The 54,342-nt window shown below is 65.7% G+C and carries 50 protein-coding genes, 2 tRNA genes and 1 pseudogene; 13 read left to right on the top strand and 40 right to left on the bottom strand.

Features of this window, described 5'->3' with window-relative positions; translation table 11 throughout:
- Window positions 1-718 (bottom strand): Tex-like N-terminal domain-containing protein (locus CH256_RS13170; protein WP_306438716.1); only part of this gene is annotated, 718 nt, incomplete at its 3' end.
- Between the two features lie 68 nt (window positions 719-786).
- Between CH256_RS13170 and CH256_RS13165 the strand changes: the two genes are divergently transcribed.
- A complete protein-coding gene (locus tag CH256_RS13165) occupies window positions 787-1,740 on the top strand; it encodes a serine hydrolase (protein WP_094669806.1) in 954 nt (317 codons plus the stop codon).
- A 5-nt stretch (window positions 1,741-1,745) separates the two neighbouring features.
- On the opposite strand, the gene trmD is transcribed toward CH256_RS13165, so the two are convergent.
- From trmD to ftsY, 12 genes are all read right to left on the bottom strand, one after another.
- Complete coding sequence (gene trmD, locus CH256_RS13160) at window positions 1,746-2,426, bottom strand: tRNA (guanosine(37)-N1)-methyltransferase TrmD (RefSeq protein WP_068049592.1); 681 nt, start codon at window positions 2,424-2,426, stop codon at window positions 1,746-1,748.
- Window positions 2,427-2,429: 3 nt separating this feature from the next.
- Window positions 2,430-2,972 (bottom strand): ribosome maturation factor RimM, encoded by a 543-nt coding sequence (gene rimM / locus CH256_RS13155; RefSeq protein WP_094669805.1) that lies wholly within the window; start codon window positions 2,970-2,972, stop codon window positions 2,430-2,432.
- 14 nt (window positions 2,973-2,986) lie between these two features.
- A complete protein-coding gene (locus CH256_RS13150; RefSeq protein ID WP_027496687.1) occupies window positions 2,987-3,229 on the bottom strand; it encodes an RNA-binding protein in 243 nt (80 codons plus the stop codon).
- Window positions 3,226-3,702, bottom strand: a complete 477-nt coding sequence (rpsP, locus tag CH256_RS13145; protein ID WP_037189654.1) for a 30S ribosomal protein S16 — start codon at window positions 3,700-3,702, stop codon at window positions 3,226-3,228. The genes CH256_RS13150 and rpsP overlap by 4 nt, the downstream gene beginning before the upstream one ends.
- A 188-nt stretch (window positions 3,703-3,890) precedes the next feature.
- Window positions 3,891-4,721, bottom strand: a complete 831-nt coding sequence (locus tag CH256_RS13140) for a CPBP family intramembrane glutamic endopeptidase (protein WP_068049585.1) — start codon at window positions 4,719-4,721, stop codon at window positions 3,891-3,893.
- On the bottom strand, window positions 4,718-5,824 hold the full coding sequence (locus tag CH256_RS13135; RefSeq protein WP_179272095.1) for an amidohydrolase family protein: 1,107 nt from the start codon (window positions 5,822-5,824) through the stop codon (window positions 4,718-4,720). Before CH256_RS13135 ends, CH256_RS13140 begins: the two co-directional genes overlap by 4 nt.
- Window positions 5,825-5,841: 17 nt before the next feature.
- A complete protein-coding gene (gene ffh, locus CH256_RS13130) occupies window positions 5,842-7,401 on the bottom strand; it encodes a signal recognition particle protein (RefSeq protein ID WP_068049621.1) in 1,560 nt (519 codons plus the stop codon).
- Between the two features lie 127 nt (window positions 7,402-7,528).
- On the bottom strand, window positions 7,529-8,449 hold the full coding sequence (locus CH256_RS13125; protein WP_094669803.1) for a M23 family metallopeptidase: 921 nt from the start codon (window positions 8,447-8,449) through the stop codon (window positions 7,529-7,531).
- Between the two features lie 272 nt (window positions 8,450-8,721).
- A complete protein-coding gene (locus tag CH256_RS13120; protein WP_094642435.1) occupies window positions 8,722-11,253 on the bottom strand; it encodes a [protein-PII] uridylyltransferase in 2,532 nt (843 codons plus the stop codon).
- A complete protein-coding gene (locus CH256_RS13115) occupies window positions 11,243-11,581 on the bottom strand; it encodes a P-II family nitrogen regulator (RefSeq protein ID WP_019664269.1) in 339 nt (112 codons plus the stop codon). Before CH256_RS13115 ends, CH256_RS13120 begins: the two co-directional genes overlap by 11 nt.
- A gap of 72 nt (window positions 11,582-11,653) precedes the next feature.
- Window positions 11,654-12,943, bottom strand: a complete 1,290-nt coding sequence (locus CH256_RS13110) for an ammonium transporter (protein WP_176460509.1) — start codon at window positions 12,941-12,943, stop codon at window positions 11,654-11,656.
- 202 nt (window positions 12,944-13,145) lie between these two features.
- Complete coding sequence (ftsY, locus tag CH256_RS13105; RefSeq protein ID WP_068049579.1) at window positions 13,146-14,555, bottom strand: signal recognition particle-docking protein FtsY; 1,410 nt, start codon at window positions 14,553-14,555, stop codon at window positions 13,146-13,148.
- 104 nt (window positions 14,556-14,659) lie between these two features.
- Here ftsY and CH256_RS13100 point away from each other — a divergent pair, with 104 nt between their 5' ends.
- Window positions 14,660-15,292, top strand: a complete 633-nt coding sequence (locus tag CH256_RS13100; RefSeq protein ID WP_068049570.1) for a pyridoxamine 5'-phosphate oxidase family protein — start codon at window positions 14,660-14,662, stop codon at window positions 15,290-15,292.
- Window positions 15,293-15,308: 16 nt separating this feature from the next.
- Here the strand turns inward: CH256_RS13100 and smc are convergent, their stop codons facing one another.
- The 14 genes from smc to CH256_RS13030 form a co-directional block, all read right to left on the bottom strand.
- Window positions 15,309-18,971 carry a chromosome segregation protein SMC gene (smc, locus tag CH256_RS13095; protein WP_094642214.1) on the bottom strand — a complete coding sequence of 1,221 codons (3,663 nt, stop codon included), beginning with the start codon at window positions 18,969-18,971 and terminating at the stop codon, window positions 15,309-15,311.
- A gap of 60 nt (window positions 18,972-19,031) precedes the next feature.
- Window positions 19,032-19,307 (bottom strand): acylphosphatase, encoded by a 276-nt coding sequence (locus CH256_RS13090; RefSeq protein WP_068049568.1) that lies wholly within the window; start codon window positions 19,305-19,307, stop codon window positions 19,032-19,034.
- Complete coding sequence (locus tag CH256_RS13085; RefSeq protein WP_094642216.1) at window positions 19,304-19,570, bottom strand: hypothetical protein; 267 nt, start codon at window positions 19,568-19,570, stop codon at window positions 19,304-19,306. Before CH256_RS13085 ends, CH256_RS13090 begins: the two co-directional genes overlap by 4 nt.
- Window positions 19,570-19,998 carry an OsmC family protein gene (locus CH256_RS13080; RefSeq protein ID WP_094642218.1) on the bottom strand — a complete coding sequence of 143 codons (429 nt, stop codon included), beginning with the start codon at window positions 19,996-19,998 and terminating at the stop codon, window positions 19,570-19,572. The genes CH256_RS13085 and CH256_RS13080 overlap by 1 nt, the downstream gene beginning before the upstream one ends.
- Window positions 19,999-20,089: 91 nt before the next feature.
- A complete protein-coding gene (gene mutM / locus CH256_RS13075) occupies window positions 20,090-20,956 on the bottom strand; it encodes a bifunctional DNA-formamidopyrimidine glycosylase/DNA-(apurinic or apyrimidinic site) lyase (RefSeq protein WP_094642220.1) in 867 nt (288 codons plus the stop codon).
- Window positions 20,956-21,738 (bottom strand): ribonuclease III, encoded by a 783-nt coding sequence (gene rnc, locus CH256_RS13070; RefSeq protein WP_068049558.1) that lies wholly within the window; start codon window positions 21,736-21,738, stop codon window positions 20,956-20,958. The genes mutM and rnc overlap by 1 nt, the downstream gene beginning before the upstream one ends.
- A 26-nt stretch (window positions 21,739-21,764) precedes the next feature.
- Window positions 21,765-21,947 carry a 50S ribosomal protein L32 gene (gene rpmF / locus CH256_RS13065; protein ID WP_032397784.1) on the bottom strand — a complete coding sequence of 61 codons (183 nt, stop codon included), beginning with the start codon at window positions 21,945-21,947 and terminating at the stop codon, window positions 21,765-21,767.
- A complete protein-coding gene (locus CH256_RS13060) occupies window positions 21,948-22,556 on the bottom strand; it encodes a YceD family protein (RefSeq protein ID WP_176460482.1) in 609 nt (202 codons plus the stop codon).
- Between the two features lie 91 nt (window positions 22,557-22,647).
- Window positions 22,648-23,439 carry a DivIVA domain-containing protein gene (locus CH256_RS13055; protein WP_094642222.1) on the bottom strand — a complete coding sequence of 264 codons (792 nt, stop codon included), beginning with the start codon at window positions 23,437-23,439 and terminating at the stop codon, window positions 22,648-22,650.
- Between the two features lie 119 nt (window positions 23,440-23,558).
- Window positions 23,559-24,047, bottom strand: a complete 489-nt coding sequence (gene coaD, locus CH256_RS13050) for a pantetheine-phosphate adenylyltransferase (RefSeq protein WP_094642224.1) — start codon at window positions 24,045-24,047, stop codon at window positions 23,559-23,561.
- 36 nt (window positions 24,048-24,083) lie between these two features.
- Window positions 24,084-24,638 carry a 16S rRNA (guanine(966)-N(2))-methyltransferase RsmD gene (gene rsmD, locus CH256_RS13045; RefSeq protein WP_094642226.1) on the bottom strand — a complete coding sequence of 185 codons (555 nt, stop codon included), beginning with the start codon at window positions 24,636-24,638 and terminating at the stop codon, window positions 24,084-24,086.
- Entirely contained in the window at window positions 24,635-28,051 is a 3,417-nt protein-coding gene (locus CH256_RS13040) for a pyruvate carboxylase (protein WP_068049552.1), read from the bottom strand. Before CH256_RS13040 ends, rsmD begins: the two co-directional genes overlap by 4 nt.
- A gap of 189 nt (window positions 28,052-28,240) precedes the next feature.
- A complete protein-coding gene (gene recG, locus CH256_RS13035) occupies window positions 28,241-30,517 on the bottom strand; it encodes an ATP-dependent DNA helicase RecG (protein ID WP_094642228.1) in 2,277 nt (758 codons plus the stop codon).
- A gap of 13 nt (window positions 30,518-30,530) precedes the next feature.
- Window positions 30,531-32,210 (bottom strand): DAK2 domain-containing protein, encoded by a 1,680-nt coding sequence (locus CH256_RS13030; protein ID WP_094642230.1) that lies wholly within the window; start codon window positions 32,208-32,210, stop codon window positions 30,531-30,533.
- A 276-nt stretch (window positions 32,211-32,486) separates the two neighbouring features.
- On the opposite strand from CH256_RS13030, the gene rpmB reads away from it, so the two are divergent.
- Both rpmB and CH256_RS13020 read left to right on the top strand, forming a co-directional pair.
- Window positions 32,487-32,678, top strand: a complete 192-nt coding sequence (rpmB, locus tag CH256_RS13025) for a 50S ribosomal protein L28 (RefSeq protein ID WP_008717389.1) — start codon at window positions 32,487-32,489, stop codon at window positions 32,676-32,678.
- A gap of 272 nt (window positions 32,679-32,950) precedes the next feature.
- Complete coding sequence (locus CH256_RS13020; protein WP_094669802.1) at window positions 32,951-33,745, top strand: enoyl-CoA hydratase/isomerase family protein; 795 nt, start codon at window positions 32,951-32,953, stop codon at window positions 33,743-33,745.
- 5 nt (window positions 33,746-33,750) lie between these two features.
- On the opposite strand, the gene CH256_RS13015 is transcribed toward CH256_RS13020, so the two are convergent.
- The 3 genes from CH256_RS13015 to CH256_RS13005 are packed head-to-tail and all read right to left on the bottom strand — an operon-like array spanning window position 33,751 to window position 36,006.
- Entirely contained in the window at window positions 33,751-34,443 is a 693-nt protein-coding gene (locus CH256_RS13015) for a uracil-DNA glycosylase (protein ID WP_094642232.1), read from the bottom strand.
- A complete protein-coding gene (locus CH256_RS13010; RefSeq protein WP_094669801.1) occupies window positions 34,440-34,964 on the bottom strand; it encodes a gamma carbonic anhydrase family protein in 525 nt (174 codons plus the stop codon). Before CH256_RS13010 ends, CH256_RS13015 begins: the two co-directional genes overlap by 4 nt.
- A 37-nt stretch (window positions 34,965-35,001) precedes the next feature.
- Window positions 35,002-36,006 (bottom strand): thiamine-phosphate kinase, encoded by a 1,005-nt coding sequence (locus CH256_RS13005; RefSeq protein ID WP_306438718.1) that lies wholly within the window; start codon window positions 36,004-36,006, stop codon window positions 35,002-35,004.
- A 176-nt stretch (window positions 36,007-36,182) separates the two neighbouring features.
- On the opposite strand from CH256_RS13005, the gene CH256_RS13000 reads away from it, so the two are divergent.
- Window positions 36,183-36,431, top strand: a complete 249-nt coding sequence (locus CH256_RS13000) for an Lrp/AsnC ligand binding domain-containing protein (RefSeq protein ID WP_037189711.1) — start codon at window positions 36,183-36,185, stop codon at window positions 36,429-36,431.
- A 3-nt stretch (window positions 36,432-36,434) separates the two neighbouring features.
- Window positions 36,435-37,040 (top strand): DUF3515 domain-containing protein, encoded by a 606-nt coding sequence (locus CH256_RS12995; protein ID WP_094642238.1) that lies wholly within the window; start codon window positions 36,435-36,437, stop codon window positions 37,038-37,040.
- 18 nt (window positions 37,041-37,058) lie between these two features.
- Here CH256_RS12995 and CH256_RS12990 read toward each other — a convergent pair whose 3' ends face one another.
- Window positions 37,059-38,165, bottom strand: a complete 1,107-nt coding sequence (locus CH256_RS12990) for a D-alanine--D-alanine ligase family protein (protein ID WP_094642240.1) — start codon at window positions 38,163-38,165, stop codon at window positions 37,059-37,061.
- Window positions 38,166-38,238: 73 nt separating this feature from the next.
- On the bottom strand, window positions 38,239-39,237 hold the full coding sequence (locus CH256_RS12985) for an NAD(P)H-dependent glycerol-3-phosphate dehydrogenase (RefSeq protein WP_094642242.1): 999 nt from the start codon (window positions 39,235-39,237) through the stop codon (window positions 38,239-38,241).
- A 102-nt stretch (window positions 39,238-39,339) separates the two neighbouring features.
- Here CH256_RS12985 and CH256_RS12980 point away from each other — a divergent pair, with 102 nt between their 5' ends.
- The 3 genes from CH256_RS12980 (at window position 39,340) to CH256_RS12970 (ending at window position 43,365) form a co-directional block, all read left to right on the top strand.
- On the top strand, window positions 39,340-40,116 hold the full coding sequence (locus CH256_RS12980; RefSeq protein WP_373454818.1) for a 2-phospho-L-lactate guanylyltransferase: 777 nt from the start codon (window positions 39,340-39,342) through the stop codon (window positions 40,114-40,116).
- 193 nt (window positions 40,117-40,309) lie between these two features.
- Window positions 40,310-42,430 carry an RNA degradosome polyphosphate kinase gene (locus CH256_RS12975; RefSeq protein ID WP_255183299.1) on the top strand — a complete coding sequence of 707 codons (2,121 nt, stop codon included), beginning with the start codon at window positions 40,310-40,312 and terminating at the stop codon, window positions 42,428-42,430.
- A complete protein-coding gene (locus tag CH256_RS12970; protein ID WP_094642246.1) occupies window positions 42,430-43,365 on the top strand; it encodes an NUDIX hydrolase in 936 nt (311 codons plus the stop codon). Before CH256_RS12975 ends, CH256_RS12970 begins: the two co-directional genes overlap by 1 nt.
- 130 nt (window positions 43,366-43,495) lie before the next feature.
- Here the strand turns inward: CH256_RS12970 and CH256_RS12965 are convergent, their stop codons facing one another.
- From CH256_RS12965 to leuC, 3 genes are all read right to left on the bottom strand, one after another.
- A complete protein-coding gene (locus CH256_RS12965; RefSeq protein ID WP_094642247.1) occupies window positions 43,496-44,191 on the bottom strand; it encodes an HU family DNA-binding protein in 696 nt (231 codons plus the stop codon).
- Between the two features lie 149 nt (window positions 44,192-44,340).
- On the bottom strand, window positions 44,341-44,958 hold the full coding sequence (leuD, locus tag CH256_RS12960) for a 3-isopropylmalate dehydratase small subunit (RefSeq protein ID WP_094642248.1): 618 nt from the start codon (window positions 44,956-44,958) through the stop codon (window positions 44,341-44,343).
- A 45-nt stretch (window positions 44,959-45,003) separates the two neighbouring features.
- Window positions 45,004-46,428 carry a 3-isopropylmalate dehydratase large subunit gene (gene leuC, locus CH256_RS12955; protein WP_094642441.1) on the bottom strand — a complete coding sequence of 475 codons (1,425 nt, stop codon included), beginning with the start codon at window positions 46,426-46,428 and terminating at the stop codon, window positions 45,004-45,006.
- A gap of 150 nt (window positions 46,429-46,578) precedes the next feature.
- On the opposite strand from leuC, the gene CH256_RS12950 reads away from it, so the two are divergent.
- Together CH256_RS12950 and CH256_RS28090 are read left to right on the top strand one after the other, a co-directional pair.
- A complete protein-coding gene (locus tag CH256_RS12950) occupies window positions 46,579-47,307 on the top strand; it encodes an IclR family transcriptional regulator (RefSeq protein ID WP_094642249.1) in 729 nt (242 codons plus the stop codon).
- Window positions 47,308-47,422: 115 nt separating this feature from the next.
- The gene (locus tag CH256_RS28090) at window positions 47,423-47,590 is read left to right on the top strand and encodes a DUF5302 domain-containing protein (RefSeq protein WP_176460484.1); all 168 of its coding nucleotides are present in this window, start codon (window positions 47,423-47,425) and stop codon (window positions 47,588-47,590) included.
- Between the two features lie 62 nt (window positions 47,591-47,652).
- Here the strand turns inward: CH256_RS28090 and CH256_RS12945 are convergent.
- Window positions 47,653-47,725, bottom strand: a tRNA-Glu gene (locus CH256_RS12945).
- 91 nt (window positions 47,726-47,816) lie between these two features.
- Window positions 47,817-47,888, bottom strand: a tRNA-Gln gene (locus CH256_RS12940).
- Between the two features lie 245 nt (window positions 47,889-48,133).
- On the opposite strand from CH256_RS12940, the gene CH256_RS12935 reads away from it, so the two are divergent.
- Window positions 48,134-49,759 carry a bifunctional 3'-5' exonuclease/DNA polymerase gene (locus tag CH256_RS12935; protein WP_094669800.1) on the top strand — a complete coding sequence of 542 codons (1,626 nt, stop codon included), beginning with the start codon at window positions 48,134-48,136 and terminating at the stop codon, window positions 49,757-49,759.
- Here the strand turns inward: CH256_RS12935 and CH256_RS12930 are convergent.
- The 3 genes from CH256_RS12930 to CH256_RS12920 are packed head-to-tail and all read right to left on the bottom strand — an operon-like array spanning window position 49,717 to window position 53,024.
- Window positions 49,717-50,721, bottom strand: a complete 1,005-nt coding sequence (locus CH256_RS12930; RefSeq protein ID WP_179272088.1) for a YihY/virulence factor BrkB family protein — start codon at window positions 50,719-50,721, stop codon at window positions 49,717-49,719. The genes CH256_RS12935 and CH256_RS12930 overlap by 43 nt on opposite strands.
- 46 nt (window positions 50,722-50,767) lie before the next feature.
- Entirely contained in the window at window positions 50,768-52,243 is a 1,476-nt protein-coding gene (gltX, locus tag CH256_RS12925; protein ID WP_094669799.1) for a glutamate--tRNA ligase, read from the bottom strand.
- Window positions 52,244-52,250: 7 nt separating this feature from the next.
- Complete coding sequence (locus tag CH256_RS12920; protein ID WP_068049515.1) at window positions 52,251-53,024, bottom strand: fumarylacetoacetate hydrolase family protein; 774 nt, start codon at window positions 53,022-53,024, stop codon at window positions 52,251-52,253.
- Between the two features lie 130 nt (window positions 53,025-53,154).
- Between CH256_RS12920 and CH256_RS12915 the strand changes: the two are divergent.
- A pseudogene (locus CH256_RS12915) lies at window positions 53,155-54,342 on the top strand (MFS transporter); the annotation flags it as partial.

The following is a 54,342-nucleotide window of genomic DNA, read 5'->3' as shown; positions in this document are numbered from 1 at the left end:
GCACCCCGGGGGTCGGTTCGTCGCGCTCGGGCTCGAAACCGAGGGAAAGTATTTCTTCCTTCTCGCCTCTGAGCGTGGCGAGGATTCGGTGCGAGGGCAGGCTCGTGAACGGTTCCGAGAACTCGAAGTAATCGGAGAACTTGGCACCCTCCTCCTCCTTGCCCTTACGAACCGACGCGACGAGCTTGCCGGATGTCCACATCAGTTCGCGCAGCTCGCCCACCAGGTCCGCGTCCTCGGCGAAGCGCTCGACGAGAATCGCCCGTGCGCCGTCGAGTTGCTCCTGATCGAACTGGGCCGGGTCGGTGGTGGGGTCGGAGAACAGAGCGTCGGCGACGGGCTCGTGCCCGGCCTCACGCGCGATCTGAGCCTTGGTTCGACGCTTGGGCTTGAACGGCAGATAGATGTCCTCGACGCGCGCCTTGGTGTCGGCCAGCATCAACGACTGCTCCAGCGCGTCGTCGAGCTTGCCCTGCGAGCGGATGGACTCGATGACGGCGTCTCTGCGCTCGTCGAGCTCGCGCAGATACCGAAGTCGCTCATCGAGCTGACGCAGTTGCGTGTCATCGAGAGTGCCGGTGACTTCCTTGCGGTAGCGCGCGATGAACGGGACCGTCGACCCGCCGTCGAGCAGTTCCACGGCGGCACGAACCTGTTCTTCACGAACGTCGAGTTCTTCGGCTATGCGCTTGTTCACAGATTTCAGAGCAGTGGTCACGGCGATGGACCCTACCGCTACTGTGGGACAAGTCGGTCAGCGGTTCAACGTGTGGGAGAGATACGCGGATGGTCAGGGGGTCTCGGTTCCTGGCTGCAGCCTGCGCCTCCCTGATACTGGCCGGATGCTCGGCTCCTCCCGACGACCAGGTCGGCGACTCCGACTCGAAGGACACCGCCGAGACGTCGGCGTCGCCCTTTCCCGACATGAAAAAGGTCGACGGCGTAGCCCTCGAAGCTCGTATCCCGATGGCGATCGCGTCGGCCCAGGCCCGCGGTGCCGACGTCGATTTCGCACTGTTGGATCGTCAGACGGGCTCCTATTACAGCAGCAATGCCGATATCCAGGTCGAAACCGCATCGGTATCCAAGCTGTTCATCGCCGACGAGGTGTTGTTCCGAGCACAGTCGGAGAACCGTCCTGTCTCTGCCGACGACCTGACCACCATGACGAGCATGCTCGAGTTGTCCGACGACAACGCCGCGTACACGCTCTGGTATCGCTACGGCTCGTCGGAGATCGTGCGCACGGTCGCGGCTCGCTACGGCTTGACGAGCACCACGCCGCCCGGGGACGACGAGTGGTACAACACCGAGACCACGCCCAGCGACCTGGTCGGTTACTACGCGGGGTTGCTCAACGGCAGCGGCGGTCTGACCACGGCATCCACGGACATCGTGATCGGAATGCTGCGCCGTTCGGCACCGATTGCCGCGGACGGCTACAAGCAGCACTTCGGGATCGTCGACGGTTTGCCCGGCGAGAGTGTGCACGCTGTGAAACAGGGCTGGATGTGCTGCGTGTCCGATCGGTGGGTACACCTGTCGACGGGCACCATCGGTGTCGACAACCGCTACGTTCTGGCTCTGTCGTCACGCGAGGACATCTTCTACGCCGACGACTTGGAAAGCTATCCGGACACCGCGGTGGTCGACGTCAATGACGACGCCAGCGCGCTGCATGCCAGGGACACTCTCACCGGATTCGTCTCGATGCTCTTCCCCGACGGCACCGTCAGCTGAATTCGTCAGTCCTGCAACAGGTCCGGACGACGCTCGGCGGTCCTGTCCAGTGACTGCTGTCGGCGCCACGCAGCGATCTTGGCGTGATCACCCGAGAGCAGTACCTGCGGAACGTCGAGATCACGCCACTGTGCGGGACGCGTGTAACTCGGCCCCTCGAGCAGACCGTCGGAGAACGAATCCTCCTGGTGCGACTGCTGATTGCCGAGAACCCCTGGCATCAGCCGCACCACGGCCTCGGCCATGACGAGAACAGCCGCTTCGCCGCCGATGAGCACGTAGTCGCCGATGCTGACTTCCTCGACACGGACCCGACGTGCGGCATCGTCGAACACTCGTTGATCGATGCCTTCGTATCGGCCGCAGGCGAATACGAGATGCTTTTCGGAGGACCACCGCTCGGCTGTCCGCTGGGTGAACGGGACGCCGGCAGGCGTCGGAACGACGAGGAGAGAATCGTCGGTCAGCACGTCGTCGAGTGCGTCTCCCCAGACGGTCGGCTTCATGACCATTCCCGGTCCGCCGCCGTAGGGCGAATCGTCGACGGCCTTGTGCACGTCATGAGTCCACGACCGCAGATCGTGGACCTCGACCGAGACCAGGCCGCGGTCGATTGCTTTGCCCAGCAACGCGGTTCGGAGCGGCGTGAGGTACTCGGGAAAGATGGTGACGACGTCGAGGCGCACGATCTACTCCGGATCCAGCAGACCCTCGGGCGGATCGATCTCGATCGTCTTGTCTGCCAACGACACCGTCGTCACGATGGCCGCTACGAACGGCACGAGGATTTCGGCGCGTGCTGCTTCGCCGGAACTCGGATTCGGCGTGATGGAGAGCAGCTCCCCCGCTGCGGAGTGGAGAACTTCGCGGACCGTTCCCACGACGGTGCCGTCGGTCAGGATCACCGTGAGGCCTTCGAGTTCGTGGTCGTAGAACTCGTCCGGGTCGTCGGACGGCGGAAGATCGGTGGATTCGACGACGAACAGAATGCCCCTGAGTTGGTCGGCGGCCGTCTTGTCGTCGATACCGTTCAGACGCAGCAGAAGCCGCCCGGAGTGTTCCCGGACGGCGTCCACTGTGTACGAGGCTGGCTCGGCGTTCGATCGAGGCTTGCGGCCCGACAGAACGGTTCCTTCGGCGAAGCGGTCGTCGGGGCTGTCGGTGCGAACCTCGACGACGACTTCGCCTTTGATGCCGTGCGACTTCGCGACACGGCCGATGACCAGCTCCATGATGGGTACGTGACCTACTGGTCCGTGTCGACCACGTCGACGCGGATGCCGCGACCACCGATTCCCGAGACGAGAGTGCGCAGTGCCGTAGCGGTACGACCGCCACGGCCGATGACCTTGCCCAGATCGTCGGGGTGCACGTGGACCTCCACGGTGCGGCCCCGACGGCCGGTGATCATCTCGACGCGAACGTCATCGGGATTGGCGACGATGCCGCGAACGAGGTGTTCGACGGCATCGGCGACAACGGCACTCACTTCTCAGCAGCCTCGGCGGCCGGCGCGTCTGCCGTCTCGGTTGCTGCAGCGTCGGTGGTCTCCGCAGCGGCGTCGTCGGCCTTGGGAGCCTTCTTCTTCTTGGCGGTGGTGGCCTCGCCCTGGGGCTCGGAGTCGGCCTGCGCCAGTGCGGCGTTGAACAGGTCGAGCTTGGACGGCTTGGGCTCGGCGAGGCGGAGGGTTCCCTCGGCACCGGGGAGGCCCTTGAACTTCTGCCAGTCGCCGGTGATCTTGAGCAGAGCCTCGACCGGCTCGGTCGGCTGTGCGCCCACGCTCAGCCAGTACTGCGCCCGCTCGGAGTTAATCTCGATGATGCTGGGGTCCTGCTTGGGCTCGTACGTGCCGATGGTCTCGATCGCACGGCCGTTACGACGGGTGCGGGCATCGGAGATGACGACGCGGTAGTGCGGGGTGCGGATCTTGCCGATACGCATGAGCTTGATCTTGACAGCCATGTTCTGGTGGAGCCTTTCGAAAGTTGGTCACGGCGCAATTCAGCGGTCCGCACGGCATGCGAACCCGGTTTTGCGTTGAAGGGTGTTGTGACCGCCGCTCGGTACGTAACCGGATGACGGGCGAACAGCTGTTCATTGTGCCAGACGGGTCGCACTATCGGTGAATCGGGCCCGCAGAACCACTCCCGTCAGGCGAGCAGGACCACCAGGGCAGGAAGGGTGTTGTTCAACGAGTGTGCCGTGATCGACGCGACGATCGAACCGGAACGCATTCGAGCGATGCCGATTGCGAATCCTCCCCACAACAGCACCACCAGGCGCCACCACTCTCGGTGCCACACCGCGAACAACACCGCGGTGATCGCCAGGACCACCCATCGGTTGCCCAACCAGGCCATCGGCATCGGGCGGGTGCGTTTCTCGAGCGCTCCCCACAGCATGCCGCGGAACATCGTTTCCTCGCAGATCGGTGCACCGAGCCAAATCCACAGGGCCAGAACGATTTTCAAGCCGACGGCCGTATCCGTGACCGCGCCGAGGGGCGTCGGGTCGCCGACTTCGATACGGGACAACAGAATCAGAGCCAGCACTATGCCGCCGACCACGGCGACGCCACCCCACGCCAACCCGGATCGGAGGTGCCCGAGAAATTCGGGGATGGATCTGGGGAGGCCGAAGTCGACGACGGGGCCGTTGCCCCGCGACTTCGAGATGGCCACCGCCACTCCCGTCGCGAGCAGGCTCGGGATCATGATGCCCACCACGAAGACGGCCGAGGCGTCCGACGTCACGACGAGGCCGAGCACCAGGAATCCGGCCAGATTGAGCCCCAGCACCAGTGCCGCGGCCGGCAGTCCCCACCGTTGGCCGCGTCTGCGTTCGAGCGCGGCCTGCTCGGCGCGCCAGTAGGTTTCGGACAGTCCCGATCCTTGCTGATGAACGTGATTCATCGGAGCCAGACCGGCCCAGCTGGGGCGGTCGGGATCGGCTCGTCCTGCGCCGTCACCCGGGTCGGTCACCCCCGGACCGTCGATCCACTCGTCGTGCGACCACGCCGGTCGGTCACTCGTCCGCGAAGGATCACCAGATCCGGGTTGGACAGCACATCCGGTCCGCCTCGCGGATCCTCGGCGTAGACCACGAGATCGGCGGGCGCGCCGTGTTCGAGCCCCTGTCGACCCAGCCACGACCGGGCCTCCCAGCAGGCGGCACCGAGTGCATCGGTCGGTGAGAGTCCGACGGCCGCGAGTGCGGCGACCTCGTCGGCGATACGACCGTGCGCGATCGAACCGCCTGCGTCGGTGCCTGCGTAGATCGGAATGCCTGCGTCGTGAGCTCGTCCGACGGTATCGGCGACGCGTTCGTGCAGCGCCCGCATGTGCCGGGCGTAGACGGGATACCGGGTGGCGGAGTCGGCGATGCCGGGGAACGTCTCGATGTTGATCAGCGTCGGTACCAGTGCGGTGCCGTGATCGACCATCATCTCGACGGTCTCGTCGGTCAGGCCGGTGCCGTGTTCTATGCAATCGATTCCCGCCGCGATCAATCCGGGCAGGGCATCCTCACCGAAGACGTGTGCGGTCACCCGCGCGCCCTCGGCGTGGGCAGCGGCGATGGCGTCGACGAGGATCGAGTCGTTCCAAAGCGGTCGGAGATCTCCCACCGAACGATCGATCCAGTCGCCGACGAGCTTGACCCAGCCATCGCCGAATCGTGCCTGTTGGGCCACCGCCTCGGGCAGCTGCGATTCGTCCTCGATGTCGATTGCCAGACCCGGGATGTAGCGCTTCGCTGATGCGATGTGACGGCCCGCTCGGATGATGCGGGGAAGGTCCTCGTATTCGTCCAGCTCGCGCGTGTCCACCGGAGACCCGGCGTCGCGCAACAGCAGCGCGCCGACGCCTCGCTCGGTCTCGGCCTGGCGGATCGACCCGATCAGGTCCGTGTGTCCCCCGCCGTACTCGATTCCGACATGGCAGTGGGCGTCCACCAGACCGGGCAGAATCCAGCCGCCGTCGTGAACGAGATCGGCATCCGCGATCGGCTCCGTGGACAGGACGCCACCCTCGATCCACAGATCGATCTCGGACCCGTCCGGCAGTCCGCGGCCCCGCACCCGCATCGCCGACACGTGCGCGCTTACTTCTTGGGTAGTTTCAGCTGCGACAGATCGATGCCTTCGAGCCCCGGTGGCAACTGGTCGAGGCCCTTGGGCATGGACGACAGGTCGGGCATTCCGGCAGGCATTCCGCCCGGCATGCCCGGGAATCCACCGCGGATCTTCGGCTGCGTCGGGCCGCGTGCACCCTTCTTGCCCTTCTTGCCCTTCTTGTTGTTCCGCACCTGCTTGCGCGCGCCCGGCATTCCCATCCGACCGGCCATCGCAGACATCATCTTGCGCGCCTCGAAGAATCGGTCGACGAGCTGATTGACGTCGGAGACCTTGACGCCCGAGCCGTTCGCGATACGGAGTCGACGCGACGCGTTGATGATCTTCGGGTCGTTCCGCTCCTGTGGCGTCATGCCGCGGATAATCGCTTGCACGCGGTCGAGTTGTTTCTCGTCGACGTTGGCGAGCTCTTTCATCTGCCCGGCACCGGGCAGCATACCCAGCAGGTTTCCGATGGGTCCCATCTTGCGGACGGCCATCATCTGCTCGAGGAAGTCGTCGAGCGTGAGTTGCCCCGAGCCGATCTTGTTGGCCGTCGCCTCGGCCTGCTCGGCATCGAAGTGCTGCTCGGCCTGCTCGATGAGGCTCAGCACGTCGCCCATGCCGAGGATGCGGCTGGCCATGCGATCGGGGTGGAAGACGTCGAAGTCCTCGAGCTTCTCACCGGTCGACGCGAACATGATCGGCTGGCCGGTGACCTCGCGGACACTCAGCGCGGCACCGCCGCGAGCATCGCCGTCGAGCTTGGTGAGAACGACACCGGTGAAGCCGACGCCGTCACGGAACGCCTCGGCGGTACTGACGGCATCCTGGCCGACCATCGCGTCGAGAACGAACAGTGTCTCGTCCGGCTGGACCGCGTCACGAATTCCCGCGGCCTGACTCATCAGCTCGGTGTCGATGCCGAGGCGACCAGCGGTGTCGACGATGACCACGTCGTACTGCTTGCTTCGAGCCTCGGCGATGCCGGCCCGAGCGACCTCGACGGGATCCGCGGCCGAGACTCCGAGTGCATTGTCGCCGCCACCGATGGACGTGCCCGGATGCGGCGCGAAGACGGCGGCACCGGCGCGCTCGCCCACGATCTGCAGCTGGCTCACGGCACCGGGACGCTGGAGGTCGCACGCGACGAGCAGTGGGGTGTGGCCCTGGCCCTTGAGCCATTTCGCGAGCTTGCCCGCCAGCGTCGTCTTACCCGAACCCTGCAGACCGGCGAGCATGATCACCGTTGGCGGGTTCTTGGCGAACACGAGCCTGCGAGTCTCGCCGCCGAGGATGCCGACCAGTTCCTCGTTGACGACCTTGACTACCTGCTGGGCGGGGTTGAGCGCGCCCGAGACCTCGGCACCCTTGGCCCGGGCCTTGATTCGGCTGATGAACTCACGTACGACGGGCAGTGCCACGTCCGCTTCGAGCAGGGCAAGACGGATCTCACGGGCGGTGGCGTCGATATCCGCGTCGGACAGTCGACCTTTGCCACGCAGGTCCTTGAGAGTCCCGGTCAACCTGTCGGAAAGGGATTCGAACACCGATTGCACTCCTGAGCTAGCCGATCACCGAAAACGAGCCGAATCCGGCACGGTCACCACACTAGCGGCAGCACGCCGCGTCGTCTCTGGGGCGTTCGACTGTCGTGTCGAACGTGGCGATGTCGAGTCAGGCCAGGCGCGCGGAATCGTTCCACGTCACTGCAACTCCCCGCGTCGCGAGCCACTGCGCGGGGTCGACCTTGACGCCGGAGGGATCGTGTACCTCGAAGTGCAGATGTGGGCCGGTCGACTGGCCGCGGTTGCCCACGGTTGCGATCTGCTCACCGGCCGCCACGCGCTGACCGGGCTGAACCGAGAAGTCGTTGACGTGCCCGTAGACCGTCTCGGTGCCGTCGTCGTGCCGCACCTTGACCCAGAGACCGAAGCCGGATGCCGGTCCTGCGTCGGACACGGTGCCGTCAGCGGCGGCGTAGATGGGCGTTCCGATGGGTGCCGCGATGTCGAGGCCGCTGTGCTGGGTTCCCCATCGCGAGCCGAAGTTGGACGTCAAAACTCCTGCCACGGGCTGCACTGTGCCCTTCTTCAGCGAGCGCAGGCTGTCGAGAGGAGACTCCGCACCCAACTGCCCCAGGCCGACGTCGTCGAGCCATTGCTGGGCGGCAGCACCGGGATCGGCGACTCCGAACGAGGCCAGTGGGTCGGCGGTCGGTGCCGGTGCCGGTGCAGGCGCGGGTGCGGTAGGCGCGGCCTCGGGCGGTGCCGGCTGCGACGGTGCGGGCGGGGGCGCGAACTGTGGGGGAAGGAACTGCGGGAGCTCGAACTGGGGCAGCTCGAATCCCGCGGGCAGCAGACCCTCCGGTACGGCGAACGGCAGTCCTGCTGCGGGTGCCTCGGGGATCGGCGCGGCACCTGCGGTACCGGCACCCATCGTCGTCGCGCCGACGACGATCGCGCCGGTCGCGGCGACGATGGTTGCCGCCCGTCGGCCGAGGTCGGGTGTGTCCTGTACGGCGCGGTGTCTGCCGCTCGTCGGACGCGCCGCGATGTCGGTCGGTGTGTGGACGGTCGACCGTCGGTGGGATCCCACAGTTGGTGCCTCTCGAAAGATCAGGAGTGGAGCCTGCAGGAACGACGTGGTTCGAGCAGTGTGGAGCCTGCAGGAACGACGTGGTTCGAGCAGTGTGGAGCCTGCAGGAACGACGTGGTTCGAGCAGTGTGGTGGTCGCTCGAACGGTCGAGAGTGTCGTTTCTGCGTCTGGGACGAATGTAACAAATCGGCATCGGCGCAAGGCCCGATGGCCGGAAGTTCGTGAATAGTCACCACCGCGAGTCGGTCTGCTCTCGCATTCCGACCCGCGGTCAGGTGCCTTCGGGCTTTTCCGGGGGCTTGGGCGGTTCCGGGGCAGGTACCACCGCGAGGATCGCGCGCTCGAGATCCTCGCGAACCGCCCTGCTGTCGGCTCCCGCAAGGTCGATGCAGAAGGAGTCGACCACCGAGCTACCCAGGGTCGAGACGCGGGCCCACCGGATGTCCGATCCCTGCTGTTCGATCGCACTGGCCAGTCGGCAGAGCAGACCGAGCCGGTCCTCTGCTCGTAGCTCGAGCACCACCTGCCCGGGTTCGTTGTCGTCGAACCACAGCACCCGAGGCGGAGCTTGGGCGTAGAGAACCGGGACTGCAGAATCCTCGGCATCGTCCTCGACGGTTTCGGCTCTGGCGTCGCGTTCCTTGGCGTCGAGCACGGCGACGAGGTCGAGTTCGCCGGCCTGGGCTCGGATGATTTCCTGCCGCAGCAGACCGGCCTGTGGCGGGGATCCGAAGAGCGGCGCGACGTCGAACGAGTTGATCGCCGATCCCTCGTGACTTCCGAGGGAGGCCGAGAGAACGCGAAGCGAATGCAGCGCGAGGACTCCTGCGGCGTCGGAGAGCAGCCCGGGCGTGTCGGGGGCGATGACGGTGACGACGAAGGTGTGCAGCCCGTCGGTCGGCGCGATGTCGACATGGACGCCTCCCCGCGCTGCGAGTTCGACGTGCGCAGGGTCGAGTGGATCCGGAGAGGGCAGACTCTCCCCCGCCATCACCAATCGGCAACGGCGCACGAGCTCGCGGATGAGCGAGGCCTTCCAGTCACCCCATACCCCCGGTCCGGTGGCGAGCGAATCCGCCTCCGCCAGTGCGTGGAGCAGCTCGAGCAAGATGGTGTCGGCACCGAGGGCGTCGACGACGGTTTGCACGGTTGCAGGGTCGTCGAGGTCGCGTCTGGTGGCGGTCTCCGGCAGCAGCAGGTGGTATCTCACCATCGACGTCAGCAGTGCCACGTCGGACGGCCACAGTCCTAGCCTGTTGCCGATCTGGATGGCCAGATCTGCACCGACGACGCTGTGGTCGCCGCCGCGTCCCTTGCCGATGTCGTGGATCAGCGCGCCGAGCACCAACAGGTCCGGACGCGCAACTCGGGTGGTCAATGCGCTTGCGTAGGCTGCAGTTTCGACCAGGTGCCGATCGACTGTCCACGTGTGCACGGCATCTCGCGGTGGCAGATCGCGTACCGCGCCCCACTCCGGAATGAGCCTGCCCCACAGTCCGGTTCGATCGAGAGCTTCGATGGCCGCGATGGCTTTGCGACCCGATCCGAGCAACACGAGCAGATCGTTGAGGGCTTCCTTCGGCCAGGGTTCGCGGAGCTCGGGCGCGCTGTCGGACAGTCGGTTCAGGGTCGAGGCCGACATCGGCATTCCGGTCTGCGCCGACGCCGCAGCGACACGCATGATCAGACCCGGATCCTTGTTCGGCCGCGCGTCGCGGGCGAGAACGACCTCGCCGCCGTGTTCGACGACCCCCTCGTCCAGCGGCCGCCGGATCGGAACTCGACGAAGGCGTGAAAGACCCTTTCGGGGAAGCGAATTGCCGGCGGTGCGCAGTCCGACGTCGACCGAGTAGCTGATGGTGCGGGCCGAATCGCTCAGTACGCGAGCGAGATCGAAGCGGTCTCCGATCCGCAGCGCGGCACCGATCTCGTCGGCGTCCTGCGCCCGCAGTTGATCCCGTGCTCGACCGGCGACGCGGTGCAGTTCGGTGCGCACGTCCAACAGGCGTCCGTGTGCGAAGGCCAAACCGCCACCGGGCGATTCGGGCCCGAGCCCGGGCATGCCGTCGGTCAACTGCGCGATGGAGAGGGCGTCGAGCAACTGAACATCACGCAGCCCTCCGCGGCCGCTCTTGAGATCGGGTTCGGCGCGGTGTGCAATCTCACCGCTGCGCGACCACCGCCCGCGGGTCTGCTCGATCAGCTCGTCGAAGCGCCCTCGAATACCGTTGCGCCACTGGCGACGTACGCCGCCGATGAGGAGGTTGCTCAATTCGACGTCGCCGGCGATGTGCCGCGCCTCGAGCATGCCGAGAGATGCCGTCATGTCGGCCGCCGCCACCTGCAGAGCCTGTGGCACCGTTCGCACGCTGTGGTCGAGCTTGATGTGTGCGTCCCACAACGGGTACCAGAGCTTGTCGGCGACATCGGAGACGATGCGTGGTTCGAGATCGTCGTGCAGCAGTATCAGGTCCAGATCCGAGTACGGCAGCAGTTCGCGTCGAGCAAGACCGCCTACGGCGACGATCGCGAAACCGGAGTCCGGTTTGATCCCGAGCTCTGCACCTTTGGTGGTCAGCCAGAACTCGTGCAGATCGACCAGAGCCTGCCGGAGCGAGGGTGCATCGAGTCGACGATTGCGTGTTCCGCCGTCGAGCAATTGTTTTCTGGCCCGAGCGAGATCTGCTGCAGCATCGCTCGTGCCCTTCGATGCGGAGCCCATGGAGACCGAAGGCCCCGATCCTGACGCTTTCGCGCCAGAACCGGGGCCCACGGCCCGAGACCCTTTGGGGTCAGAGTGCATCAGCGCCACGTTCTCCGGTGCGGACTCGGATGACCGAGTCGACCGGGGAAACCCAGACCTTGCCGTCACCGATCTTGCCGGTGCGTGCAGCCTCGACGATGACCTCGACGACCTTCTCCACAGCGGCGTCGTCGACGACTACCTCGACACGGACCTTCGGGACGAAGTCGACGGAGTACTCCGCACCTCGGTACACCTCGGTGTGGCCCTTCTGGCGGCCGTATCCCTGAACTTCACTGACTGTCATTCCGAGTACGCCGGCCTGCTCCAGCCCCGTCTTGACGTCCTCCAGGGTGAACGGTTTGACGATTGCCGTGATCAGCTTCATTTTTGCTTCCCTTCACAAGACCTCGAGTGCCCGTTGTCGTACGGTGCAGCGTTCACGTCTATCTCTACCTTGTCAGGCGAAATCATATGCAGTCTCAGCGTGCTCGGCTTCGTCGATGCCGTTCGCCTCCTCCTCGTCGGAGACGCGCCAGCCGAGGGGCTTGAGCGCGAACGCGATGACCGCGGTGACGATGGCGGTGAAGACCAGCGCGAACAGTGCGATGACGATCTGCACGACGAGCTGCTTGTAGTCGCCGCCGTAGAACAGGCCGGTCTCGGATGCGAGGAAGCCGATTCCGATCGTTCCCCACAGTCCTGCGACGAGGTGAACGCCCACGACGTCGAGCGAGTCGTCGTAGCCGAACTTGAACTTCAGTCCGACCGCGAGTGCGGAGAGCACACCGGCGACGACGCCGAGGATCATGGCACCGACCGGCGTGAGCGTGCCTGCGGCCGGAGTGATGGCGACCAGACCTGCGACGATGCCCGAGGCGGCGCCGAGGCTGGTGGCGTGACCGTCACGAATGCGCTCGGTGATGAGCCAGCCCACGATCGCGGCTGCCGTGGCGGCGGTGGTGTTGACCCAGGCCACGCCGGCGATGCCGTCGGCGGCGAAGGCGGAGCCTGCGTTGAATCCGAACCAGCCGAACCACAGCAGCGCTGCGCCGAGCATGACGAACGGAAGGTTGTGCGGGCGGTAGGCGACCTTGCCGAAGCCTGCGCGCTTGCCGATGATGATCGCCAGAATCAGGCCGGCGATACCGGCGTTGATGTGCACCACCGTGCCACCGGCGAAGTCGATCGGAGCGACGCTGGCGACGAGTCCGCCCTCTCCGTCGTCGGTGGTTCCGAAGATCATTGCCGCCAGCCCGTTCTCGGATCCGGAGAGCAGTCCGCCGCCCCAGACCATGTGAGCCAGCGGGAAGTAGGCGAGGGTGACCCAGATACCGGCGAAGGCGAGCCAGGTGCCGTACTTGACACGGCCGGCGATCGAGCCGCTGATCAGTGCCACCGTGATGATGGCGAAGGTGACCTGGAATGCCACGTCGATGATGTTGGCGTAGCCCCATGCGCCGGCGATGTAGTTACCGTCGGCATCGGTGATCGAATCCTTGAGTCCGAAGAACTCGAACGGGTTGGCGAAGACACCGCCGATGTCCTGGGTTCCGTAGGACATCGACCATCCCCACAGGAAGTAGATGATCGAGACGACGGCCATTGCTCCGAACGACATCATCATCATGTTCAACACGGACTTCGACTGCGACATACCGCCGTAGAAGAACGCCAAGCCCGGCGTCATCAGCAGTACCAGCGATGCTGCCATCAGCATCCACGCGGCGTTGCCGGAGTTGGCCAACATATCCTCGGGACTCACGTACACCCTCCATTCTCCTGCACACCGGTTGGCGCGCCGTTACGCAAGAAGAGTGGTTTCACGAAGTTTCATCCGTGACACTCGGGTGTTTCGGGCATGTGAACGCATGACCGAATTCTGTTGCAAAAAGGTTTCGTGCTGGCGTTTGTGCTTTTGCCCCGGTTCGGGAACTGCCCCCGAGTCGAGATCAGCCCAGCAACGCGTCGACGAAGGCACCCGGCTCGAACGGTGCCAGATCGTCGGCACCCTCGCCGAGACCGACGAGCTTGACGGGCACTCCGAGTTCACGTTGCACCTGAAAAACGATGCCACCCTTCGCGGTTCCGTCGAGCTTGGTCAGCACGACTCCCGTGATGTTCACGATTTCGGCGAAGACACGGGCCTGCGTCAGTCCGTTCTGGCCCACGGTTGCGTCGAGAACGAGCAGAACGTCGTCCACGCGGGCACGCTTCTCGACGACTCGCTTGACCTTGCTCAGTTCGTCCATCAGACCCGATTTGGTGTGCAATCGTCCCGCGGTGTCGATCAGAACCACATCGACGCCGTTCTCGATCCCCTTGCTCACCGCGTCGAAGGCGACAGCAGCCGGATCCGCGGCCTCCTTGCCGCGAACCACCTCGGCACCCACTCGCTCGGCCCAGGTCTGCAGCTGATCGGCCGCAGCGGCGCGGAACGTGTCGGCGGCACCGAGCAACACCCGCCGCCCGTCCGCGACCAGCACGCGAGCCAGTTTGCCCGTGGTCGTGGTCTTGCCGGTTCCGTTGACCCCCACCACCAGCAACACCGCGGGCGCGCCGTCGTGCGGCAACGCGCGAATCGAACGATCGAACTCGGGGTGCAGCTGCGCCACGAGGATCTCGCGCAGCAGAGCCCTGGCGTCGGCTTCGGTGCGAATACTGCGCGCCGCCATCTGCTCACGCAGCGTCCGCATGATCTCCGCGGTGGTGGCCGAACCGATATCGGCGATCAGGAGGGTGTCCTCGACCTCTTCCCACGAGTCCTCGTCCAGGTCGCCGCCGCCGAGGAGGCCGAGCAGGCTCTTGCCCACCGCGGACTGAGATCGTGCCAGCCGGCCACGGAGACGGTCGAGTCGTCCCTCGGTCGGTTCGATGGTGTCCAAGCGGCGAGGCGCGGGAGCAACGGTGTCGGCCACCGACGGCTCGGGAGCAACGGGATCTTCGACGGTGGCATCGGTTGCCGGGGCCTCCGGCTCGGACACCTCCGGTTCGATCCAGACGGTCTCCGATTCGACCGGTTCAGGCGTGGGTACCACCGGCGGCCGCTCGACCGGCGTGGACTCGACGGGAATGTTCTCGACCGGCTTCGCCTCGGCAGGCTTCGGCACGACCGGCTTCGGCTCGGGCCTGGGGGCCTTCGGGGCAACAGGCTCGGCTGTCGCCGTTCCCTGACTGAACGAGAAGCCGCTACCCGCGGTGTAGCCACCGGATTTGTCCTTGGTGGCCGCGCCCTCGATTCGCGCTGCCTCGTCCGACTTGAGGGACACTCTCCGGCGACGGGAGAGAACCAGCCCGACGACGAGGACGACGAGCAGGACGGCAGCGATCGCCGCGACGATGATCCACGCTTGGTTACTCACGTGGAACATCCTCTCAGGCGATCGCGTCCGTTCGTCACCGGTGGTGCACCGACCGTGAAAATGCGCTTCCCGCCCGCAAGTCCGTGTCGATAACATTCACGGTCATGGAGTGGACCACGGTGCGCGACGCCGCCGAACTGACCGAGATGTTCGGAGAGCCGAGCTTCCGAGCCGCCAACAAGGACCGGCGCACGCTGCACCCTCTGGACGTGCAGTGGCTCGCTGCCTCACCGTTCTGCCTCATCGGGACCTCGGACGCGAGCGGGCGATGCGACGTTTCGCCCAAGGGCGATCCGCCCGGGAGCCTGGTGCACGTCCTCGACGACGCCACGATCGCTCTCGCCGAACGGCCGGGCAACCGCCGGATGGACGGCTATCGCAACATTCTCGAGAACCCGTTCGTCGGGCTGAACTTCTTCGTCCCCGGTCGCGGTGACACCCTCCGCGTCAACGGTCGCGCTTCCTTGGTCACCGACGCCCCGTTCTTCGACGAACTGCAGGTCAAGGGCCACCGCCCGATCATGTGTCTGGTCGTCGACATCGAGCAGGTATTCCATCACTGCGCGAAGGCGTTCATGCGGTCAAAGCTGTGGCAGCCCGAGACCTGGGATGCCGACGCCATCCCCGACGTCGCGACGCTGACGAAAGCGTTGATTCCTCAGGCTCCCGAGACGGTGGAGGAACTGCGGGAATACTACGGTCCGTCCTACGCCGAACAGCTCTACCCGAAGCAGTAGCCACGGAGGACGCTGCTCAGGAGACGGTGTCGGATTCAGCGACCGCATCCGGCTCGGTCGGGTCCGGCTGTACTGCGTCCACTGCGACGCGTTCTCGGTTCAACCGCTGCGAGATGACCGTGGTGATTCCGTCGCCGCGCATGCTGACGCCGTACAGCGCATCGGCCACTTCCATCGTCGGTTTCTGGTGCGTGATGACGATCAACTGCGACTTCTCGCGGAGCTGCTCGAACAGTCCGATCAGTCGACGCAGGTTGGTGTCGTCCAGTGCTGCCTCGACCTCGTCCATGACGTAGAACGGTGACGGTCGGGCGCGGAAGATGGCCACCAGCATGGCCACCGCGGTCAGCGATTTCTCGCCACCGGAGAGCAGCGAGAGCCGCTTGACCTTCTTGCCGGGTGGGCGGGCCTCGACCTCGATTCCGGTGGTGAGCATGTCCGACGGGTCGGTCAGGATCAGTCGTCCTTCGCCGCCGGGAAAAAGCTTGGCGAACACCCCGGTGAATTCTCGTTCGACGTCGAGCCACGCCTCCGTGAAGACCTGCAGAATCCGTTCGTCGACGTCGGCGACCACGCCGAGCAGGTCCTTGCGCGCGGACTTGACGTCTTCGAGCTGGGTGGACAGGAAGTTGTAGCGCTCTTCGAGGGCGGCGAACTCTTCGAGAGCGAGCGGGTTCACCTTGCCGAGTGTCGCGAGGTCACGCTCGGCGCGTTTGGCGCGCTGCTCCTGAGTGGCGCGGTCGAACGGCATCGGGGCCGGTGCCACCACCTGCTCGCCCCGCTGCTTGGCTGCCTCGTACTCGGCCATCTCGAGTTCGGTGGGTGGCAGGGCCACGTCGGGCCCGTACTCGGCCACCAGATCGTCGAGGCCGATGCCGTGTTGCTCGAGAATCGTCGTCTCGAGTTGTTCGATCCGCAGCGCGGCCTGGGCGCGGGCCACCTCGTCCCGGTGCACGGCGTCGGTGATCGACGCCAGCTGCCCCTGCAGGGCTCGAACCTGCTCCTTGACCTTGTCGAGTTCGATTGTGCGCGTTGCACGTTCGGCAGAAAGCTCGTCTCGTCTACGGGCAGCGGCTGCCACGACCGTGGCCAACCGCGCAGCGACTTCCTCGCCCGATTCTCCGACCGCCGCCGCCACTGCGGCCGCATGCCGACGCGCCGCGCTCTCACGCTCGGCTCGCGCCCTGGCCTCACGCTCGGCTCGCGCCGCCCGTCGAAGCGAATCCGCCTTACCGCGCACGGACTGTGCGCGCTCTTCGGCGGTCCGTACGTTCAACCGAGCCTCGACCTCCACGGCACGCACTTCGGTCAGTGCCGCTGCCGCCATCTCCCGTTCCATCGTGGTCGCTGCGTCACTGCTCTCGCCGTCTCCCGCGAAACCCGACTGTTCGTCCTCGGCCGTCCGCAGACTTTCCTCGAGCTCGGCCAGCCGCGCAATCGCTTCCTCCCGGCTGGCCTCGGCAGAGCTACGCTGCGTCGTCAATCGCGCCGACTCGGCATGCGCCGAACGCGCCAGTTGACCCAATCGGCCCAACTGCTCGTACACCGCTGCCATGGCAGCATCGGATTCGTTGAGCGCCGCGAGCGCCTGCTCGGCCGATTCGCGCCGGTCCCGTTGTTCGTCCAACGCTCCCGACAGCGCTGCGTCGAGTTCCTCCGCGCGGCGGACTGCCGCTGCCAACTCCACGGTGGACGTGTCGATCGCCGACTGCACCTCAAGGGTGCTCGGACGACGATCCGAGCCGCCGGTGACCCAGCCTGGCTCGACGACGTCGCCGTCCTTGGTGACCGCACGCAGATCACCGGATTCGGAGACGAGACGGTGTGCAGCGTCGAGCGATTCGACGGCGACCATACCGTCGAGCAGGGCCGCCATGGCTCCGGCCAACCGGTCCGGATACTCGATCAGGTCCAGCACCCATCGAGCGCCGTCCGGCAGTTCCGGACGTGAAAACGACTGCGCTGCAGCGACACTGCCGTGCACGATGGACGCGCGCCCGCCGTCGGCCGCACGCAGCGCCAGCACGGCATCCCGCGCGGCGTCGAACGACTCGGCGTGTGCGGCATCGGCGGCCGGACCCATGGCCACTGCCACCGCGACCTCGTATCCAGGCTCGACCGTGAGATGGCCGGCCAGCAGACCCGACAGACCGTCCTGCTGGTTCTCCACCAGCCACCCGGCACCGTCCTTGCGTTCGAGGCCCATCGTGAGCGCTTCGATCCTGGCCTCGAACGACGCCACCTTCTTGCCCGCGATGCGTTCTTCGGCCTGCAGTTCGGTCACTCGAGCGTCGGCATGTCGAAGCGCGGCGACGGCTCGTTCGTAATTGGTGTCGAGGCTCAGTTCACTCGCATCGAGGGTACCGATCTGATCCTGCACACTCTCGAACTCACGCTGAGCCGATTCGCCCCGCTCTCGGGCCTCGTCGATGGCCACCGACAAGCGCTCCACCTCCGAGTCGATCGACTCGACCTTGGTTCGGAAGGTGTCGACTCGGCCGGACAGGCGAGCGAACCCCTCACGGCGGTCGGCCACCGCGCGTACAGCGGCGAGGTGGGCGCGCTCGGCGGCCGCAGCGGCCGCTTCGCGCTCGGCCAGCTGCTCGCGTGCCGCCTCGAGGGTTTCACGTGCCATCTCGACTGCTTCGACGAGTTCCATCTCTTCTTCGGCGACCCGCTCGGCCTGCGCTTCGAGCTCGTCCGGGTCCTGCCCTCGACCCGTGGATCGAACGGCGTCGAGATGCCGAGCCCGTTCGTGTGCGATGCGCACCGTCGCGTTGACGCGCTCGGCCAGGGCCGACAGGCGGAACCACGTCTGCCCGGCCGCTTCGGCACTGGGGGTCAGCCGGGCGACCGCCTGCTCGTGTTCGCCGAGTGCCACCGAGCCGGCTTCGAGGGCGTCCTGCACCATCGCGTACTGCTCGCGTGCCGCTTCCTCGTCCTGGGTCTGGTTCGCGAATTCCTCGCGCCTGGCCACCAGATCGTCGGCCACCAGTCGCAATCGGGCATCACGTAGGTCGGCCTGGACGGTCTGCGCGCGGCGCGCAACCTCGGCCTGCCTGCCGAGAGGCTTGAGTTGGCGGCGCAATTCGGTCGTCAGGTCGGTCAACCGCGCCAGGTTGGCCTGCATCGCGTCGAGCTTGCGGACGGCCTTTTCCTTGCGCTTGCGGTGCTTGAGTACCCCGGCTGCTTCCTCGATGAAGGCTCGCCGGTCCTCGGGCCGCGATTCCAGGATCGCGGCGAGCCGGCCCTGCCCTACGATCACATGCATCTCGCGGCCGATACCGGAGTCGCTGAGCAGTTCCTGGACGTCCATCAAACGGCACGAACTGCCGTTGATCTCGTACTCACCCGCGCCGTCGCGGAACATTCGCCGAGTGATCGAGACCTCGGAGTAATCGATCGGAAGTGCGCCGTCGGAATTGTCGATCGTCAGAGTGACCTCTGCGCGGCCCAGCGGGGCGCGCCCCGAGGTGCCCGCGAAGATGACGTCTTCCATCTTCCCGCCGCGCAACGCCTTGGCACCCTGTTCACCCATCACCCAGGTCAGGGCGTCCACGACATTGGATTTACCCGAGCCGTTGGGGCCGACTACACAGGTGATTCCCGGCTCGAAACGCAGAGTCGTCGCCGAAGCAAAGGACTTGAAGCCCTTCAGCGTCAGACTCTTGAGATACATAGCGTCCGTACTCTACCGGCACGCTGCGCGAAAGCGCGCCGAGCCTCACGCAACGGACGATCAGCGTTCGACGAACCCCTCCAGATCTCCGCGGGCGGTGTCCCAACTCTCCACCACGAGCGTGACCGTGCCCGGCGTCTTATCGCCTCGGAGCAAGGCCAGCAGTGCCTCAAGACGCTCACGTGGGCCCTCCGCTATCACCAGGACCCGTCCGTCCGCGTGGTTGGTCGCGTGACCGACCAGTCCGAGTTCGAGTGCGCGCGAGCGCGTCCACCACCGGAACCCGACGCCCTGAACGAGCCCGTGCACCCACGCCGTCAGCCGTTCTTCGCTCATTCGCGAGCCAACTTTCGGACGTTTCCATCGAAACCGGTGCCGGTTCGCGTATCGAAAAGCTTTGCGGCAGCGCTGTTTCCGGTCGTGAAACACAGCGTGTCACCGTCGGTGACCAGTCTGCCCGGCGAATCGACGTCGGCAACGAGTGTGCCCCGGTCACCGCTCGGAGCGACGGTACGCAGAGCGCCCGATCCGGCGGGAGCCGGAGCAGTCGCCGCGCCGAGGAGCAGACCCGTGACGTCCACGGCTGCTCTGGCTTTCATCAGGCGTCCACGTCGATGTCCAGGGTGACGGTGGTGCCGGCCTTCAGGGTCCGGCCTACCGTGCACACCTTGTCGATGGCGCGCTGGACGACGGTGAGCAGCCGCTCCTGTGCCTCGGGGTCCATTTCGCTGAGGTCGACCCGGAGAATCTCGTTCAGTTCCGGGTACAGCTCGTTCTCCCGATCCGCGGCACCCGACACCTCGACGGTGGCGGAGTAGTCGTCTCCCAGTCGACGCGAGAGCGGTAGGTCCGAGCTCATCCCGGTGCACGCTGCGAGGGCGATTTTGAGCAGCTCGCCGGGGGTGAAGACGCCCTCGACCGACTCGGACCCGATGAGCACTTCGGCTCCTCGCGAGCTACGACCGGTGTATCGACGTGTGCCTGTGCGCTCGACCCAGAGGTTGGTCGGCGTGCTCTGTTCTGCCATGACCGAAATACTAGGCGGGCGGTTCAGGAGTGGAGCCTGCGGAACGACCCGTGCGCACAGGAGTGGAGCCTGCGGAACAATTTGTTCCCTGTCAGCCGCGCACGTGTCGGGGTCGCGGCTGGCAGGTGGGGCAGCTGAACGACGAGCGGTTCATGAACTTCTCGCGTCTGATCGGGGCTCCGCATCGCGAGCAGGGCAGGCCCTCCTGCCCGTAGGCGTCGAGGGATCGATCGAAGTAGCCGGATTGACCGTTGACGTTCACGTACAGCGCGTCGAACGAGGTTCCGCCCTGTGCCAAGGCCTCGCCCATCACCGCGTGCACCGCTGTGAGAAGGCGCCGCAGCGCCGGCCGTGTCAGAGTCTCCGCGATTCGATTGCCGTGGATCTTCGCACGCCACAGCGCCTCGTCGGCATAGATGTTGCCCACGCCCGACAGCACGGTTTGATCGAGCAGTGCCCGCTTGATCTCGGTGTGCTTGCCGCGCAACACGTTCACCACCGATTCGGCGTCGAACAGAGGATCGATCGGGTCGCGGGCGATGTGTGCGACCGGTTCGGGTACCTCGGTGCCGTCCACGGTGACGATCGGGGCGAGTGCCCAGCCGCCGAACGTGCGCTGATCCACGAAGCGCAGATCGGTGCCGTCGTCGAGTCGAGCACGAATGCGCAGGTGCCTCTCGTCCGGGGCGGACGGCGGCTGCACCAGCATTTGCCCGCTCATACCCAGGTGCACGACGGTCGCGAAATCGCCGGGTTCCATCACCAGCCAGAGGTATTTTCCGCGCCGTCGAGCGGAGGAGATGCGTCGACCGCGCAACTGGCCGATCAGATCGAGACCACCGAGATCGTGACGCCGCACGGCGCGGGGGTGCAATACTTCCACCGACCGCATCGTTTTGCCGACGACATGAGATTCCAGACCGAGCCTGACGACCTCGACCTCGGGTAGTTCCGGCATCAGGAAGGGTCTGGGGCCGACTCGGCCGGAATCGCAGTGTCGTTGTCCGACAACGCATTCCACGCCAGACTGGCAGCCTTCTGTTCGGCTTCCTTCTTCGATCGGCCGATACCGACGCCGCGGGGGAATCCACCGACCAGCACGGTCGCAGTGAATTCCTTGTCGTGATCGGGCCCGGTGGACGAGATTTCGTACGCGGGAACGCCGAGTGCACGTTCGGCGGTCAATTCCTGGAGGCTCGTCTTCCAGTCCAGTCCTGCACCGAGCTTGGGAGCCCGGTCGAGGAGGCCTGCGAACAACGTCAGAACGACGGTGCGCGCAACGTCGATGCCGTGCTGCAGGTGAATTGCACCGAGCAACGACTCCATGCCGTCGGCAAGTATGCTCGGCTTGTCGCGTCCACCGGTCTGCTCCTCACCTTTGCCCAACAGCAGGTGGCGACCCAGGCCGCCGTCGCCGAGTCCACGCGCGACCTCGGCCAGGGCATGCATGTTGACCACGCTCGCCCTGATCTTGGCCAGCTGACCTTCGGACTTCGCGGGGTGCACCGCGTAGAGGTGCTCGGTGACAGCAAGACCGAGGACGGAGTCCCCCAGGAACTCGAGACGCTCGTTGGTCGGCAGACCACCGTGTTCGTACGCGAACGATCGGTGCGTCAGAGCCAATGTCAACAACGGTTCCGACAGGGAAACACCGATAGCGGCGAGGAGCGACTCTCGGTCGTCCCCGCCGCTGACGGCAGTGGAGCTATTCTTCTGTGAACCGCTGTTGTGCCGATCCACTACTTCGTGTGTCACGTAAGCGGAAATCAGACCGCTGCGACGACCTGGCGGCCCTTGTAGGTGCCGCACGAGGGGCACGCGATGTGGGGCAAGGTCTTCTCGCCACAACCGCGGTTGGGGCACGTCACGAGGGTGGGCGCAGTGGTTTTCCACTGTGCACGACGCGACCTCGTGTTGGAACGCGACATTTTGCGCTTCGGGACAGCCACTTACTTCTCCTCGGCTTCGTTGTTCACAAGTTCTGTGCTCGGTTCTGGATCCACGCCAAATTTGGCTGCAAGACCAGCCCAGCGAGGATCAATTGTATCGTGAGAGTGGCCGGATTCAGCAATCGCCAGGCGAACGCCGCATTCTGGGCACAATCCCTCGCACTCGTCACTGCAGACGGGGTGGAGTGGAAGCTCCAGACCGACCGCGTCGACGATGACGGGTTCGAGGTCTATCAGGTCGTCGGCGATGCGGTGAATCTCGTCCGCATCGGTGGTCTCCTCGGTGATGCTGTTCGGGTAAGCGAACAACTCGGTCAGGTAGACGTCGACGTTGCCACTGACCGGGTCGAGGCACCGTGTGCACTCTCCGGCCGTGGCTGCTCGTACGGAGCCGGTGACGAGAACGCCCTCCGAGACCGCCTGCAACTGCAGATCGAGCGAGACCGGTACACCGGCTTCGATGGCAATGGCATCGAGGCCGATTCGGGAAGGAGCCGGAACCGTCCGCTCGATGGCCTTCGTAGACCCGGGTCGACGACCGAGGTTGAGAATGTCCAGAACGAATCCGTCGTCCAATTCCGGACGGGTCGTTCTCTTGGGCGGGGGCACGGCTGATCTTCCTTACTGTCGGTATGCCTACTGTCGGTAAGCAACCTCACAACGATACGCATACACGCATACGAGGGCAAATTGCTGCCGTTCAGTGGCGGCTTCGACGCCCCTGCTCCGGGCTTCCGTACGCCGATTCGCCGTACGGCTCGCTGCCGTATTCCGGTACACCCGAGCCGGTTCGCAGTTGCTGACGCCCACGGCCCACCGAACGGATGGTGCCGCTGAGGAACTCCTCGAACTCTGCCAGCTTGGTGTCGACGTAGACGTCGCACTCGCTGCGCATCCGATCCGATTCGGCGTGCGCGCTGTCGATCACCCGAGCCGACTCGGCGTGGGCCGCCTGAACGACCTCGGTTTCCGACACGAGACGGTTCTGTTCGGCGGTGCCGTCTGCGACCGACCGCTCGTACGACGCCGTACCGGACTCGATCATCCGATCGGCTTCGGTGCGGGCGCGAACGGTCAGTGCCTCGTACTCACGCTGGCCTTCCAGCACCGTGCGCTCTGCTTCTGCCTCGGCATCGGCCACGAGCTGGTCGGCGTGCGCCGACGCCTCGGACACCATGCGATCCGCCTGAGCCTTGGCGTCGGCGAGAATGCGATCGGCCGAATCCCTGGCGTTCTCGACCGTGTCCTGGGCCTCGGCATTGGCGGTGCTCACCGTCTTCTCCGCGGTGGCCCTGGCATCGCCGACGAGCTTGTCGCGATGGTCCAGTACGTCCTGGGCGTCGTCCAGCTCGCCGGGGATGGCGTCTCGGACGTCGTCGAGCAGTTCCAGGACGTCGCCGCGAGGGACGACACACCCGGCAGTCATCGGAACGCCGCGCGCCTCCTCGACAATGGCGACGAGCTCGTCGAGCGCCTCGAATACGCGGTACACCGGTTACCCCAATCGTCGAATCTGCCACTGCGCGGTCTTCACTCGCAGTGCTGCGCTACCCAGTCTGCCCGCCGACGCGCGCGTCTGCGCTATACCGGCCCGGTGTGTCGCTCCTCGAACTAGTCTGCCGCCCGCTCGGCGATACGGGCCAGCAGTCGGTCCTGAACGAACGGCGGCAGCATGCCGGTGACGTCTCCCCCGAAGGTCGCGACCTCCTTGATCAACGAACTCGACAGGAAGCTGTGCGCAGGATTCGCCGGAAGAAACAGCGTGTCCACACCGGTCAACGTTCTGTTCATCTGCGCCATCTGCAACTCGTAATCGAAGTCGTTGGCACTGCGCAGACCTTTGACGATCGCCGAAAAGCCTTCTTGCCGAGCATAATCGACCAACAAGCCGTACCAAGAACCGATTCTGACGTTGGGCAGATGCTCCGTGGCGACCTCGAGCATCTCGATCCGCTCGTCGATGCTGAACATGCCCTTCTTGCTCTTGTTCACCATCACCGTGACCACCACCTCGTCGAAGGCGGCGGCTGCGCGCTCGAAGATGTCGAGGTGACCGTTGGTCACCGGGTCGAAGGATCCAGGGCAGAGTGCGCCAGTCATGCCCGCGAACCTATCAGCCGATCCCGGACTCACCCGTCACGCGCGTGCCGCGATCTCGATCCGACTCTCGCCGTACTTCTTCGACTTCTCCGGAACGAGTCCGGTCGGCCATCGGGTCTCCGGCGACCGCGACGAGCGCTCGAGGACGACGACCGCGTCGGGGGTGAGCCACCCCCCGGTGACGAGCCTGTCCAGCAGACCGGCGACGGCAGTGTCGGTGACCGCATACGGCGGGTCCGCCAACACCAGGTCGTACGCCGCGTCCGCGGCCCCGGCCAGTACCGAGGCCACCGGGGCACACCGGACCGACGCGCCGGGCAGACCCACGGATTCGATGTTCTTTCGCACCACCGCTGCCGCTCGGGCGTCCGACTCGACCAACACCGCCGACGACGCGCCGCGCGAGAGTGCTTCGAGCCCCAGTGCCCCCGATCCCGCAAACAGATCCAGCACCGCGGCACCACCCAGTTCCATCCGACTCTCCAGGGAGCTGAACAGCGCCTCGCGCACTCGCTCGGAGGTGGGGCGGGTGCCCTGGCCGGGTACCGACAAACGTCGACCGCCCGCGACACCCGCCACGATCCGCGTCATTCGCTGCCGGCCTCTTCGCCCGTCGACCCCCCACCGATGACGACGAGCAGATCGCCGCCCTCCACCTGCTGCACGCCCGAGATCGCCAGACGGGTCACGGTGCCGCCGCGAGGTGCGGTGATCGCGGCCTCCATCTTCATGGCCTCGATCGTGGCGACGGTGTCACCGGCCGAGATCTTCTGTCCCTCTTCGACGGAGAGCGTCACGACACCGGCGAACGGTGCCGGGATATGACCGGAATTCGATCGGTCTGCCTTCTCGACAGTGGGTGCCTCACTCGAAATGGACCGGTCACGCACCGAGACAGGACGCAACTGTCCGTTGAGAATGCACATCACGGTACGCATACCGCGCTCGTCGGGGTCGGAGATCGCCTCGAGACCGATGAGCAGTTCGACGCCCTTCTCCAGTGCCACGCGATGCTCCTCGCCCTGCCGCAGGCCGTAGAAGAACTGATTGGCCGACAGCCGCGTCGTATCGCCGTACTTCTCGCGATGAGCAGCGAGTTCGGCTGTGGGACCGGGGAACAGCAGACGGTTGAGAGTCTCGCGGCGCTGAGCCGACGTTCCGTCGAGGCTCTTCTCGTCTTCCTCGGTGAGTGGTGTCACCGGCTTGCCCTCACCGCGCCCCTCCAGCGCCTTGGTCCGCAACGGTTCCGGCCATCCGCCCGCGGGCGTACCAAGATCGCCGCGCAGGAAGCCGATCACCGAATCGGGGATGTCGTAACGACCGGGGTTCTCGGCGAACTCCTCGGCGGACGCGCCTGCACCGACCAGAGCCAGAGCCAGGTCGCCGACGACCTTCGAGCTCGGGGTCACCTTGGTCAGGCGGCCCAACATACGGTCGGCTGCAGCGTAATTGGCCTCGACGGTCTCGAACCGATCACCGAGCCCGAGCGAAATCGCCTGCTGCCGTAGATTCGAGAGCTGTCCACCGGGAATCTCGTGGGTGTAAACGCGCCCCGTCGGTGCCGGCAGCCCGGACTCGAACGGCGCGTACACCTTTCGCACGGCTTCCCAGTACGGCTCCAGGTCGCAGACCGCCTGAAGATTAAGACCGGTGTCGCGCTCGGTGTGTGCCGCCGCCGCAACGATCGCGGACAACGCGGGCTGGCTGGTGGTGCCTGCCATCGCCGCACTGGCACCGTCGACGGCGTCCGCCCCGGCCTCCCAGGCCGCCAGGTACGTCGCGAGCTGCCCACCGGGGGTGTCGTGCGTGTGAACATGCACGGGTAGATCGAAATTCGAGCGCAGCGCCGTCACCAGGGTCTTGGCTGCAGGTGCGCGAAGCAGTCCTGCCATGTCCTTGATCGCGAGCACGTGCGCGCCTGCGTCGACGATCTGCTCGGCCAACTTCAGGTAGTAGTCGAGGGTGTAGAGGTTCTCGTTCGGGTTCGACAGATCACCGGTGTAGCTCAGTGCCACCTCGGCGAGCGCCGTGCCGGTCTCGCGCACGGCATCGATGGCCGGACGCATCTGATCGACATTGTTGAGCGCGTCGAAGATTCGGAAGATGTCGATGCCGGTGTCGGTGGCCTCGGCAACGAAGCTGCGGGTCACCTTCTCCGGATACGGGGTGTAGCCGACGGTGTTCCTGCCGCGCAGCAACATCTGAATTGCGATGTTGGGCACGGCCTCTCGCAGGCTCGCCAGTCGCTCCCACGGATCCTCGTGCAGGAATCGCAGTGCCACGTCGTAGGTGGCACCGCCCCACGCCTCGATCGAGAGCAACTGCGGCGTCGTGCGCGCCACGTACGGGGCGACGCCGAGCAGTCCGCTCGTCCGCACTCGCGTCGCCAGCAACGACTGATGTGCGTCACGGAACGTGGTGTCGGTGACGCCGAGAGCCTTCTGGTTCCGCAGATCGCGAGCGAAGCCCTCGGGTCCGAGCGCCAGCAGACGCTGCCTCGAACCGTCGGGAATCGGTGCCGAGAAGTCGACCGGGGGGAGCTTGTCGTGCGGGTACACCGGAGACGGACGCTCGCCGTGCGGCTTGTTGACCGTCACATCGGCGAGGTAGGCGAGGATCTTCGTGCCGCGGTCGCCCGAGGATCGCGAGGTGAGCAGTTCGGGGCGCTCCTCGATGAACGAGGTGGTGACGCGACCGGCCGTGAAGTCGGGATCGACCAGAACCGCTTGCAGGAACGGAATGTTCGTGGCCACACCGCGAATCCTGAACTCCGCCAACGCGCGTCGGGCACGAGCCACAGCGGTGTCGAAATCACGGCCGCGGCAGGTGAGCTTGACGAGCATGGAGTCGAAGTAGGCCCCGACCTCGGCACCCAACGTGGTTCCGCCGTCGAGACGCACTCCGGCACCGCCCGGCGTGCGGTATGCAGTGATGCGTCCCACGTCCGGACGGAATCCGTTCGCCGGATCCTCGGTGGTGATGCGGCACTGCAGCGCCGCACCGCGCAGCACGATGTTCTCCTGCTGCAGACCCAGATCCGCGAGCGTCTCTCCCGAGGCGATCCGCAGCTGGGACTGCACCAGATCCACATCGGTCACCTCTTCGGTGACGGTGTGCTCCACCTGGATTCGAGGGTTCATCTCGATGAAGACGTGATTGCCGCGGGTGTCGAGCAGGAACTCGACGGTACCGGCACACGAGTACTCGATCTGCTTCGCGAACGCCACGGCATCGGCGCAGATCTTCTCTCGCAATCCTTCGGGCAGATTGGGAGCCGGAGCGAGCTCGATGACTTTCTGATGCCGACGCTGCACACTGCAGTCGCGCTCGAACAGGTGCACCACGTTGCCCTGGCCGTCGGCGAGGATCTGAACCTCGATGTGCCGAGGATCGATCACGGCCTGTTCGAGGAACACCGTCGGATCACCGAAGGCCGATTCCGCCTCGCGCGCAGCAGCTTCGATGGATTCGCGTAGCTGCTCGGGCTCGGCCACCCGGCGCATCCCGCGACCGCCGCCACCGGCGACCGCCTTGACGAACAACGGGAACGTCATGGTCTCGGACGCCGCGACCAGCTCGTCCACGTCGGACGACGGTTCCGACGACGCCAGCACCGGCAGTCCTGCGGCCTTGGCTGCCGCGATGGCCCGCGCCTTGTTGCCGGTCAGTTCGAGCACGTCGGCGGACGGGCCGACGAAGGTGATGCCGGCCTCGGCGCACGCTGCGGCCAGATCCGGGTTCTCGGAAAGGAATCCGTAGCCGGGGTAGACAGCGTCCGCGCCGCTGCGCTTGGCAGCGGCGACGATCTCGTCGACCGAGAGATACGCGCGAACGGGATGCCCCTTCTCCCCGATCTGATACGCCTCGTCGGCCTTCGTCCGGTGCACCGAGTTCCGGTCCTCGAACGGGAACACCGCAACGGTCGAGGCCCCGAGTTCGTAGGAGGCGCGGAAGGCGCGGATGGCGATTTCGCCGCGGTTGGCAACCAAAACTTTGGAGAACATTGGCTCAACTTACCCGGCAGAGTGAGCCACCGAGGTGTACTGATCTCACCATTCGAGACGAATTGGTCGAATCGGCCGACTGAAACGGTGCAGTGCATCCCGACGGCCGTTCCTGATCGTTCCCGGTCGTTCCTGCAGGCTCCACTCCTGCCTTCCCCTGTCGTTCCTGCAGGCTCCACTCCTGCCCCGTCAGGACTTCTGCAGGTAGTCGACTCGATCCGATCTCCAGGCCGACCGCATCATCGACGCGATGCCGGGATCGTTTGCCAGCGACGGGTCCCGCGCGAACAGCGATCGTGCGCAGTCCTGAGCGTCGGCGATGATGCCCTCGTCGTCGATGAACGAGAGCAGTCGCAACCCGCTGACCGTGCCCGACTGTGCGGCACCGAGAACGTCGCCCTCGCGACGAGTGGCCAGATCCAGCTTGGCCAACTCGAAGCCGTCGTTGGTCGCTGCTACCGCCTCGAGCCGGGCGAAGGAGCCGCCCGCGGGGCTGAGATAGCTGATCATGATGCACAGGCCCTGGTGCCCGCCTCGGCCGATTCGCCCTCGCAACTGATGCAGTTGGCTCACGCCGAATCGGTCCGCGTCCACAATGACCATGACCGTCGCGTTGGGAACGTCCACGCCCACTTCGACCACCGTGGTGCAGACCAGGACGTCGATCTCGCCGGAGTTGAACTCGGACATGGTGATGTCCTTGTCGTCCCCCGACAGTCGTCCGTGCAGCAGCCCCACGCGCAGATCGTGCATCGGTCCGGTGGAGAGGGTCTCGTACAGGTCGACCGCTGCCGTCGTCTCGGGGCCGTCCTCCGCGCTCGCGCTCTTCTTCTTCGCAGCGCTCTTCTTCCCGGTCTCGGTGTCCTCGTCGTCGCCGATGCGGGAGCACACCACGTACGCCTGCCGACCTGCTGCCACTTCCTCGCGAATACGCTGCCACGCTCGATCGACCCAGCCCGGTTTGCTCCTGGCGGGCACCACGTTGCTGACGATGGGCGATCTGCCGCGGGGCAGTTCGGTGAGCACCGACGTCTCGAGGTCGCCGAGGGTCGACATCGCGATGGTGCGTGGGATAGGGGTGGCGGTCATCACCAGCAAGTGCGGACTGGTGTTGTCGCGAGCTTTCGCGCGCAACGCATCTCGTTGCTCGACGCCGAACCTGTGCTGCTCGTCGACGACGACCATCGCGAGATCGAGGAACTCCACTCGGTCCTCGATCAGGGCGTGGGTACCGATCACGATGCCTGCATCACCGGTGACCGCATCGAGCAACGCGGACCGCTTGGCCGCAGTGGACATCGAGCCGGTCAACAAGGCGACCTTGGTCGCCAGCTCGTGCGATCCGAGTTCCCCACCGGCTGCGAGGCTTCCGAGCATCGAGCGAATCGAGCGCGCATGTTGGGAGGCGAGCACCTCCGTCGGTGCCAGCAACGCGCATTGGTGTCCGGCGTCAATGACCTGCAGCATCGCCCGCAACGCGACGATCGTCTTACCCGAGCCGACCTCACCCTGCAGCAGCCGCGACATCGGATGCGGCGCCGACAGATCGTGGGCGATCTCGGCCGCGACCTGGTGCTGACCGGCCGTCAACTCGAACGGCAGACGCCGATCGAACTCCGCCGCGATACCGTCGGTGATCGGTGGGCATCGCGCTGCCACCCGGGTGGATGCGTCGCGTCGGCGGTCGGCGAGGACGAGTTGAACGGCGAGCGCCTCGTCGAACTTGAGCCGCTCGCGCGCGGAGTCCTTGTCCTGTGCGGTGTCCGGGAAATGGATCGACCGCAGTGCGGTGTCGATGTCGACGAGACCGCGCTGCGCACGTACCGACTCGGGCAGCGGATCGACCACTGCGTCGAGTTGGTCGAGCACCTGCCGCACGCAGCGCATGAACGTCCAGCTCTCGACGTCCTTCGCGGCCGGGTAGATGGGCACGAATGCTCGATCGAACACCGACATGTCGACGGCTCCGGAGGAATCGACCGAGCCACGAGCGAGTCCGGCCAGGGTGCCGCCGCCGACGATTCGACCTGCGGGCACGACGGCACCGTCGTTGTCGTCGCCACCGAGAATCACGTAGCTGGGGTGCGTGAGATTCCACCGCTTGCCGAAATACTTGACCTTGCCGGAGAACATCCCGCGTCGACCCGGCACCACCACATGCTTGAGCTTGTGCGGACTGAAGAAGGTGGCTTCGATGCGCTGTCCGTCGGCGGCGAGTGTCACCGCGAGGAACTGGCCGTTGCGGTTCTTCATCGACCGCAGCGTCGCGGACTCGACCGTCGCGACGATGGTGATGTGCTCGCCCTCGGGCGGCTCCTTCTCTCCCAGCTCCGAACCGTGCGTCATGTAGCGGTGCGGATAGTGCCGAAGCAGATCCTCGACGGTGTGAATACCGAAGACGTCGGCCAGCGGCGTCGCCGCCGCGGCTCCGAGGACGTGATCGAGCCGGTCCACCAACGTTGCCATTGTCCGAGATTCCCTATTCCACTCCGAATTGCACGAGATCCCCCGGCTGCCCACCTGTATAGACCACCACGTCGACTCCGGGGTGTGCGCCCGCCACGTATTCGGCCAACTGATCGCCGAAATCCTCCGACGCCTCGGCACCGACGAGCACTGTCACCATCTCCCCGCCCGTCGCCAGGAGCTGATCGATCAACCGACACCCCGCATCGAGCGGACGAGCGGCGACGATCACCACTTCCTGCCCCGCGAGCCCGATGCAGTCGCCCGGCTCACACGTGCCGACCCACGTCAGCGATCGCTCCCGCGCGATACGCAGAGATCCCCATCTCGTGCCCGCCGCCGCCTCGGACATCGTGAATGCATCGTCGACCGCAGCCCTGGCTGCATCGTGCACCGCGAGCGCGGCCAAACCCTGCACCATGGCCGAGCACGGCAACATCACCACGTCTTTGCCGTCCGCTCGGGCAGCTGCGCCGACGGCAACCAGTTCCTGCGCGGACAAAGCGCCGTTCGGCAACACCAACACCTCGCGGTGCTTCATCCCGACGATCGCACGATGCAGCACCGAGGAGTCGATCGCCTCGTCGCACCGCACCACCGTCGCGCCTTCCTGAACGTAGAGATCCGCGGCACCCTCACCGGCCACCAGCGCCAAAATATCGCGACCCACCGACAACGCTGCTTCGTCGTGCGCTCGGGGGCTCACCGCCCCGTCGAACTCGGCGAATCCGAAACACGAGATGCGCACTCCGTGAACATCTCCGGCTGCGATGCCGAGATCCACGGCACTGCCGGGATCGGTGGTGTGCACATGTGCGGACCATGCCCCGGAACCGTCACCGGCGACCACGACGGAATCTCCGATGTCGGCCAGATCCCGTCGAAGTTCCGCCGCCCTCGCGTCGTTCGGGCCGTGCACGACGTAGACCACCTCGTACCCGAGAGGGCGACTCGACCCGTACCCCGACACACTCTCGGGTGCACCGCCGCACTCCGACGACACGTTCGACGCACCGGTCACCGCCCGGCGTTCGTGCTCGTGTGGGCGACGGTAACGCCGGCGCGGCGGGGTGCGGCCGATCACCACCTCCACGAGGGCATCGATGATCACCGAGAGACCGAGAGCGCCTGCGTCCACCACTCCCGCCTCGCGGAGTTCGGCGAGTTGATCGGTCGTGCTGTCGACAGCCCGAGCGGTGGCCTCGGCTATGTCGACCACCAGCGTCGAGAGGCCGACGTTGGCGTCGTGGGCGGAGGCCTCCCGATCGGCGGCGTCCAGAACCGTGAGCATCGTGCCCTCGACGGGAACGCTCACTGCGGCTGCGACCAGGACTTTCGCGCGTCGCAGCATCGCCTGGATCGACACCGTGTCGAGCGGGCCGTCCGCTGAGGCCTCGGCAACAGCGCGCAACAACTGCGACACGATCACTCCCGAGTTGCCCCGCGCGCCCGCGACCGCCCCCACGGCCAGTGCCCGTCCGATGGCGCGGGCGTCCGCAGTGGGCCCGGCTGCGCGCATCGACTCCACCGCGGCACGGAAGGTGAACATGAGATTGGTGCCGGTGTCCGAGTCGGGTATGGGGAACACGTTGAGTGCATCGATCTCGTCGCACCGCGCGGTCAGAGAATCGACACAGCGGTAGGCCCACCGTCGTAGGGCCGCCGCATCGATCGATTCGAGAACGTCGACCACGTCGAGCAGCCTCCCCCCGCGTCACATCCGCTACCTGGTCCGAACTCCCTCGCGGACAGTTCCCGAAGCTTAGTCGGGCATGATCGGTGGCGCGCCGTCCGTGAGCCCTCACGCAGCGTCTGCCGTGGCGGTTTGGTGATTGCGGGCCGCGCCGCTATTCTTGCAGGGTTGCCTCGAGGCGATCTTCACGCATTGCAATCCTTGCATCTGCTCGTAGTTCGTTTCGATGTCTTCGACCACATGTATCGATCAACATCTATCAAGGAGTTCGCGACTATGGCTGCCGTCTGCGACGTATGCGCCAAGGGGCCCGGCTTCGGTAAGTCGGTCTCGCACTCGCACCGACGGACCAACCGTCGTTGGAACCCGAATATCCAGACCGTTCACGCTCAGGTTGCGCCTGGTAACTCCAAGCGCATGAACGTGTGCACCTCCTGCTTGAAGGCAGGCAAGGTGGTCCGGGGCTGATTTCGGCCTCGCTCTTCGATTTCCTCCACGGCCTCGACTGCGTGCGAGCACTGTGCCCCGCCCCCGATTTTCGGAGGCGGGGCACAGTCGTTCGTGCTTCCGCCCGTTCCGTTCCGTTCTGTTGCACAGCCGGTGAGGACCGTGACGACCGAGTTCAGCGTCCGGCTACCCCGCCTTCGACCCGGGTAGCGGTCCCGGAAGCGGGATCGTGCATCCGTACCGAGGCACCGCGGCCCCACGACGGAATCACGACGTCGGTTAGAGTCCGGAACGTGACTTATTCGGACGCCGACATTTCCAGCAAGGTCCGCATCGAGGACGGTGTACTTCGCATCGTCGTCGCCACCGACGCCGGAGGTGCGTCGCTCGATCTGGAGGGTATCGCCGACGGCACCGCGGCTCTGCGCTCCGCCAACGACGGCAGCACCGCGATCGGAAGCGTCCTGCTCATCGGTCGAGGGCCGAATTTCTGCGCAGGTGGCAATGTTCGCGACTTCGCCGGTGCGGCCGATCGCGGTGCCTTCGTGGGTTCTGTCGCCGACACGTTCCACGCCTTCGTTCGTGAATTGGCCGCCGTCACCGTCCCGGTCGTGGCCGGTGTGCACGGTTGGGCTGCCGGTGCAGGAATGAGCCTGGTCTGCCTCACCGACATCGCCATCGGCGGGCCCTCGACCAAGCTTCGCCCCGCGTATCCCTCGATCGGTTTCACTCCGGACGGTGGCATGTCGTGGACACTCCCCCGAATAGTCGGCTCGGGCCGCGCGATGGACATTCTGCTCAACGACTCGATCATCAACGGAGAGGACGCCGTTCGTCTCGGGATTCTCAGCCGCCTGGTGGGCGACGACATCGTCGACAGCGAGGCCGAGCGCCTGGCGCGAACCCTTGCCGTCGGGCCGACATCGGCGTATCAGGGAATCAAGACTCTGCTGCGGGCCGCCGAATCGGTCACGCTGACACAGCAGTTGGACGCCGAAGCTTCCTCGATCTCCGCAGCCGCGTCGTCACCTGCCGGACGTGAAGGCGTCGACGCGTTCGTCGAGAAGCGTCGGCCCGACTTCTCCTGATTCGATCACGGCAGCGTCCAGTCGATCGGTTCGTCTCCCCCCTCGACCAACAATTCGTTGACACGGCTGAAAGGCTTGGATCCGAAGAATCCGCGTGACGCGGACAGCGGAGACGGGTGCGCGGATTCGATGTAGGGCACCGATCCGAGCATCGGCTTCAGGCTAGCCGCGTCGCGTCCCCACAGAACGGCGACCAGTCCGGGCGCGTCGGGATTCTCGGCCCGGGCGACGAGTGCACGAATTGCTTGCTCGGTCACCGCTTCCCACCCCTTCTTCCGGTGCGACGCAGCCTGACCCGGCTCTACGGTGAGCACCCTGTTGAGCAACATCACCCCGCGGTCCGCCCAGGGTGTCAGATCACCGTTGCTGGGCGTGGGCAACCCCAGATCGTCCGAGTACTCCTTGAAGATGTTGCTCAGACTGCGCGGTACGGGTCGCACATCCGGGGCAACGGAAAAGCTCAGCCCCACTGCGTGTCCCGGCGTCGGATACGGATCCTGACCGACGATGAGGACGCGAACTCCATCGAAGGGGTGGCGAAAAGCGCGCAGTACGTTCTCGCCGGCGGGGAGGTAATGACGTCCTGCGGCGAGTTCGGCCCGTAGGAAGTCGCCCATGGCAGCAACATTCGACTCGACCGGTGCAAGGGCGGCCGCCCACCCCGATTCGACGCTCTCGGCGAGCGGACGCGGCGTCACCGATCGATCCGGCGCAGCGCGTCGCGGTAGTACGCGGCGTTGGCCGAGTACATCTGCACGTTGATGTCGACATGCCCTTCGGGAACCTGGTACCCCTCGCGGATTTTTGCCGGAACCCCCAGTGCCATGGAGCGTTCGGGAACGACGAACTTGAACGGCACCACTGCGCCTGCCCCCACGATCGAGCCGGCACCGATCTTCGAGCCGTTCAGTACCACCGAGCCCGAGGCGATGAGGCAGTTGTTCCCGATGGTCGCACCCTCGACGTGCGCGTTGTGGCCCAGTACGCACCCGGAACCGATGACCGTTGCGTCGATCGGGGTGCAGTGCACCACGGTCCCGTCCTGCACGTTGGTGCCCTCGCCGATCGAAATGGTGCCGTAATCGGCCCGCAGAACGGCAGTGGGCCACACCGACGATCCGGCCGCCAGAGTCACCGCTCCGATGACGACGGCGTCGGGATGGACGTAGGCGTCTGGGTGGATGTCGGGTTCGCGATCACCGAGTGCGTAGATAGCCATCTCTGCAACTTAGCCGACCCGATGAACCCGACCGCGTTCACTCGCCCTCGAAACTCGACCATCCCGATCTACCCGAATGGGGGCGTCCGCCGACCGTCACTCGCGGGCCCTGTCCGTCACCGCCGTGCTGGACACGTCCGATCACCGTCCATCCCCGGGGAACGCCTGCGGTATCGGGGAAGGTGCCGACGAGAGCGTGATCCTCGCCTCCGGTGAGCACCCAGTCCAGCGGATCGTGACCCATCAGTGTTGCGGCCGAACGTACTTCGACCGGTATGTCCAGCAGGTCGGGATCGACGTCCAGCAGAACGCCCGACGCGTCGGCGATGTGGCCGAGATCGGCCAACAAGCCGTCGGAAACGTCGGTGAGAGAGGTCGCTCCCGCCTCTGCCGCGTCGATCCCGGCGCGATACGGAGGGACGGGCACTCGGTGCGCGTCCACCACGGCGTCGTGGCCGGTTCTGTCCCTGTCGCCGAGCAGGAGGGCGAGTCCGGCCGCCGACCAGCCGAGCCGTCCCGCGTACGCGATCACGTCACCGGCACGCGCCCCCGACCGAAGAACCGGTGCCCGGCCCTGGAGGTCGCCGAGCGCGGTGATCGAGATCACCAGCTCCGGCGACTGCACCACATCGCCGCCGACGATGGCCGATCCAGCAGCGACCGCCTCGAGCCACATGCCCTCGTTGAGGCCGTCGGTCACGCTCACCGGCGTGTCGGCCGGGCACCCGAGCGAGACGAGAAAACCCGAGCACTGCGCGCCCATTGCGGCGATGTCCGCGCCGTTCTGCGCGATCGACTTGCGGCCGATCTGTATCGGACTCGACCAGTCGAGCCGAAAGTGCCTGCCGTGCACCAACATATCGGTCGACGCCGCGATCCGACCGTCGGACGCGGCGACGACGGCTGCGTCGTCACCCGGCCCGACGATGGTCGACGGTGGCTGCACACGGTCTGCCACGGCGCGGGCGATCACGTCGAATTCACCGACCTGCGCGACGGTGCGCTCGCTGCCGGTGGACGAGTCGGTGACGGTGTCGTCGATGATGTTCCTCCCTGAGAACGCGGTGCGTGCGCGACGGTCTCACGCGGAGCGCGCGCCGAGCCTGCGGTACCTTTTAGCGGCGGTCGGGACAGTACCGATGCAGCAGGTTACGTGCGAAGAGAACGTAGTCGAACCAACCTACAGTCGAGAAGTCCGGCAGGGGAAAGGGACCACCGATGGTGCAAGCATTCGTTCTCGTTCAGACCGAGGTGGGCCGTGCGACGGCCGTCGCACAGCAGATCGAGGCCGTCGACGGTGTCGTGTCGGCGGAGGCAGTGGTCGGGCCCTACGACGTGATCGCGCGCGCCGACGGTGCCTCCGACGCCGAGATCGCCGAGATCGTCTCCCGCATCCAGAAGGTCGATGCCATCACTCGTACCCTCACCTGCCCCGTGGCCCCGCAGTCGACGACGTCCGTCGGATAGCTCGTGAATTCACCCGACACCGGCAACGACGCCGGCACCGAAGACAGCCCGGCCGAGACCGAGAGCACTCGCGAGCAGCGCCATCCCGCAGTCATCGCCACCGCGATCGCGTTGCCGGTCGCGCTGGTCGTCGGAGTTCTGGTTGCCGCCATCGCGGTCAACCGCTCACCCGTTCGCGATCCGGTCGCGCTGGGCCCGGTCGACTCCCCCGATGCCGCGAGCGCGCAGTGCACGTCCCTGCTCGACGCCTTGCCCGAGAACCTCGGCGACTACACCAGGGCCGAGTTGGCCGACCCGGCCCCGGTCGGAGTCCGCGCGTGGGCCTCGGACGTGGAGAACGCCGAGCCGGTCGTGTTGCGGTGCGGCCTGCCCCGGCCCATCGGGTTCGATGTGGCCGCACCTCTGCAGGTGATCAACGGCGTTCAGTGGTTCGAGGTGTCCGGGGAAGACGACGGGATCGATGCCAGCACATGGTTCGTCGTCGATCGCGGCGTGTACGTTGCCCTGACGATTCCGGGCGACTCGGGCCCCACCCCGTTGCAGGACGCGTCCTCGGCCGTGTCGGATGCGCTGCCCCAACAACCTCTCGACCCGGCTCCGTTGCAGTAGCGCTGGGCCGCAACGGCTCTAGCGCAAACCGGTGCCGCGGGCGAGGGCGGTGTCGATCAGAGTCGCGATGAGCGTCGGGTAGTCGACGCCCGATTCCGCCCACATCTTGGGGTACATCGAGATCGAGGTGAACCCGGGCATCGTGTTGATCTCGTTGATGACCGGACCGTTCTCGGTGACGAAGAAATCCACCCGCGCCAGGCCTTGGCAGTCCAACGCTCGGAAGGCCGCGACGGCGAGTTCACGTATGCGGTCGCTCGTGGCGTCGTCGAGTGCCGCCGGGATGTCGAACTCACTGACATCGTCGAGGTACTTGGTGTCGAAGTCGTAGAAAGCATGATCGTCGATGTCCGCGTCGGGAATTCGGATCTCGGCGACGGCGCTCGCGCGCACGGTGCCGTCGGGAAATTCCAGCACCCCGCACTCGACCTCGCGGCCGTGGATCATGCCCTCGACGATCACCTTGGGGTCGTGTTCGCGTGCGACGGCGATCGCGGTGGGTAGTTGGTCCCACGCGGTGATGCGCGAGATTCCGATGGACGATCCACCTCGGGCCGGTTTGACGAATGCGGGCAGGCCGATTCGCTCACGCTCGGCAGCCGTCAGGTCGTCGACCGCGCGTCGGAGTACGACCTGGCGACCGATCGGCAGTCCTTCGGCTCCGAGCAGCTTCTTGGTGAATTCCTTGTCCATGCCCGCAGCGCTGGCCAGCACGCCCGGCCCGACGTACGGAACGCCGGCCAGTTCGAGCAGACCCTGCAGGGTGCCGTCCTCGCCGTACGGTCCGTGCAGAACGGGGAACACGACGTCGACGGATGCGAGCACCGTCCCGCCTTCCCCCTCGCCGAGGGCGAGAAGAGCACCGGCGTGGCCGGGGTCCGTACTGAGCGCAAGCGCGGCTCCCGTCTTGTCGACGGTCGGCAGCACCCGGTCGTGAATCGCCAACGCATCGATGTCGGAGGAGCCGAGTACCCAGGCACCGTCCGCGGTGATCCCCACCGGAACCACCTCGTACTTGGCCGGATCGAGGTTCTGCAGCACGCTACCTGCCGATACACAGGACACGGCATGCTCGCTGCTGCGGCCACCGAAGACGACGGCAACTTTGATGCGGGGAGTACTCACGATGAGAAACCGTACCGCCGCGGCTCATCGAACGCGGATTCGCCCTGTTCGTCGCGAGACCGCCATCACTGCCTCACTCGGGCTTGATACGACGTCCCAGCAGGTGCCCGACCGCGTCCGGAACGGACATGCCACCGTGACACACCCGATGCACCGCGTCGGTCAGTGGCATCTCGACGTCGTAACTCTCGGCGAGGGCTCGCACCGAGGTGCAGGACTTGACGCCCTCGGCCACCTGCCCGTGCGCTGCCTCCTGCGCACTCTCGAGGGAGCCGCCCGAACCCAGTCGCTCTCCGAACGTGCGATTGCGCGAGAGAGGCGACGAGCAGGTGGCGACCAGGTCGCCCACACCGGCCAGGCCCGAGAGCGTCGACGGCTTGGCACCGAGCGCCACTCCGAGGCGGATGATCTCGGCCAGACCCCTGGTCATGATCGACGCGAGGGTGTTCTCGCCGTATCCGACGCCTGCGGCCATCCCGCAGGCGAGGGCGATGACGTTCTTGCAGGCACCACCGATCTCGGCGCCGATGACGTCACTGTTGGTGTAAGGCCTGAAATATCCGGTGGCGCAGGACTTCTGAATCTCGAGGGCTCGCTGGGAGTCGGAGCAGGCGATGACGGTGGCTGCGGGCTGCCCCTCGGCGATCGGGCGCGCAAGATTCGGCCCGGACAGGCACGCCACCCGGCTGGGATCGGCACCGGTGACCTGAGAGATCACCTGACTCATCCGCATGAGCGTTCCGGTCTCGATTCCCTTCGCCAGGGAGAGCAGCGTTGCCTGCGGCGGGATCGAGTCGGTCCACGCCCCCAGATTGGCCCGCAGACTCTGCGACGGCACGGCGAGAACCACGATGTCGGCTCCGTCGAGGGCACGCACCGGATCACTCGTCGCACGGATGGACGACGGTAGCTCGATTCCCGGAAGGTAGTCCTTGTTCTCGTGGTCGTCGGTGATGGATGCAGCGAGTTCCTCGCGGCGGGCCCACATGGTGACGTCCGTTCCGGCATCGGCCAACACCTTGGCGAATGCGGTCCCCCACGAACCCGACCCCAATACCGCTGCTCTGCTCATTCCGCCAACCCCTCGCCTACTTCGCCGATGCCCTGTCCACGCGCGCATCACCCTAACTCGCAGACCTGCTCGGGCGGTCGGAGTCGGCACAGATCGGTGACGCTGGCAGGATCGAGCACCATGGGTGCATCACGAGACGACGACGGCGACCGTGTCGTCAGGGTTCTCATCGCGGTGAAAGATCTCACCGCGGCGAAGTCGCGCTTGGCGACGGAGTTCTCGGCACCCGATCGGACTCGATTGGTGCTCGCGATGCTCAGCGACACCGTCGCGGCCGCCGACGCCGTCTCGGTGGTCGATTCGGTCACGGTGGTCACCCCGGATCCTCTCGTCGCAGAGACGGCCCGAAGAATCGGCGCACTGGTGTTCGACGAACCGGTCCGCGATCCTGCGCTGCAACCGGACCAACGCCTCAACCACGCGTTCGCGGCCGCAGCGCACGTACTACGTCACGGTGACGTCGGTGTGGATGTCGGTGTGGATGTCGGTGGGGGCGAGACCGTCGCCGCGCGCCGCGTCGACATCATCGCGTTGCAAGCAGACCTGCCTGCGATGCGTTCGGCAGAACTCGCGCAGGCCTACGCCGGGGCCCGCCGGGGAGGCAGATCGCTCGTGGTCGACCATCACGGCACGGGGACCGCCGCCCTGATCCTCAAGGACTCCCCCGACGAGTTGGCACCACTGTTCGGACGGGACTCCGCCCGTCGCCACACCGTCTCGGGCGCACGGGAACTCGACGGCACCTGGCCGGGTCTTCGACTGGACGTGGACACCGCCGACGACGTCCGCAGAGCGCACCGTCTGGGAGTCGGACCGGCGACGGCGGCCGTCCTCCACTCGCTCGGGTGGAGTGACGAAGCATCGGCGACGACTGCCTGATGGCGCGGACCGCCGTGGGAGTCGAGTGAACGGAGACTCGAGTTCTGCCATCGGAGTTTCACCGACGCCCGGTATGGGGGATGATCGTGCGGTGAGCAAAGACGACGCGCAGTCAGCGAACCAGGATCCTCCGATCGAGACCGGAAAGGCCACCGGTTCGGACCCGGCATGGAGCGCTCCGATCGCGGCGACGATGCCGAGTATTCCCTCCGCGCTTCCGGCCGCCACACCGGAATCCGTCGACGCTGCCACCGTGCTCCCCGAAAATCGCTATCTCAACCGGGAATTGAGCTGGCTCGATTTCAACTCCCGCGTTCTCGCGCTCGCGGAGGACTCGTCGCTCCCCTTGCTCGAACGGGCGAAGTTCCTCGCGATCTACGCGTCGAATCTCGACGAGTTCTACATGGTTCGGGTTGCGGGTCTCAAGCGCCGTGACGAAACCGGACTGTCGGTCCGCTCCGCCGACGGCATGACCCCACGCGAGCAGCTCGCGGTGATCGGTCAACGCACCCAGGAGCTCGCGCTCAAACATGCGCGAGTGCTGCTGGATTCGATCCTGCCCGAGCTCACCGCCGAGGGCATCGCGATCATCCGGTGGTCCGACCTGGACAGTGACGAGCGCTCCCGGCTGTCGGAGTACTTCACCGAGCAGGTCTTCCCGGTTCTCACACCGCTGGCCGTCGACCCGGCCCACCCCTTCCCCTACATCAGCGGGCTGAGCCTGAATCTCGCTGTGACAGTGAAGGATTACTCCACCACAGGTGAGCACTTCGCCCGCGTGAAGGTGCCCGACAACGTCGATCGCTTCGTGCGGGTCAAGCGCGGCGAGGGCAACCACCGCATCGACGCCTTCCTGTCGATGGAGGAGTTGATCTCGGCTCATCTGGACGTGCTCTTCCCCGGGATGGAGGTCGTCGAGTCTCACGCGTTCCGTATCACGCGCAACGCCGATTTCGAGGTCGAGGAAGACCGCGACGAGGACCTCCTCCAGGCACTGGAGCGAGAGCTCGCCCGTAGGCGTTTCGGCTCTCCGGTCCGCCTCGAGATCGCCGACGACATGACCGAGCACATGCTGGAATTGTTGCTTCGCGAACTCGATGTCGATCCAGGCGACGTCATTCAGGTGCCCGGACTGCTCGACCTGTCGTGCCTGTGGCAGGTCTACAGCGTCGACCGCCCCAACCTCAAGGACGCCCCCTTCGTTCCGGCCACTCACCCGGCATTCGGTGAGCGCGAGACACCCAAGAGCGTCTTCTCCACCCTGCGCGACGGCGACGTCCTGGTCCATCATCCGTACGATTCCTTCTCCACCAGCGTTCAACGCTTCATCGAGCAGGCCGCGGCCGACCCGCAGGTGCTCGCCATCAAGCAGACGCTCTATCGGACCTCCGGAGATTCCCCGATCGTCAACGCGCTCGTCGATGCCGCAGGCGCGGGCAAGCAGGTGGTTGCGCTGGTCGAGATCAAGGCGCGTTTCGACGAACAGGCGAACATCGAGTGGGCCCGCAAGCTCGAAAAGGCGGGCGTGCACGTGGTGTACGGCCTCGTCGGCCTCAAGACGCACTGCAAGACGTGCCTCGTGGTGCGTAGAGAGGGATCCGTCATTCGCCGGTACTGCCACATTGGTACCGGCAACTACAACCCCAAGACAGCGCGCATCTACGAGGACGTGGGCCTGCTGACGTCCTCGCCCGAAATCGGGGCCGACCTCACCGATCTGTTCAACTCGCTGACCGGATACTCGCGAAAGTCCAAGTACCGCAACCTTCTCGTCGCACCGTACGGAGTTCGGCGCGGCATCGTCGAGCGCATCGAGGCGGAGGTCGAGCACCTCAAGGAGGGCCGCAGCGCCGGAATTCGCCTCAAGGCCAACGCCTTGGTGGACGAGCAGGTCATCGACGCGCTCTACCGAGCATCGATGGCAGGAGTGCCGGTGAAGGTGGTGGTGCGCGGAATCTGTGCTCTCAAGCCAGGAGTTCCCGGTCTGTCGGAGAACATCGAAGTGCGTTCCATCCTCGGCCGATTCCTCGAACACTCGCGTGTTCTGCACTTCCAGGGTGCGGACGAGTTCTGGATCGGCAGCGCAGACATGATGCACCGCAACCTCGATCGCCGAGTCGAGGTGATGGCTCAGGTCAAGGATCCTCGGTTGGCGAACCAGCTGAGCGACATCTTCGATTCTGCCCTCGACCCCACCACTCGATGCTGGGAGCTGGGACCGGACGGCGGCTGGGTCGCGTCACCGGCTCGGGGTGAGAAAGTTCGTGAGCATCAGGTGGACCTGATGCGCAGTCGGAGGAATCAGGGCTCCTGATGGGCACTTCCGACGGCTCCCCCCGCGCCAACATCTTCGCGGCGGGCTCGATCCTGTGGCGACATTCACCGAGCGGCGGCTCGGGCGTCGAGGTCGCCTTGGTGCACAGGCCGAAATACGACGACTGGTCGTTCCCCAAGGGAAAGCTCGATCCCGGTGAAACAGCTGTCGACGCAGCAGTCCGAGAGGTCAAGGAGGAGACCGGATTCGACTCGAGACTGGGACGGTCTCTGTCCTACGTCACGTACCCGATTCCGGGGCACCGTCGGGTCAAGAAAGTTCTGTACTGGGCAGCGGAGGTCACCGGGGGCGAGTTCGTCCCCAATGTCGAGGTGGACGAACTGCGCTGGGTAGCGCCCGAGGACGTCGGCCGCGAACTCTCGTATCCCATGGACCACAAGATCCTTCGCCGGTTCGTGGCCAAGCCTGCCGACACCTCCACAGTGCTGTTGGTTCGGCACGGCAGTGCCGGGTCGCGCTCACGGTTCAAGGGCAACGACGTCGACCGTCCACTCGACAGGATCGGGCGCCGACAGGCCGAATCCTTGGTGTCGTTGCTTCGGGCTTTCGGCGGCGATGCCGTGTACGCAGCCGACCGTGCTCGATGTGTGCAGACCGTTGCTCCGTTCGCGGAATCGTTGGGGGTGGACATCACTCCCGAGCATCTCTTGTCCGAGGAAGGGTATGCCGACGACCCGCGCAAGGGCCGCCATCGCGCTCGCGACATCGCCGAACTTCCCGGCACCCCCGTTGTCTGCAGCCAGGGAAAAGTGATCCCGGACTTGATGCGTTGGTGGGCCGAGAAGGACGGAATCACGTTGCCGGCCAACAGAAATCGCAAGGGCAGCGTGTGGGTGCTCTCACGCCGCGACGGCAGGCTCATCTCGGCCGATCACATCGCCAGTCCGTTGCCCACCCTCGCCGCCGACGGCTGAGCGGCGCAAACGACAAACAGAAGGCCCCCGACTCGATCTTCGAGTCGGGGGCCTTCTACCGTTCACAGCCTGTCTCACTCACGCTGCCGCGTCAGCGGCAGCGTGAGTGACGAGTGAAAACCTGCAGGCTCTACTTCTTCGCTGCGCGCTTCGCGGGTGCCTTCTTGGCCGGAGCCTTCTTGGCCGGGGCCTTCTTGGCGACGGTCTTCTTGGCCGCTGTCTTGGCCGGAGCCTTCTTGGCAGGAGCCGTAGTGGTTGCGGCCTTGCGAGCGGTCGTCTTGGCCGGAGCCTTCTTGGCAGCAGCCGTCGTGGTCTTGCGCGCGGTGGTCTTCGCGGGAGCTGCCTTCTTGGCGGCCGTCTTTGCGGGAGCTGCCTTCTTGGCGGCGGTCTTTGCCGGAGTTGCCTTCTTGGCTGCCGCGGTGGTGGCCTTGCGGGCGGTCGTCTTCACCGCTGCCTTCTTGGCGGCCGTCTTCTTCGCTGCCGCAGTCTTCTTGGCCGGAGCTGCAGCCGAACCGCGCTTGACGGCAGGTCCGGTTGCGGGCAACTTCTGTCCGCCCGCGATGACGGCCTTGAACTGTGCACCCGGACGGAATGCCGGCACGTTGGTCGGCTTCACGCGAACGGTCTCACCGGTGCGGGGGTTACGGGCGACACGCGCTGCGCGACGACGCTGCTCGAACACGCCGAAGCCCGTGATCGTGACACTCTCGCCGCGGTGCACTGCGCGCACGATGGTGTCGACGATGTTCTCGACAGCCTCTGTGGCGCTCCGCCTATCAGACCCCAACTTCTCGGTCAGGGCGTCAATCAGCTCTGCCTTGTTCATGGATTTCCTCCGCTATATGGTGGTCCATCGTCGGACCGACTACTACAACGGTAAACCCCAAGTCGTCAAGAGTCTATGCGCCACGCCAATTTTCATTCCGGTGTCGCGGAATGGTTCACGGCCCCAAAGCGTGTCGGACCGGTGCCAGGTCAGCTTTCGGAGGGTGTCTCGATCCGCGCCGGGAGGGTCAGGGGTTTGTATGAAGGCCTTGACTTTTCGTACTCCGTAATGGCCTCTACCTGGCGTAACGTCAATCCGATGTCGTCGAGACCCTCCAGCAGACGCCACCGCGTGTAGTCGTCAATCGCGAAGCGCACCACCAACGTTCCAGCCGTTACGGTCTTGTCGACGAGGTCGACAATTACTTCCAGACCGGGCTGTTCTTCTAAGGCTTTCCACAGCAATTCGACGTCCGACTGATCGACTTCGGCGGCCAACAGCCCGGCTTTTCCCGAGTTTCCGCGAAAGATATCGGCGAAGCGAGAGGCGATCACAACCCGAAATCCGAAGTCCGAGAGTGCCCAGACGGCATGTTCGCGTGATGATCCCGTACCGAAATCGGGCCCGGCAACGAGCACCGAACCTCGGTTGTAGGGCTCGAGATTCAAGATGAAGTTCGGGTCCGAGCGCCAGGCCGCGAACAACCCGTCCTCGAATCCGGTGCGCGTGACACGCTTGAGGTAGACCGCGGGGATTATCTGGTCGGTGTCAACGTTGGACCGCCGTAGCGGAACTCCGATACCGGTGTGTCGAGTGAAAGCTTCCATCGAATGTGCTCCTATGCGTTCGATCGATCCGAGCGAGGACGCGCGTTACGCGAGATCCGCCGGAGAGGACAGGGTTCCGCGGATTGCGGTAGCGGCGGCAACCAGAGGCGACACGAGATGAGTGCGACCGCCCTTGCCCTGCCTACCCTCGAAATTCCGGTTGGACGTCGACGCCGATCGCTCGCCCGCCGCCAGCTGATCCGGATTCATTCCCAGGCACATCGAGCAACCGGCCTGACGCCACTCCGCTCCTGCGGCCGTGAAGATCTCACCCAGGCCTTCCTCCTCCGCCTGCGCTCGCACCCGCATGGACCCGGGTACCACCAGCATTCGCACTCCGTCGGCAACCCGATGTCCTTCGAGAACGGATGCGACGGCCCGCAGATCCTCGATTCGACCGTTGGTGCACGAGCCCACGAACACGGTGTCGACAGCGATCTCGCGGATGGGTGTACCCGCTTCGAGGCCCATGTACTGCAAAGCCTTCTGCGCTGCCGCTCGCTCGCTCTCGTCGACCATCGCCTCCGGATCGGGCACCGTATCGCCCAGTGGCGCACCCTGACCCGGATTCGTTCCCCAGGTGACGAACGGCGTCAACGTGTCGGCATCGATGTGGACCTCGTTGTCGAACACTGCATCCGGATCGGTCGCCAGTTCGTCCCACGCCGCCACCGCCGCGTCCCAGTCGGCTCCGCGAGGAGCGTGCGGGCGCCCCTTCAGGTACTCGTACGTGATCTCGTCGGGTGCGATCATGCCTGCCCGTGCACCGGCCTCGATCGACATGTTGCAGATGGTCATTCGCGCTTCCATCGACAGCTTGCGAATGGCCTCACCGCGGTACTCGAGGACGTAGCCCTGGCCACCGCCGGTGCCGATCTGTGCGATGACGGCAAGTATCAGGTCCTTGCTCGTCACACCGGGGGCGAGCTCACCGTCGACGTTGATCGCCATCGTCTTGAAAGGACGCAGCGACAGTGTCTGCGTCGCCATGACGTGCTCGACCTCGCTGGTACCGATGCCCATTGCGATCGAGCCGAAGGCACCGTGCGTCGAGGTGTGGCTGTCTCCGCACACCACGGTCATGCCGGGCTGGGTCAGACCCAACTGCGGCCCGATGATGTGCACGATGCCCTGATCGAGATCGCCCATCGGGTAGAGCCGAACACCGAATTCCTCGCAGTTGCGGCGAAGAGTGTCGACCTGTGTGCGCGAGACCAGATCTGCGATGGGCGCGAAGATGTCGGCCGTCGGGACGTTGTGATCCTCGGTTGCGATCGTCAGATCCGGACGTCGGAGTCCGCGGCCGGCCAGCCGAAGGCCGTCGAACGCCTGCGGGCTGGTGACCTCGTGCACCAGATGGAGATCGATGTAGATCAGATCCGGCTCACGCGCTCCGCCTTCTCCGCCGCCTCGGACCACCACGTGCTGGTCCCATACCTTCTCCGCCAAAGTCTTCGGTGTTTCGGACATCGCTGTCGCGGACCTCGTCTTCCCTGTCGTCGTCGCGCCGATGAACTCCGCTGGTCCACCTCGCGTGATCGTCTCGACATCATGCCCCCGGCACGCACTGAAGATCTCGTAGTTGTGCAATCTCAGCATTCGGGAGGCTAATATCGTTCTATGAGACAGCATAGCCCCAATGGCCTCGTCGACAAATCGAGCGGTATCGGTGTCCTCGACAAGGCGATGACGGTGCTGCACGCGGTGGCGGAGACGCCCTGCAATCTCAACGACCTGTGCGCTCGAACGAGCCTGCCCCGGGCAACGGCCCACCGCCTCGCGGTAGGACTGGAGACCCACCGCCTTCTCGTACGGGATGCCGACGGCCTGTGGCGGACCGGCCCGGGACTGGGAGAGCTTGCGGCGAGCGCATCGGACACCCTGCTCGACGCTGCCGCCTCGATCCTCCCACGCCTGCGCGAAATCACCGGTGAGAGTGTGCAGATCTATCGGCGCGAAGGGACGGTGCGGGTGTGCGTGGCATCCATGGAGCCGCCGACCGGACTTCGAGACACCGTACTCGTCGGCGCACGTCTGCCGATGACGGCTGGATCGGGAGCCAAAGTCCTTCTCGCATGGGCAGATTCGCAGACACAACGAACAGTTCTGCCGGATGCAGAATTCAGCGAGCGCGTCCTGCTCGAAGTTCGGCGGCGCGGATGGGCACAGAGTGCGGGCGAGCGAGAACCGGGCGTGGCGAGCGTCGCCGCGCCCGTGCGAGACGGCAACGACACTGTGGTGGCGGCGATCTCGGTATCCGGACCGATCGATCGAATCGGACGCAAGCCCGGAGCGCGGTGGGCCGCGGATCTTCTTGCCGCCGCGGACGCTCTGCACAAGCGACTCTGAGGTAAACCGCAGCCCCGCCGGCCCGAGAAAAAACGAGCTGATCGAGCTGCGAGAGTGGGGTACCTTCGTCTCGAGCGGCCTACCCGGTCGGTCGACGACTGCGAGGAGTCACCCCATGCCCGAATCCGGCAGTGAAGAACTGAAGAAGAAGTTCCGCGAGGTTCTGGAACAGAAGAACAGCAAGTCCCACAATTCCGTAGAACACAAGGACGGTGGACCGAAGGTCAACAACGTCCACGGTCCGGCCGACCATCAGAAGATGTTCCGCCGCAAGAGCGTCTGAGACGCACGCACCGAAACGACAACACCCTCTCGATCCGCGGATCGAGAGGGTGTTGTCAGTTGTAGCCCCGACGGGATTCGAACCCGCGCTACCGCCTTGAGAGGGCGGCGTCCTAGGCCGCTAGACGACGGGGCCAGGAACTTCACCTGCATTGTGTTCGAGCTTGTACGTACTGAGTCAGCTTAACTGCCTCGGCCTCGGCGACAAAATCGCCTTCACCTGCTCGCTGGGGTACCAGGACTCGAACCTAGAATGGCGGTACCAGAAACCGCTGTGTTGCCAATTACACCATACCCCAATGGACTTGAATCGAATTGCTCATCACGATCGATGTGCACTGCGTTTCGAGCCGGGATAGAGACTATCAAAGGTGACTACCCATTCTCCAAATCGGCTGCTCAGAGCCGCCGAAACCACGCCGTGGACGCGTCGGGAGCGGCCGAGGCACCGTCGAGTGGGGTCCGGAAGAGCCCCCTCCACACCTCGGCCGACGAGTGGAGCAGACTTGCTCTTCGTGACCGATCGCAGACCCGGCCGAGTCCGATGAAGGTTCTGCTCGTCCCTCAGGGCGAGCAGGCCGTGCTGACTCACCTCGCCGACGACGGCTCGACGCTGAGCGATCCCACCGTGGCCGAGGATATCGTCGCGGCCGTAGCCGAGCTCGAGCGCGACGAACGGCCGAGGTGGGTGTGGGAAGACACGAGCCGTATCTACCCTCGGCTGCTCGAACGAGGAGTCCGCGTACGCCGCTGTCACGACCTCGCACTGGTCGGTGCCATTCTGGCGATGCGGGCCGGCTCGGCGACTGTGCCGTCGGCTCCCGCCGACCTGAGGCCGGGTCTGTTCGACGCGAACCCGAACTCCGATCCGGCGGCGGTGCTTGCCGAGTATCGGCGTCAGCTCCGGGACATCGGCGACGATCGCGCACTGCACCTGCTGGCAGCAGCCGAGTCGGCCGGAGGGCTGGCCGCAGCGGAGATGACCTTCGACGGGTTGCCGTTCTCGGCGGCGGCGCATCGCCGTCATCTCGAGACGATGCTCGGTACCCGGCCGCTCGATGGATCCCCTCCCCCGGCCCTCGTAGAACTCGAGAATCAAATCTCCTCGGCGTTCGGCCGACGCGTCAATCCTGCCTCGCCCGTGGAGTTGGTGGCCGCGTTCGCGCGCGTCGGTATCGAACTGACATCGACTCGCGCGCATACCATCCGCGACATCGACCACCCGGCGGTTCCGCTACTGCTGCGGCACCGTGACCTCTCGAAGCTGCATGCCGCGAACGGGTGGGCGTGGCTCGACGCGTGGGTTCGCGACGATCGTTTCCGGCCGGTCTATGTTCCCGGCGCTGTGGTGTCGGGTCGGTGGGCCAGCCGCGGCGGGGGCGGCCTTCAGATCCCGAAACCCCTGCGCGCCAGTGTGATCGCCGATCCCGGCCACACCTTCGTGGCCGCCGACGCCGGCCAGCTCGAACCACGCATCCTCGCGGCGATGTCCGGCGATCCCCGTATGGTCGCCGCGGCAGGCACCGCGGATCTGTACGCACCGGTGGCCGCAGAATCGTTCGACGGCGATCGCAGCCACGCCAAGGTCGCCGTTCTCGGGGTGCTGTACGGCGCGACCTCGGGTGACGCGCGCGCTCTGCTGACGCGACTACGGGCCAAGTTCCCCGGTGCCGTTGCACTGGTGGAGGAGGCCGCCCGAGCCGGTGAACGGGGCGAGGTCGTTCGTTCCTGGCTGGGACGGGCCTGCCCACCGCCCTCGGCGCAGTGGTGGTCCGCCGGTGACGCCCATGCGCGTGGCCGGTTCACTCGAAATTTCGTCGTGCAGGCCACCGCCGCCGAGTGGGCGCTGTGTCTGTTGGCCGATCTGCGCGGACGGTTGGCCGGGAGCGGAGCCCGCAGGAGCGACCGGAATTCCGACGAAGGGAGCGGAGCCCGCAGGAGCGACCAGAATTCCGGGAGCGGAAGCGAGTTGGTGTTCTTTCAGCACGACGAAGTGGTGGTGCATTGCTCGATCGCCGAGTCGGGTCGTGTCGCCGAAGCTGTTGCAGAATCGGCGTTGTCGGCCACCCGGCTGATGTTCGGTGACACGGCCGTCCGGTTTCCGATGGAAACCAGAGTCGACCGCTTCTACGGTGCCTCCGCTGCCGGTTCCGAGCTGGATTCGGACTGAGCTCGCGGCGGGTCGACGAACGTCACGTCGATGTCCTCGAACGGCTTGCTGCGTTGCGCTTCTGCCTGCCCGGTGTACGTGAGCTTGTCGCCCTGGGTCAGTTCGACGTCGTCGGTGAACGGGGCCAGCAGCGCGCGCGGGAAGAGCCGATCGACGCGAACCACGTTGATCTCGATGCACATCACGATGGACACCGACGTCACGTACAGAAACGCCAGCAGTCCCAGAACGACAGCGAACACACCGTTGGTGACGGTCGCGTTGCTGACGACGTACTTCACGTACACACTGCCGAAGGTCTGCAGCAGCTGCCAGATCAGACCGGCAACGACGGCCCCGGGAAGAACCTGTGGGATCGACACCGACCTCGCGGTGGCGAGCCTGAACGCCACGACGAACACACCGACGTAGAAGAACGTGCCGACCACGAACACCACGAGGCCCGATTCCGGACCGAAATATCCTGCGGCACTGAGCACATTGAGTGCGGTGATGGCCAGGACGGCCAGACCGACCGTGCTCAGCAGACCCAAGCCGCGCACGCGGGCGCGGATGGGATCGGGCCGTAGGTTCTTCGGCACCGTCCACGCCGTGTTCATCGCGTTCTGGAGCGCCACGGCTACCCCGAGCCCGCCGTACAGGGAGCCCAGGACACCCACCACCAGACCCACGGTGCCTCCACCGATGCGGTCGGGCCTGCCCAGTTCGTCCCCGATCACCGGGATCTGACCGAGCGCCGAGTTCAGGATCTGCTGCTGCAGTTCCGGACTACCGGCCAATACGATTCCCAGAACCGTCGAGAACAGCAACAGTGCGGGAAACAGCGAGACGAAGGCGTAGTAGGTGATCAGGGCCGCGAGGTAGCCACCCTGATCGTCGACGAACTTGTACACCACCGCAATGGGATATCCCAGAACCGGCCGCCTGCGCTGGAGTCCATCCAGTCGATCGGAAAAACTCATTGGAGGCTCTCCCCGAGGACCGGGGTGCGCCGGCGACCGTGCGCCCTCACGCCACCTGGGCGCGTGCTGCGGCCAGGCGCGCCAAGGTCTTCTCGCGCCCGAGCAATTCCATGGACTCGTACAGCGGCGGGCTGATGTGCGACCCGGTCACTCCCACCCGGATCGGGGCGAAAGCCTTGCGCGGCTTGAGCTCCAGCTTCTCGATCAACACGTCCTTGAGAGTCGCCTCCAGGTCGGCCGTGGTCCAGGTCTGCAACGCCGTCAGTGCCTCCACAGTGGCGTCGAGAACGGGTGCGGTATCGGCACCGAGGTTCTTGGCCGCGGCTGCGGGGTCGATCTCGAAGTCCGCCTCGTCGACGAACAGGAACTTCAGCAGTCCCCATGCGTCCGACAGGACGACGATGCGGGTCTGCACCAGATCGGCCGCGACAGCGAAGACCTTCTCGTCGACCGGCTCGGTGAGATGGCCCTGGGCGACGAGGTATTCACGCAAACGCGCCGCGAAATCCTCCGCTGCCAGCATCCTGATGTGCTCGGCGTTGATCGCGTCGGCCTTCTTCTGATCGAAGCGCGCCGGATTGGAATTGACGGACGAGATCTCGAACGCCGCCACCATCTCGTCGAGCGTGAACACGTCGTGATCGTCCGAGATACCCCATCCGAGAAGCGCGAGGTAGTTCAGCAATCCCTCCGGCACGAAACCACGATCACGGTGGATGAAGAGGTTGGACTCGGGATCACGCTTGGACAGCTTCTTGTTGCCCTGGCCCATGACGAACGGCAGGTGCCCGAACTCGGGGGTGCGTTCTGCGACACCGATCCGGATCAATGCCTCGTAGAGAGCGAGCTGACGAGGCGTCGACGACAGCAGATCCTCGCCGCGCAGGACGTGGGTGATCTTCATCAAAGCGTCGTCGACCGGATTGACCAACGTGTACAACGGAACTCCGTTGCCGCGGGTCAAGGCGAAGTCCGGCACCGTCCCGGCCTTGAACGTGGTCTCCCCGCGCACGAGGTCGTTCCATGTCAGATCGTGATCGGGCATCCGCAGTCGCACGACGGCCCCGCGCCCCTCGTCGAGGAATCCCTGTCGCTGCTCCGGCGTCAGGTCGCGGTCGAAGTTGTCGTAGCCGAGTTTGGGGTCGCGTCCGGCTGCCTTGTGTCGGGCTTCCACTTCCTCCGGCGTGGAGAAGGACTCGTAGGCCTCCCCGGCGTCGAGCAACTGCTGCACGACGGCGAGGTGCTGGTCGCGACGCAGCGACTGACGGTACGGCTCGTACGGGCCACCCACTTCGGGGCCCTCGTCCCATTCGAGGCCCAGCCAGCGCAACGCGTCGAGCAGGGCGGCATAGGACTCCTCGGAGTCGCGTGCGGCATCGGTGTCCTCGATGCGAAAGACGAAGGTGCCGCCGTGATGCCTGGCGAACGCCCAGTTGAACAGTGCGGTGCGGACCAGGCCGACGTGCGGGGTACCGGTGGGCGACGGGCAGAACCGAACGCGGACATCTGTTGGTGTGGTCATGCTCGCCCTACTTCTTCGCTGCGACGGGGTTGGTGAGGGTACCGATTCCCTCGACGGTGATCGACACGCTGTCTCCGTCGGCGATGGGTCCGACTCCCTCGGGGGTTCCGGTGAGGATGACGTCTCCCGGTAGCAGCGTCATCACCGCGGACACCCACTCGATGATCTTCGGAATGTCATGCAGCAGAAACGAAGTGCGGCTCCGTTGTTTGACCACGCCGTCGACCTCGGTCTTGATCTCGAGATCGGTCGGGTCGAGCGAGGTCTCGATCCACGGCCCGAGCGGACAGAAGGTGTCGTGTCCCTTGGCGCGCGTCCACTGTCCGTCGTGCTTCTGGTGATCGCGGGCCGAGACGTCGTTGGCGACGGTGTATCCCAGCACCACCTCGTACGCCTTGGCGGCGGGGACGTCCTTGCACGGACGGCCGATGACGATCGCCAGTTCGCCCTCGAAGTGCACTTCGTTCGAGGACGGCGGCAACACGATGGAGGCACCGGGGCCGACGATGGAGGTGTTCGGCTTGATGAAGATCACGGGGTCCTTCGGTGCCTCACCGCCCATCTCGGCCACGTGCGCGGCGTAGTTCTTACCGATGGCGATGACCTTGCTGGCGAGAATGGGCGCGAGCAGTCGCACATCGGCCAGTGGCCACGACCGACCCGTGAACGTGGGTGTGCCGAAAGGATGTTCGGCGATTTCCTTCGCAGTCTGCGAGTCACCCTCACCTTCGATACTCACGAATGCCACACCATCAGGACTTGCAATTCGACCGAGACGCATGTCGGAAGTCTATCGACATGCGTGGTGTGCACTCCGCCACCGTCCGTTCAGCGCGATTCGGGCCGGTGTAGGGTCGGTCTGTAGTTCCATATTGCAAGAACGTACGTCCATATACTGAGACGGAGAACTGATGGACGCCACCGCGCAGATGTCCGACATCGGCGAAATCAGGCGATGGTTCATGCTTTCGCTCGGCATGCTCGCGCAGACCGCAGGCGCGGTGTTCATCAACGGTGCAGCATTTCTCATTCCCGCCCTGCACGACGACCGCGGCCTGAGCCTGCCCGCCGCCGGACTCGTCGTCGCCATGCCCACCGTGGGCATCATGTTCACCCTGATCGCCTGGGGTATGTTGGTCGATCGGATCGGCGAAAGACTGGTTCTCGCAGTCGGGCTCGGCCTGACGGCGCTCGCCGCTGTAGCCGCCGTGTTCACCACCTCCGTTCCCCTGCTGGCAATCCTGCTCCTGCTCGGCGGTATGGCAGCGGCGAGTGCGAACAGCGCCAGCGGGCGTGTGGTGGTCGGCTGGTTCCCACCTCAGCGTCGTGGATTGGCCATGGGAATCAGACAGATGTCGGTCCCTCTGGGCGTCGCCATCGCAGCCCTGACCATCCCACCCATCGCCCGGGACCACGGCGTCGGAGCGGCACTGCTCGTACCCGCGGCCGTGTGCGCAACAGCCGCAGTGATGTGTCTGGCGGTCGTCGACCCCCCCGCGTCCCAATCGCATCGATGCCGCGGAGCAGGGTCTGCTCGACAATCCGTACCGGGGCAGCAGGCAGCTGTGGCGCATTCACGCCACCTCGATCCTGTTGGTGGTGCAGCAGTACGTGGTCTGGACGTATGCGCTCGTATGGCTGATGACCGACCGAGGATGGACAGCAGCGGCGGCGGGCGTCCTCGTCACGGTGACGCAGATTCTCGGCGCACTGGGCCGGATGAGCGTCGGCGCGTTGTCCGATCGGGTAGGCAGCCGCATGCGGCCCCTCCGGTGGGTCGCGGTGACTGCCGCCGTCAGCATGCTCGGACTCGGAGTGGCCGACTGGTTCGCTTCCCCCGTCGCGATCGTCATGCTCGTCGTCGCGTCGGTCGCCACGGTTGCCCCGAACGGTCTTGCCTTCACCGCTGTTGCCGAGATATCAGGGCCGTATTGGAGCGGACGCGCCCTCGGCGTGCAGAACACGAGTCAATACGTGTTCGCGTCGGCCGTGCCGCCGGTGTTCGGGGCCCTCGCGGCGGTCAGCTTTCCCGTCGCATTCCTGGTGTCGGCGGTCTTCCCCGCACTCTCCGTGCCGATCGTCCCCGACGATCCACGTCC

This window comes from Rhodococcus sp. 05-2254-6 (assembly GCF_002258565.1).
Taxonomy (GTDB): domain Bacteria; phylum Actinomycetota; class Actinomycetes; order Mycobacteriales; family Mycobacteriaceae; genus Rhodococcoides.
Note: the sequence above shows the minus strand (reverse complement) of the source record. Positions and strands in the feature narration are given on the sequence as shown.

Excerpts from the sequence above, each read along its gene's own strand:
- CH256_RS13165 (WP_094669806.1), top strand. The coding sequence starts at position 787 with ATGGTCAGGGGGTCTCGGTTCCTGGCTGCAGCCTGCGCCTCCCTGATA.
- rimM (WP_094669805.1), bottom strand. The coding sequence starts at position 2,972 with ATGGAGCTGGTCATCGGCCGTGTCGCGAAGTCGCACGGCATCAAAGGC.
- rpsP (WP_037189654.1), bottom strand. The coding sequence starts at position 3,702 with ATGGCTGTCAAGATCAAGCTCATGCGTATCGGCAAGATCCGCACCCCG.
- CH256_RS13135 (WP_179272095.1), bottom strand. The coding sequence starts at position 5,824 with ATGCGGGTGCGGGGCCGCGGACTGCCGGACGGGTCCGAGATCGATCTG.
- CH256_RS13120 (WP_094642435.1), bottom strand. The coding sequence starts at position 11,253 with ATGCACTCTGACCCCAAAGGGTCTCGGGCCGTGGGCCCCGGTTCTGGC.
- CH256_RS13115 (WP_019664269.1), bottom strand. The coding sequence starts at position 11,581 with ATGAAGCTGATCACGGCAATCGTCAAACCGTTCACCCTGGAGGACGTC.
- CH256_RS13110 (WP_176460509.1), bottom strand. The coding sequence starts at position 12,943 with ATGTTGGCCAACTCCGGCAACGCCGCGTGGATGCTGATGGCAGCATCG.
- CH256_RS13100 (WP_068049570.1), top strand. The coding sequence starts at position 14,660 with ATGGAGTGGACCACGGTGCGCGACGCCGCCGAACTGACCGAGATGTTC.
- smc (WP_094642214.1), bottom strand. The coding sequence starts at position 18,971 with ATGTATCTCAAGAGTCTGACGCTGAAGGGCTTCAAGTCCTTTGCTTCG.
- CH256_RS13090 (WP_068049568.1), bottom strand. The coding sequence starts at position 19,307 with ATGAGCGAAGAACGGCTGACGGCGTGGGTGCACGGGCTCGTTCAGGGC.
- CH256_RS13085 (WP_094642216.1), bottom strand. The coding sequence starts at position 19,570 with ATGAAAGCCAGAGCAGCCGTGGACGTCACGGGTCTGCTCCTCGGCGCG.
- CH256_RS13080 (WP_094642218.1), bottom strand. The coding sequence starts at position 19,998 with ATGGCAGAACAGAGCACGCCGACCAACCTCTGGGTCGAGCGCACAGGC.
- mutM (WP_094642220.1), bottom strand. The coding sequence starts at position 20,956 with ATGCCGGAACTACCCGAGGTCGAGGTCGTCAGGCTCGGTCTGGAATCT.
- coaD (WP_094642224.1), bottom strand. The coding sequence starts at position 24,047 with ATGACTGGCGCACTCTGCCCTGGATCCTTCGACCCGGTGACCAACGGT.
- rsmD (WP_094642226.1), bottom strand. The coding sequence starts at position 24,638 with ATGACGCGGATCGTGGCGGGTGTCGCGGGCGGTCGACGTTTGTCGGTA.
- CH256_RS13040 (WP_068049552.1), bottom strand. The coding sequence starts at position 28,051 with ATGTTCTCCAAAGTTTTGGTTGCCAACCGCGGCGAAATCGCCATCCGC.
- recG (WP_094642228.1), bottom strand. The coding sequence starts at position 30,517 with ATGGCAACGTTGGTGGACCGGCTCGATCACGTCCTCGGAGCCGCGGCG.
- rpmB (WP_008717389.1), top strand. The coding sequence starts at position 32,487 with ATGGCTGCCGTCTGCGACGTATGCGCCAAGGGGCCCGGCTTCGGTAAG.
- CH256_RS13010 (WP_094669801.1), bottom strand. The coding sequence starts at position 34,964 with ATGGCTATCTACGCACTCGGTGATCGCGAACCCGACATCCACCCAGAC.
- CH256_RS13000 (WP_037189711.1), top strand. The coding sequence starts at position 36,183 with ATGGTGCAAGCATTCGTTCTCGTTCAGACCGAGGTGGGCCGTGCGACG.
- CH256_RS12985 (WP_094642242.1), bottom strand. The coding sequence starts at position 39,237 with ATGAGCAGAGCAGCGGTATTGGGGTCGGGTTCGTGGGGGACCGCATTC.
- CH256_RS12975 (WP_255183299.1), top strand. The coding sequence starts at position 40,310 with ATGCCGAGTATTCCCTCCGCGCTTCCGGCCGCCACACCGGAATCCGTC.
- CH256_RS12970 (WP_094642246.1), top strand. The coding sequence starts at position 42,430 with ATGGGCACTTCCGACGGCTCCCCCCGCGCCAACATCTTCGCGGCGGGC.
- CH256_RS12965 (WP_094642247.1), bottom strand. The coding sequence starts at position 44,191 with ATGAACAAGGCAGAGCTGATTGACGCCCTGACCGAGAAGTTGGGGTCT.
- leuD (WP_094642248.1), bottom strand. The coding sequence starts at position 44,958 with ATGGAAGCTTTCACTCGACACACCGGTATCGGAGTTCCGCTACGGCGG.
- leuC (WP_094642441.1), bottom strand. The coding sequence starts at position 46,428 with ATGTCCGAAACACCGAAGACTTTGGCGGAGAAGGTATGGGACCAGCAC.
- CH256_RS12950 (WP_094642249.1), top strand. The coding sequence starts at position 46,579 with ATGAGACAGCATAGCCCCAATGGCCTCGTCGACAAATCGAGCGGTATC.
- CH256_RS28090 (WP_176460484.1), top strand. The coding sequence starts at position 47,423 with ATGCCCGAATCCGGCAGTGAAGAACTGAAGAAGAAGTTCCGCGAGGTT.
- CH256_RS12935 (WP_094669800.1), top strand. The coding sequence starts at position 48,134 with ATGAAGGTTCTGCTCGTCCCTCAGGGCGAGCAGGCCGTGCTGACTCAC.
- CH256_RS12930 (WP_179272088.1), bottom strand. The coding sequence starts at position 50,721 with ATGAGTTTTTCCGATCGACTGGATGGACTCCAGCGCAGGCGGCCGGTT.
- gltX (WP_094669799.1), bottom strand. The coding sequence starts at position 52,243 with ATGACCACACCAACAGATGTCCGCGTTCGGTTCTGCCCGTCGCCCACC.
- CH256_RS12920 (WP_068049515.1), bottom strand. The coding sequence starts at position 53,024 with ATGCGTCTCGGTCGAATTGCAAGTCCTGATGGTGTGGCATTCGTGAGT.